General features: G+C 70.1%; 59 protein-coding genes (1 of these 59 running past the window's edge). 46 read left to right on the top strand and 13 right to left on the bottom strand.

Going from position 1 to position 54,348, the window contains the following annotated elements; all coding sequences use genetic code 11:
- A protein-coding gene (locus tag ACWEIJ_RS03955) for an FtsX-like permease family protein (protein ID WP_449835653.1) crosses the window boundary here: on the top strand, nucleotides 1–2,121 show its 3' portion. It extends 147 nt beyond the left edge of the window; only the last 2,121 of its 2,268 coding nucleotides appear in the window; its start codon lies off the left edge, out of view; it ends in the stop codon at nucleotides 2,119–2,121.
- On the opposite strand, the gene ACWEIJ_RS03950 is transcribed toward ACWEIJ_RS03955, so the two are convergent.
- Both ACWEIJ_RS03950 and ACWEIJ_RS03945 read right to left on the bottom strand, forming a co-directional pair.
- Nucleotides 2,057–4,075: an NACHT domain-containing protein gene (locus ACWEIJ_RS03950; RefSeq protein WP_449835652.1), complete on the bottom strand. Its 2,019-nt coding sequence runs from the start codon at nucleotides 4,073–4,075 to the stop codon at nucleotides 2,057–2,059. The genes ACWEIJ_RS03955 and ACWEIJ_RS03950 overlap by 65 nt on opposite strands.
- Before the next feature lie 72 nt (nucleotides 4,076–4,147).
- A complete protein-coding gene (locus tag ACWEIJ_RS03945; protein WP_449835651.1) occupies nucleotides 4,148–5,215 on the bottom strand; it encodes a methyltransferase domain-containing protein in 1,068 nt (355 codons plus the stop codon).
- Between the two features lie 118 nt (nucleotides 5,216–5,333).
- Between ACWEIJ_RS03945 and ACWEIJ_RS03940 the strand changes: the two genes are divergently transcribed.
- The 5 genes from ACWEIJ_RS03940 (at nucleotide 5,334) to ACWEIJ_RS03920 (ending at nucleotide 8,058) form a co-directional block, all read left to right on the top strand.
- Nucleotides 5,334–5,711, top strand: a complete 378-nt coding sequence (locus ACWEIJ_RS03940; protein WP_112275143.1) for a helix-turn-helix domain-containing protein — start codon at nucleotides 5,334–5,336, stop codon at nucleotides 5,709–5,711.
- Nucleotides 5,712–5,716: 5 nt separating this feature from the next.
- Nucleotides 5,717–6,379, top strand: coding sequence for a hypothetical protein (locus ACWEIJ_RS03935; protein WP_449835650.1), 663 nt, complete (start codon nucleotides 5,717–5,719; stop codon nucleotides 6,377–6,379).
- Nucleotides 6,380–6,571: 192 nt separating this feature from the next.
- On the top strand, nucleotides 6,572–6,847 hold the full coding sequence (locus ACWEIJ_RS03930; RefSeq protein ID WP_449835744.1) for a DUF2516 family protein: 276 nt from the start codon (nucleotides 6,572–6,574) through the stop codon (nucleotides 6,845–6,847).
- Entirely contained in the window at nucleotides 6,844–7,500 is a 657-nt protein-coding gene (locus ACWEIJ_RS03925; protein ID WP_449835649.1) for an alpha/beta fold hydrolase, read from the top strand. The genes ACWEIJ_RS03930 and ACWEIJ_RS03925 overlap by 4 nt, the downstream gene beginning before the upstream one ends.
- A gap of 9 nt (nucleotides 7,501–7,509) precedes the next feature.
- On the top strand, nucleotides 7,510–8,058 hold the full coding sequence (locus tag ACWEIJ_RS03920) for a type 1 glutamine amidotransferase domain-containing protein (protein ID WP_449835648.1): 549 nt from the start codon (nucleotides 7,510–7,512) through the stop codon (nucleotides 8,056–8,058).
- Nucleotides 8,059–8,085: 27 nt separating this feature from the next.
- On the opposite strand, the gene ACWEIJ_RS03915 is transcribed toward ACWEIJ_RS03920, so the two are convergent.
- Nucleotides 8,086–8,838, bottom strand: a complete 753-nt coding sequence (locus tag ACWEIJ_RS03915; protein WP_449835647.1) for a MerR family transcriptional regulator — start codon at nucleotides 8,836–8,838, stop codon at nucleotides 8,086–8,088.
- Between the two features lie 151 nt (nucleotides 8,839–8,989).
- Here ACWEIJ_RS03915 and ACWEIJ_RS03910 point away from each other — a divergent pair, with 151 nt between their 5' ends.
- Nucleotides 8,990–9,550 (top strand): YbaK/EbsC family protein, encoded by a 561-nt coding sequence (locus tag ACWEIJ_RS03910; RefSeq protein WP_449835646.1) that lies wholly within the window; start codon nucleotides 8,990–8,992, stop codon nucleotides 9,548–9,550.
- Here ACWEIJ_RS03910 and ACWEIJ_RS03905 read toward each other — a convergent pair.
- Entirely contained in the window at nucleotides 9,527–10,594 is a 1,068-nt protein-coding gene (locus ACWEIJ_RS03905) for an LOG family protein (RefSeq protein WP_449835645.1), read from the bottom strand. The two genes, ACWEIJ_RS03910 and ACWEIJ_RS03905, sit on opposite strands and share 24 nt — an antisense overlap.
- Before the next feature lie 125 nt (nucleotides 10,595–10,719).
- Here ACWEIJ_RS03905 and ACWEIJ_RS03900 point away from each other — a divergent pair, with 125 nt between their 5' ends.
- The 8 genes from ACWEIJ_RS03900 to ACWEIJ_RS03865 all read left to right on the top strand — a co-directional run bounded on the left by ACWEIJ_RS03900 (nucleotide 10,720) and on the right by ACWEIJ_RS03865 (nucleotide 16,190).
- The gene (locus tag ACWEIJ_RS03900) at nucleotides 10,720–11,694 is read left to right on the top strand and encodes an aminotransferase class III-fold pyridoxal phosphate-dependent enzyme (RefSeq protein WP_449835644.1); all 975 of its coding nucleotides are present in this window, start codon (nucleotides 10,720–10,722) and stop codon (nucleotides 11,692–11,694) included.
- A 55-nt stretch (nucleotides 11,695–11,749) separates the two neighbouring features.
- Nucleotides 11,750–12,178, top strand: a complete 429-nt coding sequence (locus ACWEIJ_RS03895) for a hypothetical protein (RefSeq protein WP_449835643.1) — start codon at nucleotides 11,750–11,752, stop codon at nucleotides 12,176–12,178.
- Nucleotides 12,175–12,579 carry a hypothetical protein gene (locus ACWEIJ_RS03890; RefSeq protein ID WP_449835642.1) on the top strand — a complete coding sequence of 135 codons (405 nt, stop codon included), beginning with the start codon at nucleotides 12,175–12,177 and terminating at the stop codon, nucleotides 12,577–12,579. Before ACWEIJ_RS03895 ends, ACWEIJ_RS03890 begins: the two co-directional genes overlap by 4 nt.
- Before the next feature lie 84 nt (nucleotides 12,580–12,663).
- Nucleotides 12,664–13,182 (top strand): WXG100 family type VII secretion target, encoded by a 519-nt coding sequence (locus tag ACWEIJ_RS03885; protein ID WP_449835641.1) that lies wholly within the window; start codon nucleotides 12,664–12,666, stop codon nucleotides 13,180–13,182.
- The gene (locus ACWEIJ_RS03880; RefSeq protein WP_449835640.1) at nucleotides 13,179–13,979 is read left to right on the top strand and encodes a hypothetical protein; all 801 of its coding nucleotides are present in this window, start codon (nucleotides 13,179–13,181) and stop codon (nucleotides 13,977–13,979) included. The genes ACWEIJ_RS03885 and ACWEIJ_RS03880 overlap by 4 nt, the downstream gene beginning before the upstream one ends.
- The gene (locus ACWEIJ_RS03875) at nucleotides 13,976–15,319 is read left to right on the top strand and encodes a lipase family protein (protein ID WP_449835639.1); all 1,344 of its coding nucleotides are present in this window, start codon (nucleotides 13,976–13,978) and stop codon (nucleotides 15,317–15,319) included. The genes ACWEIJ_RS03880 and ACWEIJ_RS03875 overlap by 4 nt, the downstream gene beginning before the upstream one ends.
- Before the next feature lie 2 nt (nucleotides 15,320–15,321).
- Nucleotides 15,322–15,786: a hypothetical protein gene (locus ACWEIJ_RS03870; RefSeq protein ID WP_449835638.1), complete on the top strand. Its 465-nt coding sequence runs from the start codon at nucleotides 15,322–15,324 to the stop codon at nucleotides 15,784–15,786.
- A gap of 8 nt (nucleotides 15,787–15,794) precedes the next feature.
- On the top strand, nucleotides 15,795–16,190 hold the full coding sequence (locus tag ACWEIJ_RS03865; RefSeq protein WP_449835637.1) for a YbaB/EbfC family nucleoid-associated protein: 396 nt from the start codon (nucleotides 15,795–15,797) through the stop codon (nucleotides 16,188–16,190).
- A 4-nt stretch (nucleotides 16,191–16,194) separates the two neighbouring features.
- On the opposite strand, the gene purU is transcribed toward ACWEIJ_RS03865, so the two are convergent.
- Genes purU through ACWEIJ_RS03845 form a run of 4 tightly spaced genes read right to left on the bottom strand, consistent with a single transcriptional unit; the run spans nucleotide 16,195 to nucleotide 19,092 of the window.
- Nucleotides 16,195–17,046, bottom strand: a complete 852-nt coding sequence (gene purU / locus ACWEIJ_RS03860) for a formyltetrahydrofolate deformylase (protein WP_449835636.1) — start codon at nucleotides 17,044–17,046, stop codon at nucleotides 16,195–16,197.
- A 37-nt stretch (nucleotides 17,047–17,083) separates the two neighbouring features.
- Entirely contained in the window at nucleotides 17,084–17,809 is a 726-nt protein-coding gene (locus ACWEIJ_RS03855; RefSeq protein ID WP_449835635.1) for a maleylpyruvate isomerase N-terminal domain-containing protein, read from the bottom strand.
- A gap of 9 nt (nucleotides 17,810–17,818) precedes the next feature.
- Nucleotides 17,819–18,625 (bottom strand): class I SAM-dependent methyltransferase, encoded by an 807-nt coding sequence (locus ACWEIJ_RS03850; protein ID WP_449835634.1) that lies wholly within the window; start codon nucleotides 18,623–18,625, stop codon nucleotides 17,819–17,821.
- Nucleotides 18,604–19,092 (bottom strand): DUF2505 domain-containing protein, encoded by a 489-nt coding sequence (locus ACWEIJ_RS03845; protein WP_449835633.1) that lies wholly within the window; start codon nucleotides 19,090–19,092, stop codon nucleotides 18,604–18,606. Before ACWEIJ_RS03845 ends, ACWEIJ_RS03850 begins: the two co-directional genes overlap by 22 nt.
- On the opposite strand from ACWEIJ_RS03845, the gene ACWEIJ_RS03840 reads away from it, so the two are divergent.
- On the top strand, nucleotides 19,091–20,191 hold the full coding sequence (locus ACWEIJ_RS03840; protein ID WP_449835632.1) for a UDP-N-acetylmuramate dehydrogenase: 1,101 nt from the start codon (nucleotides 19,091–19,093) through the stop codon (nucleotides 20,189–20,191). The genes ACWEIJ_RS03845 and ACWEIJ_RS03840 overlap by 2 nt on opposite strands.
- Before the next feature lie 76 nt (nucleotides 20,192–20,267).
- Entirely contained in the window at nucleotides 20,268–21,281 is a 1,014-nt protein-coding gene (locus tag ACWEIJ_RS03835) for a hypothetical protein (RefSeq protein ID WP_449835631.1), read from the top strand.
- Here the strand turns inward: ACWEIJ_RS03835 and ACWEIJ_RS03830 are convergent.
- Nucleotides 21,235–21,966, bottom strand: a complete 732-nt coding sequence (locus ACWEIJ_RS03830; RefSeq protein WP_449835630.1) for an SDR family oxidoreductase — start codon at nucleotides 21,964–21,966, stop codon at nucleotides 21,235–21,237. The two genes, ACWEIJ_RS03835 and ACWEIJ_RS03830, sit on opposite strands and share 47 nt — an antisense overlap.
- Before the next feature lie 82 nt (nucleotides 21,967–22,048).
- On the opposite strand from ACWEIJ_RS03830, the gene ACWEIJ_RS03825 reads away from it, so the two are divergent.
- The 19 genes from ACWEIJ_RS03825 to ACWEIJ_RS03735 all read left to right on the top strand — a co-directional run bounded on the left by ACWEIJ_RS03825 (nucleotide 22,049) and on the right by ACWEIJ_RS03735 (nucleotide 40,210).
- A complete protein-coding gene (locus tag ACWEIJ_RS03825) occupies nucleotides 22,049–23,188 on the top strand; it encodes a L,D-transpeptidase (protein WP_449835629.1) in 1,140 nt (379 codons plus the stop codon).
- Between the two features lie 67 nt (nucleotides 23,189–23,255).
- Nucleotides 23,256–24,020 (top strand): alpha/beta fold hydrolase, encoded by a 765-nt coding sequence (locus ACWEIJ_RS03820; RefSeq protein WP_449835628.1) that lies wholly within the window; start codon nucleotides 23,256–23,258, stop codon nucleotides 24,018–24,020.
- Nucleotides 24,017–25,264, top strand: coding sequence for a D-inositol-3-phosphate glycosyltransferase (gene mshA, locus ACWEIJ_RS03815; RefSeq protein WP_449835627.1), 1,248 nt, complete (start codon nucleotides 24,017–24,019; stop codon nucleotides 25,262–25,264). The genes ACWEIJ_RS03820 and mshA overlap by 4 nt, the downstream gene beginning before the upstream one ends.
- Entirely contained in the window at nucleotides 25,261–25,740 is a 480-nt protein-coding gene (locus tag ACWEIJ_RS03810; protein WP_449835626.1) for a YbjN domain-containing protein, read from the top strand. Before mshA ends, ACWEIJ_RS03810 begins: the two co-directional genes overlap by 4 nt.
- Before the next feature lie 38 nt (nucleotides 25,741–25,778).
- Nucleotides 25,779–26,624 carry a DUF4349 domain-containing protein gene (locus tag ACWEIJ_RS03805; RefSeq protein WP_449835625.1) on the top strand — a complete coding sequence of 282 codons (846 nt, stop codon included), beginning with the start codon at nucleotides 25,779–25,781 and terminating at the stop codon, nucleotides 26,622–26,624.
- Between the two features lie 400 nt (nucleotides 26,625–27,024).
- Nucleotides 27,025–28,590, top strand: coding sequence for an AMP-binding protein (locus ACWEIJ_RS03800; protein WP_449835624.1), 1,566 nt, complete (start codon nucleotides 27,025–27,027; stop codon nucleotides 28,588–28,590).
- 118 nt (nucleotides 28,591–28,708) lie between these two features.
- Nucleotides 28,709–29,455 carry a phosphoglyceromutase gene (locus ACWEIJ_RS03795; RefSeq protein ID WP_449835623.1) on the top strand — a complete coding sequence of 249 codons (747 nt, stop codon included), beginning with the start codon at nucleotides 28,709–28,711 and terminating at the stop codon, nucleotides 29,453–29,455.
- 187 nt (nucleotides 29,456–29,642) lie between these two features.
- Complete coding sequence (locus ACWEIJ_RS03790) at nucleotides 29,643–30,812, top strand: sensor histidine kinase (RefSeq protein WP_449835622.1); 1,170 nt, start codon at nucleotides 29,643–29,645, stop codon at nucleotides 30,810–30,812.
- On the top strand, nucleotides 30,809–31,489 hold the full coding sequence (locus ACWEIJ_RS03785; RefSeq protein WP_053737067.1) for a response regulator transcription factor: 681 nt from the start codon (nucleotides 30,809–30,811) through the stop codon (nucleotides 31,487–31,489). The genes ACWEIJ_RS03790 and ACWEIJ_RS03785 overlap by 4 nt, the downstream gene beginning before the upstream one ends.
- Before the next feature lie 27 nt (nucleotides 31,490–31,516).
- Nucleotides 31,517–32,497, top strand: a complete 981-nt coding sequence (locus ACWEIJ_RS03780; RefSeq protein ID WP_449835621.1) for a Ppx/GppA phosphatase family protein — start codon at nucleotides 31,517–31,519, stop codon at nucleotides 32,495–32,497.
- On the top strand, nucleotides 32,497–33,861 hold the full coding sequence (locus tag ACWEIJ_RS03775) for a hypothetical protein (RefSeq protein ID WP_449835620.1): 1,365 nt from the start codon (nucleotides 32,497–32,499) through the stop codon (nucleotides 33,859–33,861). Before ACWEIJ_RS03780 ends, ACWEIJ_RS03775 begins: the two co-directional genes overlap by 1 nt.
- A complete protein-coding gene (locus ACWEIJ_RS03770; RefSeq protein ID WP_449835619.1) occupies nucleotides 33,858–34,703 on the top strand; it encodes a sugar phosphate isomerase/epimerase family protein in 846 nt (281 codons plus the stop codon). Before ACWEIJ_RS03775 ends, ACWEIJ_RS03770 begins: the two co-directional genes overlap by 4 nt.
- Before the next feature lie 51 nt (nucleotides 34,704–34,754).
- Nucleotides 34,755–35,651 carry a proline dehydrogenase family protein gene (locus tag ACWEIJ_RS03765; protein WP_449835618.1) on the top strand — a complete coding sequence of 299 codons (897 nt, stop codon included), beginning with the start codon at nucleotides 34,755–34,757 and terminating at the stop codon, nucleotides 35,649–35,651.
- On the top strand, nucleotides 35,648–36,430 hold the full coding sequence (locus ACWEIJ_RS03760) for a thioesterase family protein (protein ID WP_449835617.1): 783 nt from the start codon (nucleotides 35,648–35,650) through the stop codon (nucleotides 36,428–36,430). Before ACWEIJ_RS03765 ends, ACWEIJ_RS03760 begins: the two co-directional genes overlap by 4 nt.
- 23 nt (nucleotides 36,431–36,453) lie before the next feature.
- Nucleotides 36,454–37,263 (top strand): pyrroline-5-carboxylate reductase, encoded by an 810-nt coding sequence (proC, locus tag ACWEIJ_RS03755; RefSeq protein ID WP_449835616.1) that lies wholly within the window; start codon nucleotides 36,454–36,456, stop codon nucleotides 37,261–37,263.
- 214 nt (nucleotides 37,264–37,477) lie between these two features.
- Nucleotides 37,478–37,690: a helix-turn-helix domain-containing protein gene (locus tag ACWEIJ_RS03750; protein WP_030477960.1), complete on the top strand. Its 213-nt coding sequence runs from the start codon at nucleotides 37,478–37,480 to the stop codon at nucleotides 37,688–37,690.
- 130 nt (nucleotides 37,691–37,820) lie between these two features.
- Complete coding sequence (locus tag ACWEIJ_RS03745; protein WP_015105422.1) at nucleotides 37,821–37,922, top strand: 30S ribosomal protein bS22; 102 nt, start codon at nucleotides 37,821–37,823, stop codon at nucleotides 37,920–37,922.
- Between the two features lie 275 nt (nucleotides 37,923–38,197).
- On the top strand, nucleotides 38,198–39,235 hold the full coding sequence (locus ACWEIJ_RS03740) for an NAD-dependent epimerase/dehydratase family protein (protein ID WP_449835615.1): 1,038 nt from the start codon (nucleotides 38,198–38,200) through the stop codon (nucleotides 39,233–39,235).
- 15 nt (nucleotides 39,236–39,250) lie between these two features.
- A complete protein-coding gene (locus tag ACWEIJ_RS03735; protein WP_449835614.1) occupies nucleotides 39,251–40,210 on the top strand; it encodes a lysophospholipid acyltransferase family protein in 960 nt (319 codons plus the stop codon).
- Here ACWEIJ_RS03735 and ACWEIJ_RS03730 read toward each other — a convergent pair.
- Entirely contained in the window at nucleotides 40,179–41,438 is a 1,260-nt protein-coding gene (locus ACWEIJ_RS03730) for an isocitrate lyase/PEP mutase family protein (RefSeq protein WP_449835613.1), read from the bottom strand. The two genes, ACWEIJ_RS03735 and ACWEIJ_RS03730, sit on opposite strands and share 32 nt — an antisense overlap.
- 57 nt (nucleotides 41,439–41,495) lie before the next feature.
- On the opposite strand from ACWEIJ_RS03730, the gene ACWEIJ_RS03725 reads away from it, so the two are divergent.
- Nucleotides 41,496–42,146 carry an ArsR/SmtB family transcription factor gene (locus ACWEIJ_RS03725; RefSeq protein ID WP_449835612.1) on the top strand — a complete coding sequence of 217 codons (651 nt, stop codon included), beginning with the start codon at nucleotides 41,496–41,498 and terminating at the stop codon, nucleotides 42,144–42,146.
- On the opposite strand, the gene ACWEIJ_RS03720 is transcribed toward ACWEIJ_RS03725, so the two are convergent.
- The 3 genes from ACWEIJ_RS03720 to ACWEIJ_RS03710 all read right to left on the bottom strand — a co-directional run bounded on the left by ACWEIJ_RS03720 (nucleotide 42,143) and on the right by ACWEIJ_RS03710 (nucleotide 44,442).
- Nucleotides 42,143–42,640 (bottom strand): DUF4232 domain-containing protein, encoded by a 498-nt coding sequence (locus ACWEIJ_RS03720; protein ID WP_449835611.1) that lies wholly within the window; start codon nucleotides 42,638–42,640, stop codon nucleotides 42,143–42,145. The genes ACWEIJ_RS03725 and ACWEIJ_RS03720 overlap by 4 nt on opposite strands.
- A gap of 87 nt (nucleotides 42,641–42,727) precedes the next feature.
- Nucleotides 42,728–42,964 (bottom strand): glutaredoxin family protein, encoded by a 237-nt coding sequence (locus tag ACWEIJ_RS03715; RefSeq protein ID WP_449835610.1) that lies wholly within the window; start codon nucleotides 42,962–42,964, stop codon nucleotides 42,728–42,730.
- 2 nt (nucleotides 42,965–42,966) lie between these two features.
- The gene (locus ACWEIJ_RS03710) at nucleotides 42,967–44,442 is read right to left on the bottom strand and encodes an AMP-binding protein (RefSeq protein WP_449835609.1); all 1,476 of its coding nucleotides are present in this window, start codon (nucleotides 44,440–44,442) and stop codon (nucleotides 42,967–42,969) included.
- A 211-nt stretch (nucleotides 44,443–44,653) separates the two neighbouring features.
- Between ACWEIJ_RS03710 and ACWEIJ_RS03705 the strand changes: the two genes are divergently transcribed.
- The 9 genes from ACWEIJ_RS03705 (at nucleotide 44,654) to ACWEIJ_RS03665 (ending at nucleotide 54,277) form a co-directional block, all read left to right on the top strand.
- Entirely contained in the window at nucleotides 44,654–45,229 is a 576-nt protein-coding gene (locus ACWEIJ_RS03705) for a sigma-70 family RNA polymerase sigma factor (protein WP_449835608.1), read from the top strand.
- Nucleotides 45,230–45,283: 54 nt separating this feature from the next.
- Entirely contained in the window at nucleotides 45,284–46,357 is a 1,074-nt protein-coding gene (locus tag ACWEIJ_RS03700) for a DUF5667 domain-containing protein (protein ID WP_449835607.1), read from the top strand.
- A 41-nt stretch (nucleotides 46,358–46,398) separates the two neighbouring features.
- Nucleotides 46,399–47,295, top strand: coding sequence for an HAD family hydrolase (locus ACWEIJ_RS03695; protein WP_449835606.1), 897 nt, complete (start codon nucleotides 46,399–46,401; stop codon nucleotides 47,293–47,295).
- 64 nt (nucleotides 47,296–47,359) lie between these two features.
- Nucleotides 47,360–48,829, top strand: coding sequence for a molybdopterin-dependent oxidoreductase (locus ACWEIJ_RS03690; RefSeq protein ID WP_449835605.1), 1,470 nt, complete (start codon nucleotides 47,360–47,362; stop codon nucleotides 48,827–48,829).
- Nucleotides 48,830–48,898: 69 nt separating this feature from the next.
- Nucleotides 48,899–49,507, top strand: a complete 609-nt coding sequence (locus tag ACWEIJ_RS03685) for a fasciclin domain-containing protein (RefSeq protein WP_449835604.1) — start codon at nucleotides 48,899–48,901, stop codon at nucleotides 49,505–49,507.
- 207 nt (nucleotides 49,508–49,714) lie between these two features.
- Nucleotides 49,715–50,440 (top strand): redox-sensing transcriptional repressor Rex, encoded by a 726-nt coding sequence (locus tag ACWEIJ_RS03680; RefSeq protein WP_449835743.1) that lies wholly within the window; start codon nucleotides 49,715–49,717, stop codon nucleotides 50,438–50,440.
- A 37-nt stretch (nucleotides 50,441–50,477) separates the two neighbouring features.
- Nucleotides 50,478–51,794, top strand: coding sequence for a glutamyl-tRNA reductase (locus tag ACWEIJ_RS03675; RefSeq protein ID WP_449835603.1), 1,317 nt, complete (start codon nucleotides 50,478–50,480; stop codon nucleotides 51,792–51,794).
- Nucleotides 51,791–52,726 (top strand): hydroxymethylbilane synthase, encoded by a 936-nt coding sequence (gene hemC / locus ACWEIJ_RS03670; RefSeq protein WP_355440926.1) that lies wholly within the window; start codon nucleotides 51,791–51,793, stop codon nucleotides 52,724–52,726. Before ACWEIJ_RS03675 ends, hemC begins: the two co-directional genes overlap by 4 nt.
- 18 nt (nucleotides 52,727–52,744) lie before the next feature.
- On the top strand, nucleotides 52,745–54,277 hold the full coding sequence (locus ACWEIJ_RS03665) for a uroporphyrinogen-III synthase (protein ID WP_449835602.1): 1,533 nt from the start codon (nucleotides 52,745–52,747) through the stop codon (nucleotides 54,275–54,277).
- Nucleotides 54,278–54,348: the final 71 nt, after the last annotated feature.

Below are 54,348 nucleotides of genomic sequence, written 5' to 3'. Positions count from 1 at the left end.
ATCGGTGCGCGCGACCTGCGTGAGGACGCCCGTCAGCCGAACACGCACGAACGGTCGGCATCGGCGCCGTTGGTCGCCGAGAACGGCTCGAAGCCGTTCCGCAACGACTTCATCACCGGCTACTACGTCCGCGTGCTCGGCGCCGGCGCGGCCGTCCCGCCCGGCCTGGACCGGCTGCCGGGCGACGGCGAGATCGTGCTGTCACCGAAGCTCGCCGAGCTGCTCGCGAGCCCGGAAGGTGAACTGCTGCGGCCCCGGTTCCCGCAGAAGGTGATCGGCACGATCGGTGAACCCGGCCTCATCAGCCCCCTCGACCTGCACTTCTACGCGGGAGACGACAAGATCCCGCCGAGCGAGGGCATCCGGGTGAGCAGGTGGGGTGCCGGCTACGGCAACGGTGGCCTCGCCCCGATCCTGTGGCTGCTCACCCTGGTCGGGGGGATCGTGCTGCTGTTCCCGGTGCTGGTGTTCGTCGGTGTCTCCGCGCGGCTCGCGGCGGCTCAGCGCGACCGCAGGCTGGCCGCGTTGCGGCTGGTGGGCGCAAGTGCGAGCCGGGTGCGGATGATCGCGGCGGGCGAGGCGCTGATCGGCGCGCTGGTCGGGCTCGTGGCCGGGTTCGGCCTGTTCTTCGCGATCCGGCCGTTCGTCAGCGGGATCAGCCTCGCGCAGCTCTCGGTGTTCCCCAGCGACCTCACGCCGTCGCTCGGGCTGAGCCTGGCCGTGGTGGCCGTCGTGCCGGTGCTGGCCGTTGCCACGTCGCTCTTCGCGATGCGCAGGACGGTCATCGAACCGTTGGGCGTCGTGCGGCAGCAGAAGCCGGTGCGGCGCAGGTTGTGGTGGCGCCTGGTGCCCGCCGTGGCCGGGATCGCGCTGCTGGTGAGCCAGTTCGGCAAGACCAGCGACACGGAACGGCCGAACCAGTGGCCCGTCGTGCTCGGCGTGGTGTTCCTGATGTTCGGCATCCCGGTGCTGCTGCCGTGGCTGGTGGAACGGGTCGTGTTCCGGCTCAGGGGCGGCTCGCCCGCGTTGCAGCTCGCAGTGCGCAGGCTTCAGCTCGACAGCGGCACGGCCGCGCGGGTCGTCGGTGGCGTGGCGGTGGCGCTCGCCGGCACCGTGACGCTGCAGATGATCCTCGCCGGGGTCGAGCACGAGGTCGTGGCCAAGGAGAGCCGGAAGCTCGACAGGTCCGTGCTGTCCGTCTCGGTCAGCGAGCCCTCCGACGCCGCGGGGATGGCGGAGGCGCTGGCGAAGGGCAAGGGCGTGCGGTCGGTGCACGATCTGATCACCGCGACCGCCACGCTGACGCCACGCAGCTACGTGCAGGTCTCGGTCGGCACGTGCGCGGCCCTGAACTCCCTGGTGAGCGCGCCCGGCTGCGTGGACGGCAAGGCCTACGTCGTGCGGGACGTCGGCGGCGGCGGCCAGGCGCCGGAACCCGGTGCGGTGCTGCGGTTCGGCTCGCCGAACGCGTCGGACGAGGGACGGAAGCAGTGGACCGTGCCGGCGGTGCTCGACCAGGTGCCGGGCTCGCAGGACGGCCTCTACCTCACCCCGGCCGCGGCGGCCGGTCTCGACCTCGAAACGTTCGGCCAGCACGAGTACCAGGCGGTGCTGGACCCGGCGGTGCCGGACGCGGCCGAGCACGCCCGCAACGCCATCGCCGCCTACTCGTGGCGGGTCTGGACGCTCTACCAGGGCGAGGGCCAGCTGCCGCAGGTCGAGAGGGTCTTCGGCCTGGTCCGCCAGGCCCTCTACGCGGGCGCGACGCTGACGTTGCTGCTGGCCGGAGCGTCCATGCTGGTCATGGCGCTGGAACAGGTCAGGGAACGCCGCCGGCCGCTCGCTGTGCTGGCGGCGAGCGGGGTGCCGCGCGGCACGCTCGCCCGGTCGCTGCTGTGGCAGAACGGCGTGCCGCTCGTGCTGTCCACCGCGGTGTCCGTGGCGACCGGCATCGGGCTGGGCATCCTGTCGATCAAGGTGTCCGGTGCCGAGGCCGCGTTCGACTGGCAGGGCATCGGGCTCGTCACCGCCGCCTCGATGGCGCTGGTGCTCGCGGTCACTGCTCTGACGTTGCCTTCGCTGAGAAGGGCGACCGGAGCACTTGGGTTGCGGACCGAGTAGTCACCTGGTGCTCTGCCAGGCGGTCCTGCACCAGCCCGTGCCGGAACTGGTAGCAGGCCCCCGCCCGGCAGAGCACGCCCAGCTTGCGCGCGTCCTCCAGGAAGACCATCAACTCCCACGGCAGCTTCCCGCGCAGCGCGAGCCAGATCCGCGCGACGGTGAACCACCACCAGCGCAGGTGCAGCACGGCCAGCGCGAACCCGAGCATCAGCCCGGACGCGAGGCCGAGCCCGACCATGCCGGACTGGCCGGGACCGAACACCAGTGCCGCCGCCGAACCGAAGACCACGGCCAGCGTGAGGGACCCGGTCCACACCGCGATCCGGTCGCGCGCCATCGTCCACTGAGGACTGGAGGCTTGCGAGAGCTCCGCGGAGCTCGACAACGCGAACCGCAGCGCGACCGCCACGGCGAGCCCGAGCCCGACCACGAGACCGGCGGCCAGTCCGTAGAGCGCGCCGAAGACCAGTCCGGCGGCGAGCCCGAGCACACCGGGCACGAGCAGCAGACTGCGCCAGATCCCCAGCCGCGGCTTGGCTTTGCGCTCCTGCGACGCGGTGAGCGCGGCCGCGCCGACGCCGATGCCCGCGACCAGTCCGGTGATCGGGGCGAGCGACGGCGTGATCGAGTACGCCATCAGCCAGGCCACGCCGAACCCGCCGATCGCACCCAGCACCAGCGCGCCGAGCACCGCGAGCCACGTGTTGCCGACCGACCGGCGCAGCTCCCACCAGGCCAGCTCGCGGATGTCCCGGTCGCGCATCTCGTGGGCCAGGAACGCGAGCCAGCGCCGGGCCCGGTCGCGCGGCCAGACCTGCGAGGCCCTGGCGTGGTGCGCGAACGCCCGGTTGCCGAACGCCCGTGAGACCAGCTGGTCGCAGAGGTGGTCGGAGATCGCCCGCGCGTCCGGGAACCGGCCGCGGTCGAGCAGTTCGGTCGGCTCGGCCTCGCCGTCGGCGTAGACCATGCTGGCCAGCCACATCGTGAGCGGCGTGGACAGCGCGTCGGCGAGCCTGCCGTCCGGTTCCTCGCGCAGCTGGATGAACACCGGCTCCCACCTGGCCGCGCCCACGCTGTCCGCGCTGGCCCGCAGGTAGGCGGCGACCTCCTCCAGGTCCAGCGGCGCCATCTCGACGACGTCCGCGCCGGGCAACGGGCCCGCGAGGTGCACCGCCTGCTCGTACTCGGCCGTGCGGCAGGTGAGCACCATCGGCCGGCTCGCCGGGAACGCCTTCGCGATCCGTGCGAGGGCATCGGCGCGTTGGTGGCCGGGGATGTCGTCCAGGCCGTCCAGGACGGGCAGCACCTTGTGCTGCTCGACCAGCAGATCACCCGCATAGCTGCCGTACAACTCGGTGTTGCGCAACGCCGGGTGGTCCTCGTACAGCCTGCGCGTGAGCCACGTGCGGATGTCCTCGACCGCCGGGTTCCACGTCGACAACGGCAACAGGACCGGGACCATGCCGCCGTCGTAGCGGTCCAGCAGTCCGCACGTCAGCAGCATCGCGACGGTCGTCTTGCCGGTGCCGGCCTCGCCGAGCAGGACCATCCTGCGGTTGATCTGCCGTTCGAACGCGCCCACGACCGCGTCGCTGCGTCCGGGCGGCGCGTCCGGCTCGTCGCTCACGTCCAGCTCGGGCGCGGTCCAGTGCAGGTCGAGCACGTCCGGGTCGGTGAGGCCGCGCGAGCGCACCTCCTCGTTCCACTGCGCCTGCAGGCCGATCGCGAGCGCCCGGCACGCGGCGTCGAGGTGCTCGTCGGTGCTCAGCTCGGCGTTGTGCCTGCGGCGGACCCACGGGTCGAGCAGAGCGAGGAAGCCCAGGAACGCCAGCGCGAGGACGATCAGCCACACGTGCGGGTCGATGCCGTGGTCGGTCACGAACAGACCGGCCGCGGCGAGCAACGCGGTCAGCACGCAACCGGCCAGCAGTGCCTGCTGGCGGAATCGGGACATGCGTCGCATCATGACGCACCGCATCCGCCCGGGGTCGATTCTTCTGACCCGTGTCGTGACGTTGATTCTTGATCACAGCCGCCACATCAGGTCGCCCAGCGTCAGGAACTGGCCGTCCGGCGCCACCGCGATCCCGAACTGCTGCCTGCGGGGTTTGCCCAGCTCGTGCCACTCCACTACGGCCTGTTCGGCGAGATCCCACAGGTGCCGGGGACCACCCTGGTCGACGTGCGAGCCGTGGTGGTGCACCCACGAACCGTCCGGATGCGCCAGCCAGTTGTGGCCGGCCACGACACCCGGCAGCGCGATGCCGGCGAAGAACTCGAACGGGCTCGCCGGGTCGACGACGGTGTTCAACGGCAACGTGGTGGCGCGGCGGTCGAACGAGCCGGAGCCGGCGAGCGCGGGTGGGTTGGCGTGCGCGCGCAACGGCATGAAGCGCCCGTCCTCCACGAGCACCTGACCTTCGCCGGTGCCGTCGCCGTTCGACACGATCCGGACGAGCCCGGCGCCGATGGGGCGGTGCAACGTCGTGACGATCAGGCCGCCGGGCCGCACCTGCGCCAGCCAGGCGGGTGGGATGGTCGCGACGGAGCAGGTGGCCAGCAAGCGGTCGTACGGCGCGCGCTCCGCATGGCCGAGCGCGCCGTCACCCGTGACGCACGTCGGGAAGAAGCCGTTGCGGTGCAGGCGTTCCCGCGCTCGCCGGGAGATGTTCGGGTCGACGTCGATCGTGGTCGTGTTGTCCGCGCCCACGGCGTGGCACAGCAGCGCCGCGTTGTAACCCGTGCCGGTGCCCACCTCCAGCACCGTCTGTCCGTTGTGGACGTCCAGGGCCTCCAGCATGATCGCCATGATCGTGGGCATGCTCGACGAACAGGTCGGTGTGCCACCGATCACCGTGTCGTCGCCGTCGAACTGGGTAACCCAGACACGGTCGGAGTAGACGAGTTTCAGCCAGTCGGGGTGCTCGTCGGTGACCTGTTCCCAGTCACCGCCCTGCAGCTGGCGGTAGAAGCGCGGCAGGAACCCGTGCCGCGGCACGTCCCGGAAAGCCTTGAGCCACTTGGAATCGTGCAGCACACCGTCGCCGAGCAGGTGGTCCGCCAGCTCGGCGCGCAGGGCCCCGGCGTCGTCCATGTCACCCACAACGGTATCCCTGTGGCGGAGCACACGCAGCGATTGCTAGCAGGGTGCTTGCAAGAGTTAGCACTCGTCGCTAACGTAGTTGGTGGCACGAGGAACGGGAGCGGGAACAGTGGACAAGTCCATCGACAAAGCAGTCGCGGACCTCGGCCGCAACATCGGTGAGTACATCCGCGAACAGCGCAACAGCGCCAAGATCTCCTTGCGGGAGTTGGCGAAGCAAGCGGGTGTCTCCAACCCATACCTCAGCCAGATCGAGCGAGGACTGCGCAAGCCGTCCGCGGAGATCCTTCAGCAGATCGCCAAGGGCCTGCGCATCTCGGCCGAGGTGCTCTACGTCGAGGCCGGGATCCTCCAGCAGCGCGAAGGCGGTGCGTTGGCGGACGCCATCGTCGCCGCGACCGATCTGACCGAGCGGCAGAAGCAGGTGCTGCTCGACGTCTACGAATCTTTCAGGCGGGAGAACGCCGCCAAGAACAAGGAGGAGTGATCTCCATGCCGAAGCTCACCCAGGACGACGTCCGCAAGGCCGCCGAGCAGGGCGCGCACGCCGCGCGTCAGGCCCTTCTCGCCGCCCTCGGCGCCGGTGACCTCGCCGCCAAGGCCGTGGTCGAGGCCCTGAACAAGGCCAAGGAGCGTGCCGAGGAGGCCCGCACCCAGGCTTCCGACATCCCGGCCGAGCTCAAGGACCTGCGCGAGAAGCTGCAGCCGGCCGAGCTCAAGAAGCTGGTCGACGCCTACACCGCCTCCGCGGTGAACCTGTACACCTACCTCGCCGAGCAGGGCGAGCAGACGCTGGAGCAGATCAAGGCCCAGCCGCAGGTCAAGCAGGCCGTGGAGCAGGTCGAGCAGGCCGTCGAGGCCGCCCAGAAGCGCGCCGAGTCCGCCGCCGCCGACGCCCGCGAGCTCGCCGACGACGTGCTCGGCAAGGTGACCCGCCGCACCCGTTCGGTCGGCGAGAAGGTCGCCAACGAGGTCGAAGAGGCCGCCGAGAAGCTGGCCGAGGAGGTCGTCGAGGTCGGTGGCGAGGCCGCGCACGAGGTCCGCAGCACCACCCGCAAGGCCGCGAACCGCACCGCGCCGCGCAAGCCGGCGACGACCGCCCGCACCACCACCGCGGCGAAGAAGACGACGACCACGACGAACACCACCAAGTGAGTCGCTGAGAAGTCACTCGACACGGGGAGCACACCGGCCGGTGTGCTCCCCGTTCGCGTACCGGTGGTCGAGTCGCTGGCACCTCGTGGGGGAGCGAGCCCGCCGGGGCGGCTCCCCTCTTCGGGTTCGTGCACGTAGTCTGGGCCCGTGGTGTTCTACGTGCCGGTCTTCAGCTTCTGGAACCTCGACGGGATCGTGTACTTCTTCGCCGATCTCGGGTTCACGATCCTCGGGCTGTTCGCGTTCTTCCACGCGCTCGCCCAGCGCGTCGACGCCTACACCGCGGCCGAGAGAATGACGAAGCCCGCCTGGCTAGGCATCACCGGTGGTGGAGCGGCGGCGATGCTGCTGTTCTCGCCCGGCGGTTTCGGGTCGATCTTCTGGCTGGCCGGTCTCGTCGCGGTGCTCGTGTACATGGTGGACGTGCGCCCGAAGCTGATCGAGGTGCAGCGCGGCCCCCGCTGGTGATCACGTCCTCCTACGGTTCCGGCTCGCCGGTGACGCTGGTCGCCCACGGGCTCGGCGCCACGGCCGGTGAGGCGCGCATCCCGGCCTCCGGACTGCCCGGGACGCGCGTCGTCGTGACGCTGCCGTCGCACGGAGACGCGCCGGACGCACCGCCCGGCTACTGGGACTACGGCCGGATCGCCGCCGATCTCGACACCGTTTCCGCTGATCAGGCCGTTGGTGTCTCGTTGGGCGCCGGGGCGCTGGTCCGGCTGCTCTCGCTTTCCCCCGCACGGTTTCGCCGCGTGGCGTTGCTGCTGCCCGCGGTGCTGGACGAGCCGCGGCCGGCGTTCACTCTGCGGCAGCTCTCCGAACTGACCGTCGGCCCGCCCGCCTACGTGGCCGAGCGCCGGGCGGCGCTGGGACGGTTGCAGGCGGCCGCCGAGCAGCTGCCCGGTCAGGTCGCGGTGGAGGACGCCTCGGTGTTGGCCGCCGTGTCGATCCCGGTGCTGGTCATCGGGGCCGTGGGCGATCCACTGCACCCCGAGGACGTGGCGAAGGCCACCGCCGCCGCGTTCCCCAACGGCTCGTTGTGGCTGGTCGACTCGCCCTCGCCGATGATCACCCATCGCACGGAGATCCGGCACAGGTTGGTCGAGTTCTTCGCCGGGTAACCGAATTGCATGGCTGAGCAGAAGAAGATCGCATTCCTGGTCGACACGGAGGGCATCGAGCAGATCGAGCTCACCGACCCGTGGACGCACGTCGAGAAGGCCGGTGGAGTACCGCGCCTGCTCGCGCCGAAGCTCGGTGAGGTGCGCGGCTTCAACCACCTCACGCCCGCCGACGCGTTCCCGGTCGATCTCACCTACGCCGACGCGACCGCGGACGACTTCGACGGTGCCGTGATCCCCGGTGGTGTGGCCAACGCGGACTTCCTGCGCATGGACGCCGACGCCGTCCAGCTGGTCAAGGACCTGGTGGCGGCGGGGAAGCCGATCGCGTCGATCTGCCACGGGCCGTGGTTGCTGGTCGAGGCCGACGTGGTGCGCGGCAAGATGCTGACCTCGTTCCCCAGCCTGCAGACCGACATCCGCAACGCGGGCGGTGACTGGGCCGACGAGGAGGTCCGGGTGTGCGACATGAACGGGTGGACTCTCGTCACCTCGCGCAACCCGGATGACCTGCCCGCGTTCAACCGCGAGGCGCTCAAGGCCTTCGGTCTGGACTGATCAGGGTCTGCAGCCCCTGATCAGCTCTTAGAGACGCGTCTGCGCGTAGTGCGTCATCGCGTCGTGCATCCACTGAGCGGTGCCCTCGGCGTGGGCGTCCAACTGCGGCTTGAACTCGCCCTCCAGGTAGAGGTCGGCCAAGCCCGCGTAGGACTCCCGGTTGGGCGTCCAGCTGAGGCGCACCCACGCGTAGTGGCGCTCGATCAGCTCAACCGCCTCGGGCGCGTCCACCGGCGTGTTCGCGGTGAACAGCTCCGTGGCGCGCGTGACGACGTCCTGCCACTCCTGCAGGAACCTGTCGGCATCGGCCTTCGTGGCGCCCTGCCAGCGCTTCTTGCTGTCGGCGAGGTGCTCCTTGACGCCCTCGCCGAAGCGGTCGACCAGCTGCGCCTCGTACTCCTTCTGCTTGGCGGCGTCGAAGCCGTCGAACAGCTCTTCCATCTTCACTTCGTCCCCTCCTTCCAACTCGGCGATGGTGCGCGCGACGGTGTTGGTGAGCCGGTCCAGCCGTTCGCGTTCGTCCTGCAGCCACCGGTGGTGGTTGCGCAGGATCGTCAGCTGGTCCGTGCCGTTCAACATCTCCGCCACCACGTCGAGGCCCAGGCCCAGGTCGCGCAGCAGCAGGATCTGCTGCAGGCGGTGCACCTGCTCCTTCTCGTAGTAGCGGTAGCCGTTGTCACCGATCCAGGCCGGTGACAGCAGACCGATCGAGTCGTAGTGCCGCAGCGTCCTGGACGTCACCTTCGACATCCGGGCCACCTGGGCGATCGACCAGGCCATTTCGGTTCCCCTCTCGCGCTGACCACCACGCTAAAGGTTGACGCAGCGTCAAAGTCAACGCGACTTTTCGCAGTACGCGGGGAGCTTTCGTACTCTCCTGGCGCACGGGAGGTCCCCGCGTGCCAAAAGGCAGAGGGGGTGCGCTGGCAGGATGGGGTGGGTGTGGACCATCGCTGGATCGTTGGAACCCGTACCTGTGCTGTCGCGCCTCGACCTGGTGCCCGCGCCCGTCGAGGCCGCGCTGAAGACCCTGGACGGCGCGGACCGCGTCGCCGTCGCCGAGATCGACGCGTCGCTGGCCGACACCGCCGAGTTCTGCGCGCACTACGGCTCGCCGCTCGAAGCCTCCGCGAACTGCGTGGTCGTCGCGGGCAAGCGCGGCGGCGAGATCCGTTATGCGGCCTGCATGGTGTTGGCGACCATGCGCGCGGACGTGAACGGTGTCATCCGCAAGCGGCTCGACGCGCGCAAGGCGTCGTTCGCGCCGATGGACGAGGCCGTGGCGTTGACGGGCATGGAGTACGGCGGCATCACGCCCATCGGCGTGCCCGCGGACTGGCCGATCCTGGTGTCGCCGGAGGTGGCCGCCGCTCCCGAACTGGTCGTGGGCAGCGGCATCCGCGGCAGCAAGATCCTCATCCCGGGCGACGTGCTGATGAAGCTGCCGGGCGCGGAGGTCCTCCCGGACCTAGCCCGTGTACTTGACCAGTAGCTCGACCGCCTCGTCGATGTCGTCGGTCACGAGGATCCACTGCTCGGCCTCCCGGCCCGCCGCCAGCTTCTGCACGAGCGGCGCGGCCGGCACCTCGTCGGTCCAGAAGTCCTTGCCCAGGAACACCATGGGCGCGGCCGGGCCGACGCTGCCGTAGTAGTTCTGCGTGAAGTCCTGGAAGACCTCCTGGACCGTGCCGGCCTTGCCCGGCGTGTAGACGATGCCGCCGGTCGCGACGGTCAGCAGGCCCTCCTCGCGGACCGAGTTCGCGAAGTACTTGGCGTGCAGCTCGCAGGCCGGGTTGGGCGGCTCGTGGCCGTAGAACCAGGTCGGGATGCCGATCGTGCGCGGCTCGGCGAAGCTCGGGACCTCCGGGAACGCCGCGAGCCACCGGCCGATCGACTCCTCGTCGTGGCCGAACGACGGTGCCTGCGCGAGGGCGTCGAGAACTGCCGAATCGACCTCCCCGAGCCGGACGCCCAGCGGCACGGCCTCCATCGCGCCCGGTCCGCCGCCGGTCAGCACCGTGAAGCCGGTCTTGCCCAGCGCCGCGCCCAGCGAGACCGCGTTGCGGTAGCCGTCGGAGCCGCGGGCCAGCGCGTGCCCGCCCATGACCGCGACCGGTGAGCCCGTCAGCGTCTCGTCGAGGGCCTCGGTGATCGAGTGGTCGTGCAGGCGCTCGGCCAGCGCGTGCAGCGGGTCCGGGTGGTGACCCTGCCGCTTGCTGTGCCGGTAGATCACCGCGTCCGGGGTGTCCGCGTACGACTTGGGATTCGCCGGGTCGAAACCGGCGAACAGCTCGGCAGGCGTGTACAGGCACGAGCGGTACACGTCGTACGGCACGTCGGGGATCACCGGGAAGATCAGCGCTCCTGCGGCCTCCGCCCTGCGCTGCATGGTCTCGCTGAGGGCGCAGCCGAGCAGCAGCGCGCCGTCCAGGGGCACGCGCACGTCCTCGCGCGTCAGATCCAGGCCGATGATGACGGCTTTGCGCAGGTCGGGCTCGGCGCGCAGCTGGTCCAGGTCGGTGATTTCGGTCCGCACGAAAGAAAGCCTATGCCGGAGGCGAACCAACGTGGCGCGGAATCCGAATGAGTAGTGGGAACCGAGGTCCGCTCGTCATCCGTCGAGCGGCCGCGGGCCGCGCTGCCCAGGAAAGGTTCCCCGCAATGGCTACCCAACAGCTGACCGGATGTGCCGCCCGTGGCGCCCGAGTGGTGGATCCCCACCGCGTCGAGTACCTGGACTGCGGTGGTTACGGAGTCCCTCTGCTCGGCCACGCCCACCCGGCGGTGGTGCAGGCGGTGGTCGGCCAGGTGCGCCGGCCGTCGCTGCTGGACCGCCTCATGCTCGACCTGGTCACCCCCAACGGCCTCGACCACCTGCACGTCTTCCCGTCGGCCTCCGAAGCCGCCCAGTTCGCCGTTGCCCTGGCTCAAGCCAATGGCCGTCCGCGAGTGTTGACCACGGGCGAGGTCCCGTACGGCGGCATCGACTCGTTACGCGCGACCCTGGCCTCCGGACCACCTGCGTGCGTGCTGGTGGAACCGGTGCGAGGGGTGTCCTTGCCTCCCGACGGCTACCTGCGCGCGATCGCCGAGGTGTGCCACGAGCAGGACGCGCTCATGATCGTCGACGAGACCCGCACCGGCCTCGGCCGTCTCGGCGTGTGGTGGGGCTGCGACCTCGACGGCGTCACCCCGGACATCCTGCTGGTCGGCGAGGGCCTCTCCGGCGGCGTGCTCCCGATCGCCGCCGTCGTGGCGTCCGCGGCCGTCGAGGTGCCGTTGTGGCGCGGCCCGGAAGCCGTGTCGCCGCTCGCGTCGGCCGCAGTCAACGCCTGCCTGCGCGTCACCGCGACGGACGGCCTGGTCGAACGGGCCAAGCTGCTGGGCGACGAGCTGCTGTACGGACTGCGCGCCGTCGTCGCCGGCAAGGCCCACGCGTCCGGACGCGGTCTGCTGCTCGGCGTCGAACTGCCGGACAAGCGTGCGGCCGACGTCTTCACCGGCGAACTGCTGCGGGCGCGGGTGCTCGCCGACTTCCGCGGCCGGACGGTGAGCTTCACGCCTCCGGCCGTCATGTCGGCCGCGGACGCCGGGTGGCTGGTAGAGGCGGTGGGCAGGGCCGCCGCCAGGATCTGACGTTCGCCCGGCGGGCACCGCGCGCTTCTGCCAATATCCACGGCGGGGGTGCGCGGTGCTCAGACTTCTTCCGGTTCTCCTCCTGCTGCTGACGGGATGCAGCGTGCTGGAGAACTTCAACGCCGACGTGAACGCCGTCGGCAGGCAGATCGTGGCCGACTGGAAGCAACGGCCGGAGGTCGCCGCGGCGCAGTTCGAGTACCGGCACGGCCTCGACCTCGGCGAGAGCATGACCGTCGAGGTCATGGTGCACGCGGACAAGATCACCGAGTCCACCGTCCGCGACCTGGTGGACATCGCGAAACGCGACTACTGGCGCGGTACGTGGCGTGACGTCGGCACCGGCTACCTCGTCTACTCCACCGACGACCCGCCGTACGCGGACAAGCCCGGACAGGCCAAACCCATTGCCAAGGGCAGCATCGAGTTCGACGGCGAACCCTCGGCCAGCTACGGCCCCCGACCGACGCGGCCGAGCAAATGAGGCGGCTCGCGCTGCTGGCGCTGCTGATGCTCACCGCGTGCGGCACGTCCGACGACACCGTCGAGGACCTGGGCGACCGCATCGAGTCGGACCTGAAGGCGCACGACGGCGTGTCCTCGGTCGAAGTGAAGTACACGACCGGTATGGACCACCGGCAGTACCTCAGCGTGAAGGCGACCGTGCCGGACAAGGCGAAGGCCGACGAGGCCGTGGAGATCATCCGGCGCGACTACTGGACCGGCACCGGCCGCCGGGTCGACTTCCGCATCCTGTTCACGTCGCCGTCCGGGGCCGAGATCGTGGCACGTGACGAGATCAAGTTCGCGCTCGGTGACGTCGTCGAGATGGAGCGCAGGTACGGGCCGCGTTCGGAAGCCGGGGAACTCGAACCCGGCCGCTGAGCAGTTCCGCTCATCTTGCCCGATTCGGTGTGCATCCTCTTGATCAGTCGTGGTTTGCTCTTCTGCGACTGAACGGGGGTAGGGGTGTACGGCAATCCGGACGAGCTGGACCGCATCGCGGGCGAGATCGAGAAGCGCGCCGAGTCGGTGCGCACCCGCGGCACCGAGATGAACGACCGCGCGCGGGCGATGCAGTGGAAGTCGGTGGCCGCCGACCGCTGCCGCGACACCGTGGAAGCCGACCGGCGCAAGCTGTTCCAGGCGGCGGAAGGCCTGGACGGGGCCGCGGCGGCACTGCGCAGGCACGCCCAGGAGGTCCGCGAGATGATCGCCGCGATCAAGCGGATCGCCGAGGCCGTCACCGGGTGGTTCACCAGCGCGATCGACACCTTCAACCGGGCCGTCGACGCGTTCAACAACGCGGTCAAGGACATCGCGAACGGCGTGGCCGACGCCCTCGGATTCGGCGGCGGTCAGGCACCGCAGCCCCCGCAGCCGCCGTGGGCCGGCTGGAAGTGGGGTCCGGACAACCTGCCGCCGCACGGCGACAAGGCGTGGCTCGAAGTCGGCGAGTACATGCGCGGTCAGGGCGTGCCCGCGTGACCCCGGCACCGCACCGGCTCGTGCTGTCCGCCGGAGAATTCGCTTACCTGGTCGAGAAGACCGGTGTCGACCTGCCACCGGACTGGCGGCCCGCCGAGGACGTCCAGATCGGCCCGGCCGAGGCCGGTCTCACCAAGAAGCGCGTCGTGACGGGCGTCGGCGACGAGGCCGAGGTGCACCCGTCGGTGGAACGCAACCTGCAGATCCTTGCTGCGCCAACGGTTCTGCTGGACACCATCGCGTCCATCGGTGACAAGAGCTCGCACAGCGTCCACGCGGTCAACGGCCCATTGGGTGCTTCTCTCTTCGCGTTGGGCGACGGCGCGGTCGAGCTGTCCATGTTCGCGTCCGTCGACCTGGGCAAGGAACTGATCCGCGCGGTGCCCCCGGAGGAACCCGCCGGTACCAGCCTGGAGTCGCGACTCGGCGGCCTGCAGGACGCGGAGCCCCTGCGCGGCCGGCTGCCGTTGGAGGCGTTGCAGGAGATGGGCGCGGCCAGGCTGTTCCGCGCCGCCGACCCGGATGCCCCGGCCGCCGTGCTGGCGCAGCTGAACCTCTCGGGCGAGGAGGCGTCGCTGGCGCGCGCCGTCGCCGAGCAGACCGACGGCGCCCTGCGCTGCCTGGTCCTCTGGGCCAACGGGACGTCCCAGGTCAACTGGGTGCACACCACCGGTGGCTGGAGCGGACTCGACCCAGAACCGGACGGGTCGGGCCGCCGGATGGTGCGTCTCGAACCGGCACGACGTGAGGACCTGGGCACCTGGGTGGCGCCCGCGGTGGCGGGAGCACTGGCATGACGATCTCGAACATCCAGGTCGAAGGCGGCGCGGGCGGCGTCCAGGCCAAGTTCGGCGACCTCGCCGCGATGGGCGACCTCACCGCCGACGTCGCCGGCGACACCCTCAAGACCGCGGTGGCCGGCCACAAGTTCCTGGCCGAACCGGACGTGCTGGCCTCGTCCCTGCTCAACCCCGGCGGCGTGGCCAAGTTCGAAGCCGCGATGGCCGTCGCCCTCGACGGACCCAACGGCCTCACCGCCACGTCGGCCGGCATCGGGTTGCGCGGCGAGGCGCTGAAGGCCACCCGGATCGCCTACGAGATGGCCGACGAACTGGCCGCGAAGGGCCTGGACGCCGGTCGCTGGTTCGCGGGCCTGGCGGTCGCGACCAACCCGCTCGGTGCCGCCGTGGTCGGCGGTGGCTCGATCGCCGCCGACGTGTACCTCAACTACGACGGCGACTGGGAGAAGTGGCTGGTCAACCACCCCGGCATGGTCGACAACCTGGTCGGCATGACGCCGGGGATGCTCAGCGCGCTGGGAATCCCGATGGACCTCGCCACCAGCCTGGACCTGCTGGCCGCGACCTACCCGGACAGCGACGCGAAGGTGACCGACTCGCGCACGTCGAACCCGGACGAGCCGAAGAACCTGGGAGACCTGCTCGACGGCCTGGCCAGGCGCAACGACTCGAAGAACCTGGAGGACAGAGCCCATCCGGATCCCGCCAACCTCGACGTCCAGATCATCCGAGATGCCAACGGCAAGGTGACCGGGTACGTGGTCGACGTTCCCGGCACCAAGGAGTGGAACGCACCGTTCACGACCAAGGGTGCGAACGATCTTGGTACCAACGTCGATGCGATGGCCGGCAACAACACCGTGCTGCAGAAGGGCATCGAGGAGGCACTGCGCCGAGCGGGTGCCCAGGACACGGGTGCACCGGTCATGCTCGTCGGTCACAGCCAGGGAGGCATCGTCGCCGCCCAGGCGACAGGTGACCTCGTGGCTCACGGGTACAACGTGACGCACGTTCTCACCGCGGGTTCACCGGTCGGCCGGATCGACGTGCCGGACAACGTCCAGATGCTGTCGTTGGAGAACCGGAACGACATCGTCCCGCACCTCGACGCTTCCGACAATCCTGACCTGCCGAACCGGACGACGGTGACTTTCGACAATCAGGGGAACTCGGTCGGGAAGAACCATCAGATCCCGGAGAACTACACGAGCGCGGCGCGTGAACTCGACAAGGGGGCGAACCCTTCGGTTCAGCGTTACAAAGACGGTCTTGGCGCGTTCACCGGAGGCAGTTCATCCGAGATGCACACCTATCGCATCGATCGTGAGGGCGAGTAGAAATGAGCCTGCTTCGGGCGGTTTCCATGCTCGCCGCAGTTCTTCTGCTGGCGAGCTGTGGCGGAGCGAAGAAGGAATCGTCGACGTTCGACAAGGTCGTTGACGAGCTGGGGAAGAAGATCGTCGCGGACTGGCAGGCGGTGCCTGGTGTCGCAGCCGCCAGGTACGAGTACACCCACGGCCTCGACCTGGGACAGGGAATTGGGTTGGACGCCGCTCTCAAACCGGAGGTCGCGTCGGACGCCCTGGTTCAGGAGCTCGTCGAGATCGTGAAGCGCGACTATTGGCAGAGCACCGCCTCTGCGGTGATCGGCGCGGCGATGTACCGCTCGGAGAAGATTCCCGACGGTCCTGCCGCAGACAAGTCCATCATCATGTACAACGGGCCGGTCAAGATCGATGTCGACGACCAGGCGCAAGTGGCCGAGTTGACCGCGAAGTACGGTCCTCGTCCGGAGAAGAAATGAGCAGCTCGATGACCCCCGACGAATGGCTCGCCGACTTCGAGGCCAAGACGGCCGAGCTCCAGCGCAACGCGGCGGCCTTCCGGCGCAACCTCGAGTCCGCGGGCACGACCGTGACGACCGAGGACAAGGCGATCACCGTCACGGTCGCCCCGAACGGTGCGCTGCTCGACCTGAAGATCGAGGGCAACGCCGAGCTGGCGGGCAAGATCCTCGCGCTCACCAGGTCCGCTCGCGAAGGTGCCGCGACGAACGTGCTCGGCGAGTTCCGCCAGGTCGTCGGCGGCCACGCGAACGAGCTGGACACCGACGTGTCGGTCCCGGCCCCGCCCGCACCCGAACCGAAAGCCGCCCAGCCGGAAGAGGACTTCAGCGAGAAGACCGTCTACCGCAAGGAAAGCTGGTAAGACCTCAGAAGATCACCGTCTGGTTGCCGTGCACCAGCACCCGGTCCTCCAGGTGCCACCGCAGTCCGCGCGCCAGCACGACCTTCTCGATGTCCCGGCCCTTGCGCACCATGTCCGCGACGGAGTCGCCGTGGTGCACCCGCAGCACGTCCTGCTCGATGATCGGCCCGGCGTCCAGGTCGGCCGTCACGTAGTGGCACGTGGCGCCGACCAGCTTCACGCCGCGCCGGTGCGCCTGGTGGTACGGGCGGGCGCCGATGAACGACGGCAGGAAGCTGTGGTGGATGTTGATCGTGCGGCCCGCCCAGGCCGCGCACAGCTCCGGCGGCAGGATCTGCATGAAGCGCGCCAGGACCACGGCGTGCGGGTCGTGCTTGTCCACCAGCTGCCGCAGCTGGGCGAACGCGGCCTGCTTGCCCTCGGGGTCGTTCGCGGGGAACGGCACGTGGTGGAACGGGATGCCGTGTGCGCGCGTGATGTCGCCGAGCTCCGGGTGGTTCGCGACGACCGCGGACACCTCGACGTCGAGCTCACCGGTCGCGACGCGGGCCAGCAGGTCGTAGAGGCAGTGGCCTTCCTTGGAGACGAGGATCACCACGCGCTTGCGCGAGCCCGTGTCGGTCACCGTCCACGTCGACTGCGCGCCCAGCGAGGCGGCCACGTCGGCGAACCGGGCGCGCAGCTCGTCCACGCCGAACGGCAGCGAGTCCGCGCGGACCTCCTGGCGGGTGAAGAACCAGCCGGTCTCCGGGTCGGTGTGGTACGCGGCCTCGACGATCCAGCCGCCGTTGTCCGAGAGGAACGACGAGATCCTCGCGATGATGCCGGTGCGGTCGGGGCAGCCGAAGGTGATCACATAGCGACGTTCAGGAGATGGCACGCCGCAGAAGTATTCACGGCCTGGGCACCGCCGCCAACAGGGACTCGTCTCCGGTCACGATCGCGTGGCTCGGGCGGCCCCACAGCTTGCGGTAGATGGCGTCCGCGGTGCCGACGAGGGTGACGTCGGCGTCGACGGCCGAGCCGTGCACGGCGGAGACCACCAACGGCTCACCGGCGGCCAGCAGGACCTCCCACGTGCGGCCCGCGTCGGCGGCGTGCACCAGCAGCCGGCCGGTGACCTCGATGGCCCGGCCCTTCTGCAGCTGGCGCGGGACCATCACGGTGAGGAACTCGTCGACGCCGTCGGCGGCGAACTCGGAGTCGAACAGCAGCGTCGGCACGTCGTGGCCGGTCGCGAGCTCGGCGTCCAGGCGGTGGATCGCCGTCTCGTGCGCCTGCCTGCGCGCCCACCAGCCCGCGCGGTTCGTGCCGTCGAACGTCCACGCCGGACGGTCGCCCGGGGTCTCGCGCAGGTTCGCCACGAGCGTCGACACCGCGTCGTCCCACCAGGTGAGCGCCTCGTCGAAGTCCCGCGGCGGCGTCGGCCACTCGGGCAGGCCCGCTTCGGGGGCGGTGACGACGGCCTTGCCCGCCCACGAGTGCACGGCGGCCTGGTGCCGCACCAGGTCCAGCACCGTCCACTCCGGACACGACGGGACCGCCGCGTCCGGACCCGCCTTGACGGCGGCCGAACGCATCAACGATGCCTGAGTCTCGATCTGCGCGACGAAGTCCACAAATCCACACTAGGGCGCCACGGCCGCCCATTCGAGCGAGATTTCCCCGAGACGCCAACGACGCCGGTCGTCCAGCACCGGCCAGCCCCGCTCGGCCAGCAGCCGCGCCGACTCCACCCACCGCGCCCGCGGCCCGAACGGCGCGAACGGTGCCGCCGTGGCCCAGCACGCGTCCAGCTCCGCCAGCAACGCGTGCACGCGCTCACCCGGCACGTTCTTGTGGATCAACGCCTTGGGCAGCCGCTCGGCGAGGTCCGACGGCACCTCGATCCCGGACGGCTTGCACGCCAGCGTGAACGTCTGCGGCCCGTCCGCCGACAGCGTCACCCACGTGCACCGGCGGCCGATCTCGTCGCACGTGCCCTCGACGACCAGCCCGCCGGGAGCCATCCGCGAGAGCATCGTGTCCCACGCCTCGAACGCCTGCTCCTCGGTGTACTGCCGCAGCACGTTGAACGCGCGCAACAGCACCGGCCGCGCTCCGGCCAGTTCGAAGCCTCCGCGCCGGAAGTCGAGCCACGGCGGGTCGGCCACCGCCTTGCCTGCCTCGACCCGGTCGGTGTCGATCTCCAGCCCGAGCACGCGCACGTCCGGCCGCACGGCACGCAGCCGCGCGGCCATCTCGACGGTGGTGATCGGCGACGCGCCGTACCCGAGGTCGACCACGAGCGGGTCGGGCACCGAGGCCAGGAACGACGAGAGCGTCCCGGTCATCCACCGGTCGACCCGGCGCAGGCGGTTCGGGTTGGTCGTGCCGCGCGTGGGCAGGCCGAGCGCACGGGCCCGGCCGGCCGCTAGCCGCGGTTTGCGAGCCATTCCGACGTGAACTCGCTCTCCTTGTCCAGCAGCACCGCGACCTGCTCGGCGATCAGCTTCTCGAGCTTGCCGCCCACGAGCGGGATGCTGACCTTGACCTCCCCCGTGAGGGTGAGCTTCGAGCCGGAACCGTTGCCCGTGATGGTGAACGCGCCGTCCAACCGGCCAGGCACGCCGTTGATCGTCACCTCGACCGTGCCCGCGCCGGCCGCCCAGTTCTCGACGCGCTGGATCACGAGGTCGCCGCCCAGCAGCGACTTCGCCATCGACGGCAGGTGCTCGGCGGGCACACCCTGCTTGAGCTGGTACGACGTGCGATCACCTGCGCTGGAGAACGTCACCAGCTCGGCGTCGTTGCCGCCGATCGCGGCCAGCCGGTCCCGCAGATAGGTCTCGTCGACCATCGCGCCGAAGACCTTCTCCGCCGAATGGGGTGACGTGGTGTGGTGCTCGATGCGGCGTGCCATGTCGCGGAGGCTACCGTTGACGTCTGTGACCACCACGCAGTCCGTACCTCTGGCCGAGCGCACCACGCTCCGACTCGGTGGCCCGGCCGCGCGGTTCGTCCACGCCACGACCGCCGCTGAGCTGGTCGAAGCCGTGCGAACAGCCGACGCCGCCAACGACGAGAAGGTCCTCGTGCTCGGCGGTGGATCGAACCTCGTGATCTCGGACGGCGGCTTCGACGGCACCGTGGTGCACGTCGCCACCAAGGGCTTCCGGCTCGACCCGCTGGGCGGCGGGATCGTCCAGTTCACCGTCGAGGCGGGCGAGGAGTGGGACGCGGTCGTCGCCGAGGCGGTCGCGCAGGGCCTCGGCGGCCTCGAGTGCCTGTCCGGCATCCCCGGCCTCAACGGCGCCACGCCCGTGCAGAACGTCGGCGCGTACGGCGTCGAGATCTCCCAGGTGCTGCAGTCGGTGGATCTTCTCGACCGGCGCAGCGGCAAGGTGCACCAGGTGCCCGCGGCGAAGCTCGGCCTGGACTACCGCACCAGCGTGCTGAAGGGCACGGACAACGCTGTCGTGCTGCGGACGAGGTTCTCGCTCACCGCGGGCGGCATGTCCGCACCGATCCGCTACGCCGAGCTGGCCCGCGTTCTCGGTGTAGCGCAAGGTGATCGCGTCCCGGCCGACGAGGCCCGCAAGGCCGTGCTGGAACTGCGCCGCGGCAAGGGCATGGTGCTCGACCCGGCCGACCACGACACGTGGAGCGCGGGCTCGTTCTTCACCAACCCGATCATCGACGACTCGACGTTCGCGGGCGTGCTGATCCGCATCGCCGAACGCCTCGGCTCGGACGTCGACGTGCCCACCTACCCCGCGGGCCCCGGCCAGAAGAAGCTCTCCGCGGCCTGGCTGATCGAACGTGCCGGGTTCCGCAGGGGCCACCAGGGCCCCGGCGGGCGGGTGTCGCTGTCCAGCAAGCACACGCTGGCCCTGACCAACCGCGGCGGCGCGTCCACCGAGGACCTGCTCGACCTGGCGCGTGAGGTGCGCGACGGCGTCCGTGCGGCGTTCGGCGTGGAACTGCACCCGGAACCGGTCTTCGTGGGCGTTCAGCTGTAGGTCTGTCCGGGTGACTCCATGTGACGAACCACTACCGCGCGTGTTTCATTGAGGTAGGTGGGGAACGGAGGTCGCGGTGAGCCACCTCGACGACGACGCGCGCGAGGTCATCAGGCCGGTCAAGCGCATGGTCGAGGACGAGTTCCTGTCCAGGCCGGGCGTGATCGGCGTCGACATCGGCGAGAAGTACACCGGCGGACGCCCGACGGGCCGGGCCGCGATCGTGGTCTACGTGTGCGCGAAGGGACCGGAGCACCCGCGGCAGATCCCGCCGGAGGTCCGCGGCGTGCCGACGGACGTGATCGCCGAGTCGATCGTGCTGCACCGGGCCAGGATCACCCGCACCGCGGACGACCATCCCGTTGTGGCGGAACGGCATCCGGTGTTGCAGGGCGGCATCAGCGTCGGCCCGGCGCGGTCGGTCCGGGTCGTGCCGCCGGAGGTCCCGGCAGCGGGCGAGTACGTGATCGCCGGCACGCTCGGCGCGTTCGCGGTGACCCGCGAGGAACCGCGGAAGGTGCTGGGGCTCACCACTTTCCACGTCGGCTGTGTCGACGACTCGTGGGCGGTGGGCGACGCGTTCGTGCATCCGTCCAGAGTGGACGGTGGGGTGCCCGGTGCGGATCAGGTCGCGGTGCTCGACCGGGCCGCGCTCGCGGGCGCGGTCAGCGCGGCCGGGCTGAAGATGGGTGCGCGGCCGTTCCGCGCGGAGGTCCTCGACATCGGTGCGCTCACCGGCACGGCACCGGCCACGATCGGCTCGTCGATCCGCAAGTACGGCCGGACCACGGGCCTGACGCACGGCATGGTCGCGTCGACGGACATGACCCTGAAGCTCGACTTCGGCGACGGCATCGGCGTCAGGACGTTGCGCGACCAGATCCGCGTGCACTCGTCGGAACGCTTCGGCGACCACGGCGACAGCGGTGCGGTCCTGGTGGACGCGGACAACCGCGTCGTGGGCCTGTACGTCGCCGGATCGGGCACGACCGGGTTCGCGAACCCGATCGAGCCCGTCCTGCGTCAGCTGGACGTGGAGCTGCTCACACCCGGTGTACCCGAGTCGCGGAGACCTGAGCCCGCGGCTTGAGCACGATCTCGTCGAGGTTCACGTGCGACGGCCGGGTGACCGCGAACGCGATCACGTCGGCCACGTCGTCGGCGGTGAGCGGGGTCAGGCCCTCGTAGACCTTGGCGGCGCGCTCGGTGTCCCCGCCGAACCGGTTGGCCGAGAAGTCCGTCTCGACCATGCCCGGCAGGACCTCGGTGACCCGCACCGGCTGGCCGAGCAGCTCGCCGCGCAACGTCCGGTGCAGCGCCGACTGCGCGTGCTTGGCGCTGGTGTAGCCGGAGCCGTTGTCGTACGCGTCACGTGCCGCGACGGAGGTCACGGACACGATGTGCCCGTCGCCGGACGCGATCAGCTTCGGGATGAACGCCTTGGTCACCAGCAGCGTGCCGAGGACGTTCGCCTCCCACATCCAGCGCCACTCGTCCGGATCACCTTCGGCCACGGTGGAAAGCCCGCGCGCACCGCCCGCGTTGTTCACGAGGACGTTGGCCTGGGGTACCCCCTCGGCGAAGGCGGCGACGGAGGCCTCGTCGGTGACGTCCAGCGCGATGGCCGTCCCGTCGATCTCCTTCGCGATAACGTGGAGACGGTCCAGACGGCGTGCGCCGAGCACGACGTGGAAACCCTCGGCGGCCAGCCGCCGGGCGGTGGCTTCGCCGATGCCCGCACTGGCTCCGGTCACTACTGCGACAGGTCGATTCACACCCTCGATCGTATGTGTGTGACCGACATCACTCGCACCGTCACCTGGTCCTGCACGTCCACCATGGTGGGAGGTCGAAACCGTGAAGAGAACACTTGTCGCGCTGGTCGCCGGGCTGACGCTGCTGACCGGCTGCTCGAGTGTCGAGGCAGGCTCGCCCAAGGCGGACACTTCGCAGCCATCCGCGAAGGTCACCCTGTCGCCGGTCGACGGCACCAAGGACGTGCAGGTCACGACCCCGGTCCAGGTCACCGTCGTGGACGGGACGATCGAGTCCGTCTCGTTGAAGTCGCCCGAAGGCAAGGACGTCAAGGGCACGATCACCGAGGACAAGTCGGGCTGGACCACGGCCGAGCCGCTGGGCTACGGCAAGACGTACAGCTACGCCGGCAAGGTCGTCGGCAAGGACGGCAGGCCGGTCGAGCTGAAGGGCTCGTTCACCACCGTCGCGCCGGGGTCGCAGACCCGCGCGACGCTGTGGCCCGGCGACGACCAGACCGTCGGCGTCGCGGCGCCCATCATGGTCAAGTTCGAAGCACCGGTCCAGGACAAGGCGACCGTCGAGAAGGCCCTCAAGGTCACCAACTCGGCGAACGTCACCGGCACCTGGGCCTGGCTGAGCGACCAGGAAGTGCACTACCGGCCGGAGAAGTACTGGCCGGCGAACACCCACATCAAGGTCGAAGCCAAGCTCTACGGCGTGAACTACGGTGGCGGCGCGTTCGGCAAGGCCGACGTGTCCAGCGAGTTCAACATCGGCCGCAACCAGGTCGTGCAGATCAACAACCCGACGCACCAGCTCGTGGTCCTGCGCGACGGCCAGCAGGTCGCCTCGTACCCGGCCTCGTTCGGCCTGGACAACGACGCGGAGCGGACCACGCCGAACGGCACGTTCGTGGTCATGTCGAAGAACGACACCTGGTCGTTCGACAACCCGCGCTACGGCTACACCAACGTCGTGAAGAAGTGGGCCGTCCGGTTCTCCAACCACGGCGAGTTCATCCACGAGAACAACGACAACGCCGGCAACATCGGCAAGAACAACACCTCGCACGGCTGCGCGAACCTGCTGGAAGCCGACGCCAAGGCGTACTACGACTCGGCGATGATCGGCGACCCGGTCGAGGTGACCGGTTCCATCACCACGCTGCCCGCCCAGTTCGACTGGTACGACTGGCAGATCCCGTGGGAGCAGTGGAAGAGCAAGTCCGCGGCCAAGTAGGCCTCGGCCCCCGCGTTACCTCCGGGCCAGCGGGAATTCGTCCCCCGACCAGGTCGTTCGTACGGGTGTGCAGCTCACACACGTGACGGCGGCCGGCGGGGGACGACTGGCCGTTCGTGAGGCAGGACCGCTCGACGCGCCGCCGGTGGTGCTGATCCACGGCTGGGCGCAGACGGGCGCGGTCTGGGACCTGCCCTGCCACCGGACGTACGCCGTCGACCTGCGCGGACACGGCGAGTCCGACGACTTCGGCGACTACCGCGATTCCGCCCGATGGGCCGCGGACCTCGAAGCTGTTCTCGATCACACCGGTCCGGCGACCGTCGTCGGCTGGTCCTACGGCGGGCTCGTCATCGCCGACTACCTGCGTTTCCACGGCACCGCGAAGATCAACGCGCTGGTGTTCGTGAGCGCGATCACCGAGATCGGCCGTGGCCGCCCTGGTGGCGAGACCGGACCTGTGATGCGCAAGGCACTGCCCGGTGCCATCACCGACGACGAGGTGATGGCCGAGTTCTGCCGGGCCATGGCACCCGCGCTGCCTGCCGGGACGGTCGGCGAACTCACAGCCGCCGCGACCTCGGTGAGCCCTAAAGTGCGAGGTGAGCTGTTCCGCAGGGATGTGGGCAGCGCTGACGTGTTGACCGCCGTCGACGTGCCGACCCTGGTGGTGCACGGAACTCAAGACGAGGTGGTCGCCCCTGCCGCCGCCGAGTACTCCGCCGCCCTGATCCCCGGAGCCGAGTTGAGCCTGTACCCCGCCACCGCGCACGTGCCCTTCCTGGAGCGGCCCGACCAGTTCGCCGCCGACCTGTTGCGGGTGGTCCGATGAAGCGCGTCGCGGTGCTGTCGGTCCACACCTCGCCGCTGGAGCAGCCCGGCACGGGTGACGCGGGCGGGATGAACGTCTACATCGTGCAGACGGCCACGCGGATGGCCCAGCGCGGGGTCGAGGTGGAGATCTTCACCCGCGCCACGTCGTCCGAGCTGCCCCCGGTGGCCGAGCTGGCGCCGGGCGTGCGCGTCCGGCACGTCGCCGCCGGACCGTTCGAGGGCCTGGGCAAGGAGGAGCTGCCCGGCCAGCTCTGCGCGTTCACCGCGGGTGTCCTGCGCGCGGAGGCACGGCACGAGCCCGGCTACTACGACGCCATCCACTCGCACTACTGGCTGTCCGGGCAGGTCGGCTGGCTCGCGCGGGAACGGTGGGGCGTGCCGCTCGTGTACACCGCGCACACGCTGGCCAAGGTCAAGAACCTGGCGCTGGCCGAGGGCGACACGCCGGAACCGCGGATGCGGGTGATCGGCGAGGAGCAGGTGGTCAACGAGTCGGACCGGCTGGTGGCCAACACCGACATCGAGGCCGGCGAACTGATCAAGCTCTACGACGCGGAGCCGTCCAAGGTCGCCGTGGTGCCGCCCGGTGTCGACCTGGACAGGTTCACGCCCGGCGACCGCGCGCGGGCCAGGCACGGGTTCGGGCTGCCGCAGGACGCGATCGTGCTGGCGTTCGTCGGCCGGATCCAGCCGCTGAAGGCTCCGGACGTGCTGCTGCGCGCGGCCGCCGAGATGCTGGTGCGCGATCCGGGGCTGCGGTCGCGGCTGGTCGTGCTGATCGTCGGCGGGCCGTCCGGCAGCGGCACCGAGCGTCCGAAGGCGCTGGAGGAGCTGGCCGCGCAGCTGGGGATCACCGACGTGGTGCGCTTCCTGCCGCCGCAGCCCGGGCCGGCGCTGGCCGAGGTCTACCGGGCCGCCGACCTGGTCGCGGTGCCGAGCCACAACGAGTCGTTCGGGCTGGTGGCGCTGGAGGCCCAGGCGTGCGGGACGCCGGTGGTCGCGGCGGCCGTCGGCGGGCTGCCGGTGGCGGTCAACGACGGGGTGTCCGGGGTGCTCGTGCACGGGCACGAGCCGGACGCGTGGGCCGCGGCGATCGGGTCGGTGGCGTTGCCGCAACGGGAGCACCTGGCGAGCAACGCCGTGGGGCATGCGCGACGCTTCTCGTGGGACCGCACGACTGACGCTCTGCTGGCGGGGTATCAGGAAGCGGCAGAGGTGTTCCGCCGGGAGGTTTTCATTTGAGCCTGGACAGCGTGATCAAGTCCTTTCTGGACGAGCGCGAGCTGAAGCACGACCGTCGCGAAGAGGGCAAGTTCTTCGTGACGTTGCCGGGGACGAAGAAGCTGCAGACCAACGTGTGGCTGATCGAGACGACGCACGCGCTGCTGGTCGAGGCGTTCGTGTGCCGGCGCCCCGACCAGTCGTTCGAGGACGTCTACCGGTTCCTGCTGCGCCGCAACGCCCGGCTCTACGGCGTGCACTACACGATCGACGCCGAGGGCGACATCTACCTGGTCGGCCGGCTCGGGAAGCACGCGGTGACGCCCGACGAGCTGGACCGCGTGCTCGGTCAGGTGCTGGAGGCGGCCGACGGCGACTTCAACCCGCTGCTGGAGATCGGGTTCGCCGACGCCATCCGGCGGGAGTGGGCCTGGCGGGTGTCGCGCGGCGAGTCGCTCGCGAACCTGCAGGCCTTCCAACATCTCGTTTCGGACTAGGCGGCAACCCCAGGTCCGCCCGGAACCGTCCGATGGGCATGGGCAGACCAGCGCTGTGGGTGGGAGTCGTGTTGCTGACCCTGGTTTCCGCGGGGTGCAGCAACAACAGTTCGGGTACGGCGAGCATGGACGCCGCCGCACCGCAGGCAGCGGACCAGAAGGTGGCGCCGCAGGAGAAGCCGGAGCCGGCGGGCGTGCAGCCGGTGCAGCAGCCGGACCGTCAGCTGGTGCGCACGGCCACCGTGGACCTGCGTGCCGACGACGTGCGGGCGGCCGTGGGGAAGATCAAGGACCGCGTCGCGGCCGTCGGCGGGTTCGCCGGGCAGGAGAACACGACGTCGACCTACGCGTCGGTGACCCTGCGTGTGCCCGCGGCCGAGCTGGACCACGTCGTGGGCAACCTCGACAAGCAGGTCGGCGAGGTCACGCGGAGCGAGCTGCGCAGTGAGGACGTCACCGACCAGCTGGTCGACGTCGACGCGCGGATCGCGACGCAGAAGGCCAGCGTGGACCGGTTGCGGGCGCTGTTCGAGCGGGCCGGGACGACGTCCGAGATCGCGCAGGTCGAGAGCGAGCTGACCAAGCGGCAGAGCGAGCTCGAGTCCATGCAGCGGCGCAGCGAGTCGCTGAAGGGGAAGGTCGCGATGGCGACGCTGACCGTGCAGGTCAGCACCGTTCCGATCGCGCCTGCAGAGCCGGAGAAGGCCGGCTTCGGCGGTGCTTTCCTCGCCGGGTGGCACGCGATGCTCACACTCCTGCGGTGGATCACCGTGGCACTCGGCGCTCTCCTGCCGTTCGTGCTGGTGCTCGCGCTGCCCGCGGCGGCGGTGATCTACGTGCTGCGTCGCCGGAAGCGTGTCACTCGAACGAACGAGGCAGCCTGATCAGCTTCTACCGAGAGTGATCCTTTTTGATGCGCGGAACGGCTCGGGAGAGAGGGGGAGTCGCATCGAGCCGTCCCGCGTCAAAGGTCCCCGCTGCAGTGGATCCGTGGACGGGGGGAGCCTCCGGATCCCAAGCGGGCCACGCGATCCGACGGGGGATGACGAACCGCGCAAAGGTGCCTCGCGCTCGTCGAGTAAGCGTGGGAGCCGACTCGCGGAGGCGGTATCAACTTGTCAGATACATCATTGCGTTCACAAGTGCTTGTATTACTCCATTCGAGTGTATTTAGACGCGCTAAGTAACGTATCTGTAGCGATCGAGCAGTCCTTGACCTGTTCAGTGGGCTGGCTCACGATGAGCCCACAGGCTGGGTGTACAGCGAGTGAATGAGGTCGCCGCATGGTCTTTCGCAGTCCGTTCCCCGATGTCGAGATCCCTGATGTGTCGCTGCACCAGCTGTTGTTCGGCGACATCGCCGACCGGGCGGACCGCGTTGCGTTGATCGACGGCATGTCCGGCGCCTCGCTCACGTACGGCCAGCTCGCCGGCGCGATCGACCGCCTGGCCGCCGCACTCGCCGCGCGCGGCATCGGCAAGGGCGACGTGGTCGGCATCCTCAGCCCCAACACGCCCTACTACGCCGTCGTCTTCCACGGCATCCTCCGCGCGGGCGCCACCGCCACCACCATCAACGCCCTCTACACGCCGGACGAGGTCGCGCACCAGCTGCACGACGCGGGCGCGAAGATGCTGTTCACGGTGTCCGTGCTGCTGCCGAACGCCGCCCCCGGCGCCGCGAAGGCCGGCGTGACCGACGTCGTCGTGCTGGACCAGGCCGAGGGCTACCCGTCGTTGAGCGAACTGCTCGCCAATGACTTCGAGGTGCCTTCGGTCGAGATCAACCCGGCCGAGGACCTCGCCGTGCTGCCGTACTCGTCCGGCACGACCGCCCTGCCCAAGGGCGTGATGCTCACGCACCGCAACCTGGTCGCGAACCTCGTGCAGTGCGGCCCGATCCTGTCCGACGTCGGCCCGCACACCCGAATCCTCGCCGTGCTGCCGTTCTTCCACATCTACGGCATGCAGGTGCTGATGAACAACGGCCTGTACATCGGCGGTGTCGTCGTGACGCTGCCGAAGTTCGAGCTGCCCGAGTTCCTTCGCGTGATCGCCGAGCACAAGACCGACCGCGTCTACATCGCCCCACCGGTCGCCGTCGCACTCGCCAAGCACCCGATCGTCGACAACTACGACCTGTCCGCGATGAAGATGCTCTTCTCCGGCGCCGCCCCGCTGGACGAGGACCTCGCCGACGCGGTGAAGAAGCGCATCGGCTGCAAGGTCGCGCAGGGCTACGGCATGACCGAGATGTCGCCGGTCAGCCACGCCATCCCGGACGGCCGTGAGGACATCTCCATCGGCACCGTCGGCGTGATCATCCCCAACCTCGAATGCCGCCTGGTCGACCCCGCCACCGGTGCCGACGTCGGCGTGGGCGAACGCGGCGAACTGTGGTGCAAGGGCCCGAACATCATGAAGGGCTACCTGAACAACCCGGAGGCCACCGCCGCCACCATCGACGAGGACGGCTGGCTGCACACCGGCGACGTGGCCGTCATCGACGCCGACGGCATCGTCTCGATCGTCGACCGCGTCAAGGAACTGATCAAGTACAAGGGCTACCAGGTCCCGCCGGCCGAGCTCGAAGCCGTCCTGCTGACCCACGACGAGATCGCCGACGCCGCGGTCATCGGCGTGCGCGACGCGGACGGCGAGGAGATCCCGAAGGCCTTCGTGGTGCTGCAGCCCGGGTCGTCTCTGGACGCCGGCGCCGTGATGGAGTTCGTGGCCGCGCACGTGGCGCCGCACAAGAAGGTGCGCGTGGTGGAGTTCATCGAGGCGATCCCGAAGTCGGCCTCCGGCAAGATCCTGCGCAAGGACCTGAGGGCCCGCGAACAGGCCTGAGCTGTTTCTCCAGTGAGGCCCCGGCAGGATGCTGCCGGGGCCTCACCGCGTTCCAAGGCGTGGATAGCGGTGCCCCGCCCGGGTACGGCGGGAGGTGCGGCATGGCAGGCTAGCTGCCATGTCTGTCGGAACCTTGGTGCTGCTCCGCCACGGCGAGAGCACGTGGAACGCGGAGAACCTGTTCACCGGATGGGTGGACGTTCCCCTGTCGGAGAAGGGCGAGCAGGAGGCGCGCCGCGGCGGCAAGCTGCTCAAAGAGGCCGGGCTGCTGCCGGAGATCCTCCACACCAGCCTCCTGCGCCGGGCGATCATGACCGCCAACCTGGCGCTCGACGCCGCCGACCGGCACTGGATCCCGGTCCGCCGCGACTGGCGTCTCAACGAGCGGCACTACGGCGCGTTGCAGGGCAAGAACAAGAAGCAGACGTTGGACACGTACGGCGAGGAGCAGTTCATGCTCTGGCGCCGGTCCTACGACACCCCGCCGCCGCCGATCGAGCCCGGCAGCGAGTTCAGCCAGGACACCGACCCGCGCTACGCGGAGCTGGGGCCGGACCTGCCGCTGACCGAGTGCCTCAAGGACGTCGTCGCGCGCATGCTGCCGTACTGGGACGAGGCGATCGTGCCCGACCTGCGCACCGGCAAGACCGTTCTCGTGGCCGCGCACGGCAACTCGCTGCGCGCGCTCGTGAAGCACCTCGACGGCATCTCGGACGAGGCCATCGCGGGGCTGAACATCCCGACCGGCATCCCGCTGCGCTACGACCTCGACGAGGACCTGAAGCCGCTCAAGCCGGGTGGCGAATACCTCGACCCCGACGCGGCGAAAGACGCCATCGCGGCCGTCGCGAACCAGGGTCGTTAACAACTCACGCGGGGGCCTTTCGTACTTTCTGAGAGTACGGGAGGTCCCCGCGTGCTTTTGTAGCATCACGATTGGGTGAACGGGGTCTGACCAGGGGCGGAACAACTGTCCACTGAGGTGTCGCGGGCGTCACGGTTCACGCTCACGTACTAGGCCAGGACACCGTAAAGATGCTTACCATTCGCCCGTGACCACAACGGGTTACCTCGCTGTGTCGATCGGCGTCGCGCTCATCGGCGTGATCGCCGGTTTCCTCATTGGCAGATTCACCGCTCCGCGGCACCCCCGCAAGCCGGAAGGCCTCACGGTCGCCGACCTCATGCAGCGGATCGTCCAGGACTCCCACGACGGCATCGTGGTGCTGAACCACTTCGGCGACGTCGTGCTGCACAACCCCCGTGCGGAAGAGCTCGGGGTCGTTCGCAACAACCGCGTCGACGACCGCGCGCGCAAGGCCGCGGAGGCCGTCCGCAACAGCAACGAGATCGTCTACGTCGACCTCTCGCCGCCCGAGGGGACCAAGGGACGGCAGCCCGCCGCGGTGCACGCCGAGGTCCGGTTGCTCACCGAGGGCTTCACGGTCGTGGACGCGAGCGACGAGTCCGAGGCCGTGCGGCTGGAGAAGACGCGCCGCGACTTCGTGGCCAACGTCAGCCACGAGCTCAAGACCCCGGTCGGCGCGCTGGCGCTGCTCGCGGAGGCCGTGCTGGACGCGAGCGACGACCAGGAGGAGGTCCGCCGCTTCAGCGCGAAGATCATGCAGGAGGCCACCCGCCTCGGCACGCTCGTCACCGAGCTGATCGCGCTGTCCCGCCTGCAGGGCGCGGAGAAGCTGCCGGAGCTGTCCGACACCGAGATCGACGTCGTGATCAACGAGGCGCTGTCGCGCTCGAAGCTCGCCGCCGAGTCGGTCAACATCTCGATCACCACCGACGAACCGAGCGGCTTCGTCGTGCCGGGCGACCGGTCGTTGCTGGTCACGGCGTTGACGAACCTGCTGGACAACGCTGTCGCGTACTCGCCGCCCGGCAGCCCGGTGAGCGTGAGCCGCCGGTTGGTGGACGGGCACGTCGAGATCGCCGTGACCGACCGCGGCATCGGCATCGCCGAGGACCAGCAGCAGCGCGTCTTCGAGCGGTTCTACCGCGTGGACAAGGCCCGATCGCGCGCGACCGGGGGCACCGGTCTCGGGCTCGCGATCGTCAAGCACGTCGCCGCCAACCACGGTGGCGAGGTGAAGCTGTGGAGCCTGCCGGGAACGGGGTCCACCTTCACGCTGCGGCTGCCGGCCGCGGCGACCGAACCCAACCCGACCCTCGTCCCCACCGGCGCGGGTGACACTGGAGGAGAGCTGTGACCAGGGTGCTCATCGTGGAGGACGAGGAGTCCTTCGCCGATCCGCTCGCCTTCCTGCTGCGCAAGGAGGGGTTCACCGCGGCGCTCGCGGCCACCGGTCAGGAGGCGCTGGAGGAGTTCGACCGCAACGGTGCCGACATCGTGCTGCTCGACCTCATGCTGCCCGGCATGAGCGGCACCGACGTCTGCAAGCAGCTGCGCCAGCGCTCCGCCGTGCCGGTGATCATGGTGACCGCGCGCGACAGTGAGATCGACAAGGTCGTGGGCCTGGAACTGGGCGCCGACGACTACGTCACCAAGCCCTACTCGGCCCGCGAGCTCATCGCCCGCATCCGCGCGGTGCTGCGCCGCGGCGGAGAGTCCGAGGACCTGCTGCCGCAGATCCTCGAGGCCGGTCCGGTGCGGATGGACGTGGAACGCCACGTCGTCACGGTCGGCGGTCAGGACATCAGCCTGCCGCTCAAGGAGTTCGACCTCCTCGAGTACCTGCTGCGCAACGTCGGCCGCGTGCTCACCCGCGGACAGCTGATCGACCGCGTGTGGGGCGCCGACTACGTCGGTGACACGAAGACGCTGGACGTGCACGTCAAGCGGCTGCGGTCGAAGATCGAACCCGACCCGTCGGCACCGCGGCACCTGGTGACCGTGAGGGGTCTCGGTTACAAGTTCGAGTCCTGACGGACACGACCAGGTACCGTTTCCGGCGTGCGCCTGGGCGTTCTCGACGTGGGTTCCAACACCGTCCACCTTCTGGTGGTGGACGCGCATCGTGGTGCCCACCCCATTCCGATGACGTCCGAGAAGACGATCCTGCGCCTGGCCGAGCAGCTCGACGACAAGGGGCAGCTCACCAAGGCCGGCGCTGACCAGCTGGTCCGCGCGGTGGCCGGCGCGAAGGCGTCGGCCCGCAAGTCCGGTTGCGAGGACCTGATGGCCTTCGCGACCTCGGCGGTGCGCGAGGCCGGCAACTCCGCCGAGGTGCTCGACCGGGTGCGCGGCGAGACCGGGGTGGATCTTCAGGTCCTGTCCGGCGAGGACGAGGCGCGGTACACGTTCCTCGCGGTCCGCCGCTGGTACGGCTGGTCCGCGGGCAAGCTGCTGTGCCTCGACATCGGCGGCGGCTCGCTCGAACTGGCGGTCGGTCGCGACGAGAACCCGGACATGGCGTTCTCCGTGCCGCTGGGCGCCGGCCGGTTGACGAGGACCCGCTTCAAGAAGGACCCGCCGCGGCGCTCGGAGGTCCGCGAGACCTCCGACTGGCTGGCCGAGCAGCTCGCGCCCGTCGCGCGGAAGCTGAAACGCGCCGGCGAACCCGATCGGGTGGTTGCCACCTCGAAGACGTTCCGGACACTGGCGCGGCTCACCGGGGCCGCGCCGTCGTCTGCCGGGCCCAGGGCACGCCGCGTGCTCACGGACGCGGGCCTGCGGCAGCTGATCGCGTTCATCTCCCGGATGTCGGCGCACGACCTGGCCGAACTGGAAGGCGTGAGCACGTCCAGAGCGCACCAGCTGGTCGCGGGCGCCCTGGTCGCGGAGGCGACGATGCGAGCCCTGTCACTCACGCAGCTGGAGATTTGCCCCTGGGCGCTCCGGGAGGGTGTCATCCTTCGGCGGCTGGACCACACTGATGGGACGGACCAGAGCGATACTGGACGTACTGGCCAGCACGGGGCACGGTGGAGTTGATGAGTCGAGAGAGCGGATCGGACCAGACGCAGCGCACAGTCGCTGAACTGCTCGCCCAGTACGGCGGCAGCTCAGAGGCTGCGCCACGTCGGCGACGCCGCCGCGCGGCCGATGACGAGGACGACGTCCAGCAGCCGGAGACCGCGCCCCAGACGATCATCGAGCGGGTCCTGTCCGACAGCGGCCGGTTGATGGCGATCCGCGACGACGACCAGCCCCAGCCGGGGCGCCGCGCGGCTCCCGAACCTCCGGCGGCACCTCCTGTCGCACCGCCGCCCGCAGCCGCCGAGCGCACCGCCTACCAGCCGAAACCACAGGTGGCGCCGCCCGTCGGGCCGCCGCAGGTGCGCAGACCCGGTCCACCACCCGCGACACCCCCGCCGCCCGCTGCCGCCGAGCAGACGCGGCAGGTGCCGCAGGTCCGCGACCAGCCGTCGCGCGCCGACCTGCCCCGCCAGGACGCCGTGCCCCCGCGTCCGGACCTGCCTCGTCCCGAGGCGCCCTCCCGCGCGGACATGCCACGTCCCGATCTGCCCCCGCGTGGTGACCTGCCGCGTCCCGAGGCGCCCTCGCGTCCGGAGATGCCGCGCCCCGACCTGACCTCGCGCCTGGACACCGGCGCCGGGCCCGCCCAGACGCGCACGAACATCACCCGGCCGCCCAAACCGGTGCCACCGTCGGTGCAGCTGCCGACGCCGGCCCCGAAGCCCGGCCTGCCTCCGCGCGAGGCGATGACCGAGCAGCTGCCGCGCATCCCGGCCAAGGCACCGGTGGACCAGATCGCTGCGCTCGAGACCGAGTCCGTGCTGATCGTGCCGCCGGCCCCGCCGAAGCTGCCGGAACCGCTGCCGAACAACCAGCCCGACGCCTGGTTCGGCGATGACGACGCGGACGTCCAGACCGACCTGTCCATGGCGCCGATGGAGTCGACCGCGGCCCACCCCGGCCCGTACGTGGACGACGACGACTCGCAGGAGTACGCCGTCTACCGGCCCGAGGACGACGATTACCTCGCGGACGAGGACGAGGAGGACGAGGTCCCCGCCGGTCTCGACGACGCCGACGAGGCGATGGACGAGCCGGAGGAGGAACCGTCCCGGTCGCCCGCCAAGGAATGGCTGATCATGATCGGCCAGCTCGCCGTCGGCGTGCTCGGCGGCGCGGCGCTGTGGCTCGCCTTCAACTTCCTGTGGCGCTCCGCACCCGCGGCGGCACTGGTCGTGGCGCTTGCGGTTACCGTGGGTCTGGTGTTGCTGGTTCGCAAGATCCGCCGAGCGGACGACCTCCAAACCACCGTCCTGGCCGTGCTCGTCGGCCTCATCGTCACCGTCTCACCAGCGGCGATGCTGCTGGTGAAGAGTTGACGGGCCGCATCCCGGTCGGGCTTTCCACGGCGTCGGTCTACCCGCAGCCCGCCGGAGCGGCGTTCGAGATCGCGTCCGAGCTGGGCTACGACGGTGTCGAGCTGATGGTGTGGGCCGATCCGGTGTCGCAGGACATCCGCGCCGTCGACCGGTTGTCGGGACGGACGGGCATGCCGGTCCTCGCCGTGCACGCGCCCTGCCTGCTGATCTCGCAACGGGTGTGGTCGCCGGACCCGATCGAGCGCCTGCGCAAGTCGGTGCGGGCCGCCGCGGAACTGGGCGCCCCGACCGTCGTGCTGCACCCGCCGTTCCGGTGGCAGCGCAAGTACGCGGACGGCTTCGCCGAGCTGGTCTCGTCGCTGGAGGACGAGAGCGGCATCGCGATCGCGGTGGAGAACATGTTCCCGGTCCGCCGCCCGTTGGGGCGCGGGCGTTCGGTGCAGATGACGGCGTTCAAGCCGTCCATCGATCCGACGGACGTGGGGCACCGCAACTACACGCTCGACCTGTCGCACTCGGCGGCCGCGCACATGGACGCGCTGGAGCTGGCCAAGCGGATGGGCGACGGGCTGCGGCACATCCACCTCGCCGACGGGTCCGGTGCGCCGAAGGACGAGCACATGGTGCCCGGACGCGGCACTCAGCCGTGCGCGGAGCTGTGCGAGATGCTGGCGCGCGGCGGGTTCGACGGGCAGGTCGTGCTGGAGGTCAACACCCGGCGGGCCCCGACCGCGGCGGCACGGCGGGAGATGCTGGCCGAGGCGTTGCTCTTCGCCCGGTTGCACCTGGACTGGCCGACCGAAGGCGGTTCCGGCAAGGGACGTTCGGCGCTGCCGCGCTGAGGTTGCGAGTCCGGCCACCGGTAAGTCGACTCGCGAGTTAGGGTTCGGGGTGTGAACCCGCTGCGAGCGTTGATCATGGCCGCGTCTCGCAACGAGACCGTGCGCCACCTCGTCGCCAACGCGCCCATCAGCCGTGACGTCGTGAAGCGCTTCGTCGCGGGCGAGACCACCGCGGACGCCGTCGAGGTGGTGCGCGGGCTCGGGCTGCCGGTGACGCTGGACTACCTCGGTGAGGACACCACCGACAAGCGCCAGGCGGAGAAGACCGTCCAGGCGTATCTGGAGCTCCTCGACGCGCTGCACGCCGCCGGGCTGGCCCAGAACGCAGAAGTGAGCGTCAAACTTTCGGCGGTCGGGCAGGCGCTCGACGAGTCGCTCGCCCTGACGAATGCCTCCCGCATCTGCGCCGCGGCCGAGCAGTGCGGCACGACCGTCACGCTCGACATGGAAGATCACACGACGACGGATTCCACGTTGCGGGTCCTGCACGAACTGCGGCGCACCTGGCCGTGGGTGGGCGCCGTGCTGCAGACCTACCTGCACCGGACGCTGGACGACTGCAAGCAGCTCGCGGGCCCCGGCAGCAGGGTGAGGCTGGTCAAGGGCGCCTACGCGGAGCCGCCGGAGGTGGCGATCCAGGATCCGCACGAAGTTGATCTGAACTACGTGCGCTGCCTCAACGTGCTCCTCGCGGGAGAGGGGTATCCGATGTTCGCGACGCACGACCCGAGGCTGATCGAGATCATCGGCGAGCGGGCTCGCTGGTATGACAAAACCGACTTCGAGTACCAGATGTTGTACGGCATCCGGCCCGACGAGCAGCGGCGTCTCGGCACTCGCGTTTATGTCCCCTACGGCGAGCAGTGGTACGGATATCTCATGCGGCGACTCGCGGAACGGCCTGCCAACGTGACCTTCTTCCTGCGTTCGCTGGCCAGCCGCTCATGACCTTCACCAAGTCCAGCGCCGTCCGGTCGCTCGGTGACGGAACCTTCACGGCGTCCCTGCCTGCCGAGTGGACCGTCGGCCCCAAGCCCCACGGCGGGTTCCTGCTCGCGGTGATGACCCGTGCCGCGGCCCAGGTCACCGACGCCGATCCGCTCGCGGTCTCGGCCCAGTTCCTGCGGGCACCCGAGGTCGGACCGGTGCTGGTCCGCACCGACATCCGCAAGGCTGGCCGGACCGCCACGGTGGTCGCCGTCCAGCTGGAGCAGCGCGGGCAGGTCTGCGTCGAGGCGTCGGTCACCACGGGACGGATTCCCGAGCACCGCGCCGACTACGCGAACCTGCCATCGATGCCCGCAGCGCCGCCACCCGGCGCGGTGGAGCTCGCGACGTTCCCGAGCGGCGGCATCTACAAGGTCGGCAGCCTGTGCGACCTGCGGGTGGACCGGGAGAGCGCGAGCTTCCTCGACCGGCGCACGGACGGACCGCTCACGCTCAAGCTGTGGGCGCGCCCGATCGACGAGCAGCCGGACCCGTACTTCGCGTTGCTCGCGGGTGACCTGTCGATGCCGGTGACGTTCAACCTCGGCCGCTTCGGCTGGTCGCCCACGGTGCAGCTGACCGCGTTGCTGCGGGCCAGGCCGGCGCCGGGGTGGCTGCGCCTGCACGTCACCTGCCAGGCGGTGCACGGGCAGTGGTTCGACGAGGACGCCACCGTGATCGACGCGGCCGGGCGGTTGGTGTGTCAGGCGAGGCAGCTGGCGCTGACACCTGCTGTCTGAGGGCGTTGTGTGAGACTTGACCGATGACGAAGATCGCGGTGCTCGGCGCGGGCAAGATCGGTGAGGCGCTGCTGTCCGGGCTTCTGCAGGGTGGCCGCGCGGCCACCGATCTGATGTTCACCGAGAAGCACGAGGCCCGTGCCCGCTCACTCACCGAGCAGTACGGGTTCGAGGCGGTCACGGTCGCGGGCGCGGCCGCGAAGGCCGACGTGCTGATCGTGGCGGTCAAGCCGCAGGACATCGAACCGTTGCTCACCGAGCTGAAGCCGGTGCTGCGCGCGGGCACGCTCATCGTCTCGCTGTGCGCGGGCCTGCCGACGGCGCTGTTCGAGCGCAGGCTGCCCGAGGGCACGCCGGTCGTGCGGGTCATGCCGAACACGCCGATGGTCGTCGGCGAGGCCATGAGCGCGGTCTCCGGCGGCTCCAACGCCACGCCAGAGCACCTCAAGGTCGTCGAGGAGCTCCTCTCGACCGTGGGCAAGGTCGCGGTCGTGCCGGAGTCGCAGCAGGACGCCGTGACGGCGTTGTCCGGCTCGGGCCCCGCCTACTTCTTCTTCCTGGTCGAGGCGATGATCGACGCGGGCATCCTGCTCGGCATCCCGCGCGACCTGGCCTCCACGTTGATCATCCAGTCGGCCGTGGGCGCCGCGACGATGCTGAACGAGGGCTCGTCGCACCCGGTCATCCTGCGCGAGGCGGTCACCTCGCCCGCCGGAACGACGATCATGGCGATCCGCGAGCTGGAGAAGCACGGCGTCCGCGCGGCCCTGCTGGCCGCCATCGAGTCGGCCCGCGACCGCTCCGTCGAACTGGGCCGTCAGCACGAGGACTGAGGGCACGCGGGGAGCTTTCGTACTCCAGGAGAGGACGCGGGGGCCCCGCGTGCCGTCCGGGGAAACGCGGGAGGCCCCGCGTTGCTCGCAAGCAGCACTGGTTGGACGTCGCAGGAGTCACACCAGTCCCGCTACTCTCAGGAGAGCACGTGCGTGTCGAACCGTCGGTGGGGAAGACCGACGGCACGACACGTGTCGAAGGATGCGGTGATACATGCCTGCGAAGGAGAACGAACGAACAGGTCTCGCTCAGGTGCAGTTCCTGACCGTGGCCGAAGTGGCCTCGATGATGCGGGTCTCGAAGATGACCGTGTACCGCCTGGTGCACTCCGGTGAGCTGCCCGCAGTGAGGGTCGGCAAGTCGTTCCGGGTGCCCGAGAAAGCGGTCCACGCCTACCTCGAGAACGCGTACTTCGACGCTGGCTGAAGGCTGCTGAAGACTGGCGAACCCCAGCGGGTAGACTGGTAGGCCGATCGTGCTTACCGGCGCGCCGTGCTTGACACGGCCAAGGCTGGGGCGCGCCAGTCAAAGCAACGTCTAGAGCTAAGGATCCCGCATGGGCTCGGTCATCAAGAAGCGCCGCAAGCGCATGTCGAAGAAGAAGCACCGCAAGCTGCTGCGCAAGACCCGTGTCCAGCGCAGGAAGCGCGGCAAGTAAGCCCGTGCGCGCTCTTACCGCCGCCGGTCCCCTCGCGGGTCCGGCGGCGGTTGCGTTCGCGGGGTCGCCCGAGTGGCCGCACCCAGGTGCTTGCGCACACACGGAATATCACCCTGTGAGATGAGCGGCGGGAAACACGGGAACGGTCGCCGCCGATCGGGTGATTAGCGGGTAAAGCCTGCGTGACCTGCGTCAAGAGGGCGTTCCGGCCCCCTCCGGTTTCACATCTGGCTTGTAGCATCGACCAATCGCAACGCCCTTCTGCTTGGAGTCGCATGACGCCCAAGGTCGTCCTCGTCACCGGAGTCAGCCGCTTCCTCGGCGGCCATCTCGCCGCGCGGTTCGCCGCCAACCCGGACATCGAGCGCGTGCTCGGCGTGGACACCGAGCCGCCGCCGCGTGATCTCCTGCGCAGGATGGGCCGGGCGGAGTTCGTGCGGGCCGACATCCGCAACCCGCTGATCAGCAAGGTCATCTCCACCGCGAACGTGGACACGGTCGTGCACGCGTCCGTCACCGCCAACCCGGCCGGGCCCACCGGTCGCACGGCGATGAAGGAGATGAACGTCATCGGCACCATGCAGCTGCTGGCCGCGTGCCAGAAGTCGCCCAAGGTGCAGAAGCTCGTCGTGAAGTCCACCAGCGCCGTGTACGGGTCCAGCAGCCGCGACCCCGCGGTGTTCACCGAGGACATGGGCCCCAAGGACCTGCCGTCGTCCGGTTACGCCAAGGACGCCGTCGAGGTCGAGGGGTACGTGCGCGGGTTCGGCCGTCGCCGCCCGGACGTGAACGTCACCACACTCCGGTTCACGAACTTCATCGGTCCGCGCATCGACACGGTGCTGACCCGCTACTTCGCCCTCCCGGTCGTGCCCACCGTCCTGGGCTACGACGCTCGTGTGCAGCTGCTGCACTCCGAGGACGCCCTCGCTGTCCTCGAACGCGCGACGCTGCACGACCTGCCCGGTGTGTTCAACGTGGGAGGCGACGGCGTGCTGCTGCTGTCGCAGGCCATCCGGCGGGCGGGCAGGCTGAACCTGCCGGTGCCCAGCGTGGCCGTGCCCACCGTCGGCGGCTTCTTCCGGAGCGCCCGGCTCGTCGACTTCTCGCCCGACCAGATGAGGTTCCTCAACTGGGGGCGTGTGGTCGACACCACCCTGCTGAAGAAGGAGTTCGGGTTCACGCCGCGATGGACCACTCAGCAGGCGTTCGACGACTACGTGAGCGGACGAGGCCTGAAGCCGCTCATCGACCCGGAGACGATTGCCGCCGCGGAACGGGGAATCCTCGACGTGGCCGCTCGTTTCCGCTGATCTTTGCCTGAGGAGATGAACGCAGTGGCAGGAGCACGCGTTATCCCGCTGCACGACCCGGAGCGCGACGCCGCGCGCAGATCACGCCACGTCGAGGTGGTCCCCGAGCCCGCGCAGCAGCAGTCCGAGACACCGGACTGGGAGCGCAGGCTGGCCGACCTGCTGTCGTTCGCGCGCAGGCGGATCGCGGGCGACTACCAGATCGACGAGTTCGGTTTCGACCGCGACCTCACCGAGAACGTGCTGATGCCGCCGCTGAAGCCGTTGTACGAGAAGTGGTTCCGGGTCGAGACGATCGGGATGTCCAACATCCCCACGGCCGGTGGCGCGCTGATCGTGGCGAACCACTCCGGCACGTTGCCGCTCGACGCGCTGATGACGTCCTTCGGCATCGCGTCCGAGCACCCAGCGGGGCGGCACATGCGCATGCTCGGCGCCGACCTGGTGTTCCGCACGCCGTTGCTGGGCGCGCTGGCCCGCAAGTCCGGCCAGACGCTCGCCTGCAACCCGGACGCCGAGCGGCTGCTGTCGTCGGGTGAGCTCGTCGGCGTGTGGCCGGAGGGCTTCAAGGGCATCGGCAAGCCGTTCAAGGACCGCTACAAGCTGCAGCGCTTCGGCCGCGGCGGTTTCGTCGCCGCCGCGCTGAAGACCGGTACGCCGATCATCCCGTGCTCGATCGTCGGGGCCGAGGAGATCTACCCGATGATCGGCGACATCAAGGCGCTGGCGCGGCTGTTCGGCTTCCCGTACTTCCCGGTGACACCGTTCTTCCCGTTGCTCGGGCCGCTCGGCGCCATCCCGTTGCCGTCGAAGTGGTACATCGAGTTCGGCGAGCCGATCCGCACCGACGTGTTCGGCGAGAACGCGGCCGACGACCCGATGCTCGTCTTCAACCTCACCGACCAGGTGCGCGAGACGATCCAGCAGACCCTGTACCGCCTGCTCACCCAGCGTCGGAACGTGTTCCTGGGCTGATCAGCGCCTGCACCTCGGCGTAGCCGAACGCTTGTGCCGTGCCACCGTCGCGCACCGCTTTCGCGGTCGCGACGGTGTGCCGCAGCGCGGCTCGGAACAGCAGCGACCCGGTGCTGATCCGCCGCACGCCGAGGTCGCGGAGCTGGGCCGGTGTGCGTTGCTGGGCCAGCACGTTCAACGGCGCCAGGTGCGCGAGCTTCTCGATGTCGCGCGGCTCGGTCAGGCCGGGCACGAAGATCCCGTCCGCGCCGGCGTCGACGTACCTCCTGGCGCGCTCCTCGGTCTCCTCGATCGCGATGCCGTGCCAGTGGGTGTCGATGCGGGCGTTCAGGAAGACGCCGGGGGCGCGCTCCTTCACCCTGCTGATCAGGAGCGCCTGCTCCTCCGGTGCGGCGAGGCCGTGCGGGCGACCGTCCTCCAGGTTCACCCCGGCCGCGTCGAGGTTCGCGACCAGTTCGGCGGGGTCCTGGCCGAAGCCCGACTCCAGGTCGACGGTGACCGGGCACGGCAGGTCCTTGAGCAGTGCCGCCAGCGCGACCGCCTGCTCTCCGGCGAGCCCCATGCCGTCGGGGAGGCCGTGCGCGGCCGCGACACCGAGGCTCGTCGTGCCGATCGCCAGGAAGCCCGCCGCGTGCAGGGCGGCCGCCGACGAGTAGTCCCACGCGTTGGGGAGGACCAGCGGCTCGTCCTGGTGGTGCATGGCCTTGAACGCCATGTTCTTGGCGATCTTGGTGGCCAGTGTTCGCCCTGGGCAGGCGTGCGGCCCGTGCCCGAACGGGTGCGCGTCGAGGCCGACCTCGATCACGCCGCCCTCAGCGGCCCTGCGCGTGATCGGGACCGGCGGGGCGGGGTTCCCGGTGCGGAGGTGCTCGGCGAGCGCGTGCGTGGCCGTCCAGGCCTGCACGAGCAGCCCGATCCGTGCGGCGGCCTCCTCGCCGTGGTCGCCCGCGAGGCGTTCCACGGCGGCGTCGGCTGCCGCGGTGACGGGCTCGTGCGGGTGGTACGTGATCTTCGCGATGTCCGGGAGCGAACCCGGCAGGCCGAGCCGGGTCGCGAGCTCGTCGAGCGTGGTGGCGTTGACGCCGTCGAGCAGCTTCTCCGTGAGCGCGCGCCTGCGGGCGTGCTCGGCGCCGTTGCTGAAGCGGACGACGTTCGCGCGCAGCCAGGCCACGCCTCGATCGCCCGCGGGAACGGAAGGGACGGGCAGGCTCAGCAGCTCCTCGGTCATGACGCCGACGCTAGGACGCGGACGTTTCGGTGCCGGCCGAAGTGTTCCGGCAGCAGAATGGCGGTCGTGCACGTACTGGCCGCACTGCTCGCCGACCGCACGCGAGCCGCGTTCTGCGAGGCCCTGCTGGACGGCAGGGCCTGGACGGCAACGGAGCTGGCGGCCCACGCCCGCGTCGCTGCGTCGACCGCCAGCGAGCACCTGACGCGGTTGATCGAGGGCGGCCTGCTCGTGGAGCACCGCCAGGGCCGCCACCGGTACGTGTCGCTGGCCGGTCCGCACGTCGCCGAGCTGCTGGAGACCATGACCGCCTTCGCCGGGCCGTCCCGGCCACGTGGGCTGCGGGCGACGTCCGCTTCGGAGGCGATGGCCCGCGGCCGCACCTGCTACGACCACCTGGCCGGGAAGCTCGGCATCGCGCTGAAGTCCGGCCTGCTCGACCTGGGGGTGGTGACGGCTGACCTGGCGATCACCGAGCCGGGCCTGGTGTGGTTGCAGGAGCTCGGCTTCGAACCGTCGAAACGCCAGGTCAGCAGGGCCTGTCTGGACTGGACCGAACGCGTCCCGCACCTCGCCGGGGCCGCCGCGGCGCACCTCTGCGCGGTGTTCTTCGAGCGCGGCTGGGTCAGGCGCATCGGCACGACCCGCGCGGTCGTGCTCACGCCGGCCGGTGACCAGGGCTGGCGTGAGCTCGGGCTGACCGCCTAGCTCGGGTACACCGCCGTGACGCTCAGCGGGGTGACCGAGGTCCCGCCGCATCCCACCTCGTCGGCGTACTCGACGTACAGCGGCACGAACTCGTCCGGCGGGTAGACCTTGATGCCCCACACCGGCTGTGGCAGGCAGTCCTCCGGGTCGTAGTTCCCCGGATTGGCGAAGCCGACGGTGGCGGACACCGAGGCGCCGTACGCCAGCGTGATCAGGTCACCGGTAGGCCCGTTGCGCCTCGCCGGGTTGCCCACCTGGGCGTCGGCGCGGTCCACGTAGGACACGCCGGGGAACCCCTTCAGCACGCAGGCCCCGAGCCTGCGCATGGTGAGCTTGATCTCCCGGTAGGCCGTTCCCGCCGCCGCACCCCGGTCGATGGACGTGATGTCGAGGTCGACCGACTTGCACGTCGGCAGCGGCGCCGCGTCCGCGACGGCGGTCCCGCCCGCCACGAAGCCCAACACCAGCAGAAATGTTCCGATGAGTCTCCTCATGTCGTCTCCCCCGAGACGTTGGAGTCAGTACATGGAGGAGACGCTCGTCACATCGGTCGCGTTGCCGGGCCAAAAGGGGACGAAAGGTCAGGCGAGGGCCGCCCGCAGGCGGTCCTCCTCCACCTGCCAGTAGCCGTGCTCGACCCCGTCGACCAGGAACACCGGCACCCGGTCGCCGTACTCGGCCCGCAGCTCGGGGTCGGCGTCCACGTCCTGCACGGACCAGGTCGCGCCCACCTCGCCGCAGATCCGTTCGACCTCGGCCTCGGCGACGTGGCACGAGTGGCACGTCTCGCGGCTCATCACGGTCACGTGGTGCGTCATCGTCAGGCTCCCAGCGGCTTGCGCAGGACGCGGCGGGCGAGCTTGCCGGTCGGCGAGTGCGGCAGTGCCGGGGCGAACTCCACCGACGTCGGCACCTTGAACTTCGCCAGCCTGGTCGCGCAGTGCGACACGACGTCCTCCGCCGAGACCGAGGCGCCGTCCCGCAGGACGACGACGGCCTTCACCGACTCGCCGGTCTTCTCGTCCGGCACGCCGACGGCCGCGGCCTCCACGACGTCCGGCAGCTCGCCGATGACCTTCTCCACCTCGTGCGGGTAGACGTTGAAGCCGTTCACGATGATCAGGTCGCCCGCCCGGTCGACCAGGTGCAGGTCGCCGTCGGCGTCGAGGTAGCCGACATCGCCCGTGCGGAACCACCCGGAGGAATCGGGGCCGTGGGCGCCGTCCGGCCAGTAGCCGCTGAAGAGGTTGTCGCCCTTCGCGGACACCAGGCCCGTGCCCGGCTCGTCCTCGTCGATGTCGAGCACCGAACCGTCCGTGTCGACCAGGCGGATCTCCACGCCCGGCAGCGCCCGGCCCACCGAGCCCTTCTTCGGCACGCCGCCGACCAGCGTCGACGTGAGCACCGGGCCCGTCTCGGTCAGGCCGTAGCCCTCGAAGACGGGGATGCCGATGGCCGTGCGCATCTCGTCGATGACCCCCGCCGGGAGCGGCGCCGCGCCGCTCGTGAAGAGTCGCACCGTGGCCAGCTTCTCGCGCAGCACCTCGATCGGGTTCGCCAGCAGCGCCCGGTACATGGGCGGCACGCCGACCATCGTGGTCACCCGGTGCTGCTCGATGACGTCCAACGCCCCGGCCGCGTCGAACCGCTCCAGCAGGACCGCCGTGGCGCCCGCGCCCGCGACCTGCAACAACCCGGGACCGAGGCCGTAGACGTGGAACAACGGCAGCGCGAGCAGCACCCGGTCGCCCGCGGTCACCGGCGCGGGCCGCAGCGAGGCGCACTGCGCGACGTTCGCGAGCAGCGCGCGGTGCGACAGCATCGCGCCGCGCGGCACGCCGGACGTGCCCGAGGTGTAGCCGAGCACGGCGATGTCCTCGCCGCCGCGCACGGCCTCGAACGGCTCGGCGGTCGCGTTGACGTCCGGGAGTTCGAGCACGGTGGCGTCGGCGCCCTCGCCGTCGCCGACCAGGAGCCCGGCGCCGGAGTCGGCCAGGATGCGCTGCAGCTCACGCGACGGGTTGCCGGGACCGGTGGGCACCACGACCCCGCCGGCGCGCAGAATTCCGAAGACCGCGACGACGAACTCGGGGCTCGTGGGCAGCCGTACCGCCACTCGGTCGCCCGGTTCGAGCCCGGAATCGGCCAAACGGCGGGCGAAAGCGTCGACCGCGCCGTCGATGGTTTCCCAGGTGAGGCTCACACCGCTCGCGACGTCGACCAGCGCGACGTGGCTTGGCCCCCGCTGTGCCGAAGCACGGACCAGATCTGCGACATTGCGAGCGGAAGTCAACATGGCCTCCTCATGAACAACTGAACGCTTCGAGCAGTCTTCCACGCGTGACGAGCGTCATGAAGCCGTGGTTCGCGCGTCTCCACATCGCAACCCCGTCAGCTACCTACTACGGAGTAACAAGACGTATGCTGCCGCCACGGCGACTCTGTGGAGGTGCCGCCAGCCGATGACCGCGCGGGCACGACCGAACACGATCAGGACCACCCGGACCATGACGGGAGGTCAGCACGACGACGCAGGCGACGAGCCGTGGCAGCTCGTCAAGGCCGCCCAGGAGGGTGACACCGATGCGTTCGGCGTGCTGTACGACAAGTACGTCGACATGGTGTTTCGCTATGTCCTCTTCCGGGTGGGCGGAGATCGCGCGTTCGCCGAGGACGTGACCAGCGAGACGTTCTTGCGCGCGCTGCGCAGCATCGGTTCGGTCAGTTACCAAGGGCGTGACGTGGGGGCGTGGTTCGTCACGATCGCCCGCAACATCGTCTTCGACCACGTGAAGTCGAGCCGCTACCGGCTGGAGGTCACGACGGCGGAGCTCCAGGACAACCGCGAGGAGACCGGCGGTCCCGAGCAGGAGGTGATGACCGAGGCGACCAACGCGGAGCTGCTCCGCTGCGTTTCTCAGTTGGGAGACGACCAGCGGGAGTGCATCGTGCTGAGGTTCATCGAGGGCAAGTCGGTGTCCGAGGTCGCCCAGCTCATGGACCGCAACGAGGGCGCCGTGAAGGCGCTGCAACACCGGGCCGTCCGACGGCTCGCGCAGATCCTCCCGTCGTGGTTGCGGTGATCACGATCGCAGGCGCGTAACCCAAAGCAGATCAACTTCGTTACTCGGGCTGAGATGGACGGTAAGGGAAGCACACCGCGGTGGCGGCACACGGAGCACGAGCGATTCGCCCGTGCGGTGGAAGGCGGTCCCCAGCCGGTCGGCCGGGACTCCGATCTCGCTGACGACCTGGCGATCGTCGAGATGCTCCGGTCCATGGACGTGGGCCCGGACGCCGAGACCCGCGCGCGCATGAAACAGCGCATCCTCACCGCGCCCCCGCCCGAGAAGCCGCTGGTCCTCTCGTCGGTAAGACGCGTGGGAGCGCGCGCACGGTTAGCAGTCGCAGCGGCCGCCGTCCTGTGCCTGCTGATGTCGCTGGGCGGCATGAGCGTGCTGCTCAGCCGTGACGCGCTCCCGGGAGACCCGCTCTACGGCGTCAAGCGCACCGCCGAAGGCGCCTCACTGGGCCTGACGTTCGACGACGAGTCGCGCGCCCTCAAGCACCTGGAGTTCGCCGCCTCCAGGGTCACCGAGATGGAGACCCTGGCCGATCGCTCCTCGGCGGAGTCCGCCCAGCTCACGGCCCTGAACGACCTGAACGCCGACGCGGTGGAAGGCGCCCGCCAGCTCACCACCTACGCCACGTCGTCCGATGAGAAGGCCCTGCCGGCGCTGAGCGATTGGGCCCTGAGCCAGTACGTGAAGCTCGGCACCCTGCGCCCCCGCCTGCCCGGCGAGGCGGGCACCCACGCCGACACGACGATGTGGCTGCTCGCGAGCATCGCCCAGCGAGCCCACGACCTGGCGGCCAGGGCGGGTTGCCCGTCCGTCGTCAGCGGCGCCACCGACTCCCTGGGCCCACTCCCGTCGAAGGCCGACTGCGCCTCCACCGACCCGAACGCGTCCACGGGCCGCAACCAGCCCTCGGTGCAGCCGACCCCCTCGACCGCACCCGTCCCGTCCGGTTCGGCGTCCCCGTCGACGCAGCCCTCGCAGTCGCTGCTGCCGGGCACCTCGACCACACCGTCGTCCCCGCCGGGAAGCACGCTCCCGCCGACCTCGGGCAAGCCGGGAATCACCATCCCGCTGCCCCTCCCGCTGCCCAGCATCTCGCTCCCGCTGCTCCCCGGCATCAGCTTCGGCTGAGTCGGGGGCTTTCCGCCGAACCTGATCGCTAGGCTTGGGACATGGCAGGCAAGCGTGATCTGGAGAGCGACCGGCTGGCCGAGCTAGCCGGCGAGGCATCGGCAGAGGCGGCGGTCCAGGCCGCCGCAGCGGCCCCGGAGCTCGAAGCCTCCCTCGCCGTGCCCACAGACCTGACCGCGGCCGCCTTCTTCGACGTGGACAACACGATGATGATGGGCGCCTCGATCTTCCACTTCGCCCGAGGCCTCGCCGCGCGCAAGTACTTCTCCTCCTCCGACCTCGCGGGCTTCGTCTGGCAACAGCTGAAGTTCCGCGTAGGCGGCCGCGAGGACCCGGCCTCCGTGAAGGCCAGCCGCGAGCAGGCCCTCTCCTTCGTGGCGGGCCGCAGCGTCGCCGAACTCGTCTCCCTCGGCGAGGAGATCTACGACGAACTGATGGCCGACCGCATCTGGAAGGGCACCCAGGCCCTGGCCCAAATGCACCTCGACGCAGGTCAACGCGTCTGGCTCGTCACCGCCACCCCGGTCGAACTGGCCCAGATCATCGCCCGCCGCCTGGGCCTCACCGGCGCCCTCGGCACCGTCTCCGAATCGGTCGACGGCGTCTACACGGGCCGCCTGGTGGGCGACCTCCTGCACGGCAAGGCCAAGGCCCAGGCCGTCCGCGCCCTGGCCGCCAAGGAAGGCCTGGACCTGCGCCGCTGCACCGCCTACTCGGACTCCTCGAACGACGTCCCGATGCTCTCGGTCGTGGGCACCGCCGTCGCCGTGAACCCGGACTCGCAGCTGCGCGAGATCTCCCGCCGCAAGGGCTGGGAGATCCGCGACTTCCGCACCGGCCGCAAGGCGGCCAAGATCGGAGTCCCGTCGGTCCTGGGCGCAGGCGCCCTGGCAGGCGCGGTGGCGGCCACCCTGGCGTACCGGCGCCGCTTGAAGTAGCCCGGCATTACCGAGCCCTTACAGCTCAGGCGAACCAACACCGACCAGGTGTCGAATAAGAACCATGAAGCCCACCAAGGCCGCCACAACCGGACTGCTGGCGATCCTCGCCGCCCTGGCCGCAGGCCACCTGGTAGCAGCCTTCGTGGGCCTGTCCGCCTCCCCGTACCTGGCCGTGGGCAACGCGGCGATCGACCTGACCCCGCCCTGGCTGAAGGACTTCGCCGTCATCACCTTCGGCACCAACGACAAACTCGCCCTCCTGACCGGCATGGCGATCGTCCTGGCAGCCACCGGCGTAGCCGCAGGCCTGGCCAGCCGAAACACCCCAACCCCCGGCACGGTGATCGCGGTAATACTGGGCCTGGTGGGCCTGGCAGCCGTCCTGACCAGGCCGGATGTGGGCCAGCTCAGCGTCCTCGCCCCGCTCGCCAGCCTCGCCGCCGGCGTCCTCGTGTTCCGCCACCTGCACAAGGAGACCGAACCCGACGAAACCAGGCGCAACTTCCTGATCACCGCGGGACTGGCGGTGGCGGCGGGCGTGGCGGGCCAGCTCCTGGGCAGCCGGACCGACGTGGAGGGCTCCAGGCAGGCCATCGGTGACCTCACCCCCAAGACCAAGGCCCCGGACGTCCCGGTCAACGCCGACTTCGTCAAGGACGGCACCCCGAGCTTCATCACCAGCGGCAAGGACTTCTACCGGATCGACACCGCGCTGAGCGTCCCCCGGATCCGCGCGGAGGAGTGGGCGCTGCGGGTCCACGGCATGGTCGAGCGGCCGATGGTCCTCACGTTCGACGAGATCCGCAAACGCGACCTGATCGAGGAGACCGTCACCCTGACCTGCGTCTCCAACGAGGTCGGAGGTCCGTACATCAGCAACGCGAACTTCATCGGCATCAGGATCGGCGACGTGCTGCGGGAAGCCGGCGTGAAAGCAGGTGCCGACCAGCTCTTCAGCACCAGCGACGACGGCTTCACCGCGGGCAGCCCGCTGGACTACGTCCTGGAACGCGGCCTGATCGCCATCGGCATGAACGGTGAACCGCTTCCGGCGGAACACGGATTTCCGGCGAGGTTGGTCGTCCCAGGTCTGTACGGCTACGTCTCGGCGACCAAATGGGTCACCGACCTGAACGTCACCACGTTCGCCAAGGAACAGGGCTACTGGATTCCACGTGGATGGGCCGCCAGGGCGCCGGTCAAAACGATGTCGCGAATCGACCGCCCGAGAGGCCTGAGCAAAGTCACGGGGAAGACCGCGGTCGCCGGCACGGCGTGGGCCCAGCCGAAGGGCGTGGCCAAGGTCGAGGTGAGGGTGGACGGCGGTGCCTGGCAGGAAGCCGAGCTGGGCGCGGACGTCAGCGACAGCACGTGGCGGATGTGGCGCCTCGAACTCGACCTGAAGCCGGGCAGTCACACGGTCGAGTGCCGGGCGACCGACAAAACCGGCTACACCCAGGATCAGGCGCGGCTGGACCCCATTCCGGACGGCGCCACGGGCTGGCACTCGATTTCCTTCACCGTCCAGTAGAACCGAATCCGAATTCACTCCGAATGTTCAGGCAGACAGGTCGGAAGAACATTCAGGGAGTGATCGAAAGTGCGAAAGACCCTCGCAGGTGTGTTCGCGTTCGCAATTGCGGGTCTGACCGCGTGCAGCGGCATGGACCGGCCCAGCACGATGACGAACACCCCGGCCACCACCACGACCACCACCGCCACGGGCATGACCAAGACCGGCGACGTCTTCGGTCCGGGCTGCGCGGGCGTGCCGCAGGACGGCAAGGGCTCGCTGCAGGGCATGGCGGAGGACCCGGTGGCCACGGCGGCGAGCAACAACCCGCTGCTCACCAAGCTGGTGGCGGCGGTCAAGGCGGCCGGCCTCGCCGACACGCTGAACTCGCAGCAGGCGATCACCGTGTTCGCGCCGGCCGATCCCGCCTTCGCCGCGCTCGGCGACGCGAAGTTCCAGGAGCTGGCCGGCAACCCGGCCGCCCTCACGCCGATCCTGCAGTACCACGTCGTGCCGATGCGTTACGACGCGAAGGGACTGCAAGCTGCGAAGACGGTCAAGACGCTGAGCGGAGGCGACCTGACCATCGCGGGATCCGGTGACAACCTCACGGTGAACGGCGCGCCGGTGCTGTGCGGCAACATCCCGACCAAGAACGCCACCGTGTTCGTGATCGGCAAGGTGCTCACCCCGTAGTGATCATGAAGCGATTCAGCGCTGGTCACGCCCTGTGACCAGCGCTGTCGCCGGTGCGCGACCGCTCTTCCGCCGACTTTGTGCATGCGTTCACAAGCGGTACGGTGTGGGTATCACCAAAGCCGCGGGGTCCCTGCGGTGAAGCACACCCGGAGGTCGGAGAGCGTGGCATCACAGCGGGGCGAAGGTGAGACGACCGCCACCCCTCTGGAGCCTGCCGACAGGGAGCGCGCCCGCGCGATCCCCGAGGCGGCGGTGGCCAGGCTCGCCGTGTACCTCCGCGTGCTGTCCGGCATGGCCGACCAGGGCGTCACGGCCGTCTCCAGCGAGGAGCTGAGCCAGGCCGCGGGCGTCAACGCGGCGAAGCTCCGCAAGGACCTCAGCTACATCGGGAGCTACGGCACGAGGGGCGTCGGCTACGACGTCGAGGTCCTCGTCAGCCACATCGAGCGCATCCTCGGCCTCACCCGCAACCACTCCGTCGCGGTCGTCGGCATCGGTAACCTTGGTCACGCTCTGGCCAACTACGGCGGCTTCCCCGGCCGCGGGTTTCCGGTCACCGCTCTCTTCGACGTCGACGCCGATCTCATCGGAGTGCCTGTTGGGGGCATTCCCGTCAGCCACATCGACGACATCACCGCCGTCTGCCTGGAACGAGAGGTCTCGATCGGCGTCATCGCGACGCCGCCGCCCGCCGCTCAGTCGGTTTGCGACCGTTTGGTATCTGCGGGCGTCCAGTGCATTCTGAACTTTGCACCAGTTGTCCTTCAGGTTCCAGACAACGTCGAGGTGCGCAAGGTTGACTTGGCGGTCGAGATGCAGATCCTGTCGTTCCACGTCGCTCGACGTGCGGACGAGGCTGTCCACAACGCGGGCGGCGTCTCGGTCGGCAACAACGGACTCGGTGTGGACGGGATGGTGATTCGCCCGTGAGCGTGAGCCAGACGGCTCCGGCAGACGTGGTGAGTGCATGAGCGTGCTCGTAGTCGGTCTGTCGCACCGCACCGCCCCAGTCCCGGTCCTGGAACGCGTCACCGTGGCCGAGCCGGACCTGCCCAAGGTCCTCGGCCAGTTGCTCGCCGCCGCCAGCGTCTCCGAGGCGATGGTCCTGTCGACCTGCAACCGGGTCGAGGTCTACGCCGTCGTCGAGTCGTTCCACGGCGGCATGTCCGAGGTCGTCGACGTGCTCGCGCAGCACGCCCAGGTCGATCCGCAGTCGCTCTACGAGCACTTTTACGTGCATTATGCCGCCGCAGCCGTGGAGCACCTGTTCTCCGTCGCGGCGGGCCTCGACTCGATGGTCGTCGGCGAGTCCCAGATCCTCGGCCAGCTGCGCGGTGCGTACGCGGCGGCGGACGAGGCGGGCACCGTCGGCAAGACCGTCCACGAGCTCACCCAGAACGCGCTGCGCGTCGGCAAGCGCGTGCACAGCGAGACCGGCATCGACCACGCGGGCGCGTCGGTCGTGTCCGAGGCGCTCGGTGACGCCGAGGCCGCGCTGGGCACGCTCGTCGGCAAGCGCGCGCTGCTCGTCGGCGCGGGCGCCATGGGCGGCCTGGCCGCCGCGCACCTGCGCAGGGCGGGCATCGGCGAGGTCGTCATCGCCAACCGGACGCAGGCCAACGGTGTGCGTTTGGCCACGTCGCTGAAGGCGGAGGGCGTCCCGGCGACGGCCGTCGACCTCACCGCGCTGCCCGTCGAACTCGATCTCGCGGACATCGTCTTCGCGTGCACCGGATCGGTCGACACGGTCGTCCGGGCGGACATGATCACCGCTCGCACCCGGCCGCTCGTCGTGTGCGACCTCGGCCTGCCCAAGGACGTCGACCCGGCCGCCGCGGAACTGCCGAACGTTCGTGTGGTGGACCTGGAAACGCTGCAGCGGCGTCTCTCGGACGCCCCGGCCGGCCAGGACGCGCGGATGGCCGCCCAGCTGGTCGCCGACGAGGTCAAGAGCTACCTCGCGACCCAGCGCTCCGCCGAGGTCACCCCGACCGTCACGGCGCTGCGCAAGCGGGCCGCCGAGGTGGTCGACGCCGAGCTGCTCCGCCTTGATTCGCGACTTCCCGAACTGGACGCCGCGACACGCGGTGAATTGGCCAAGACGGTGCGCCGCGTTGTAGACAAGCTCCTGCACACGCCGACCGTCAGGGTGAAGGAGCTCGCCTCCTCGCCTGGTGGTACCGGCTACGCGGAGGCTCTCCGCGAACTGTTCGGACTGGACCCGCAGGCTCCTGGGGTCGTCAGTCAGACCAAGCAAGCTCCTGTGGATGGTGAAACGCGGTGACCCGCACCCTACGGATCGGTACCCGTGGCAGCGCGCTGGCGCTCGCCCAGACGGGGACCGTCGCCGAGGCGCTGAAGGCTGCCGGAGCGCAGGTCGAGATCGTCGTCATCAAGACGCCGGGCGACCTCTCCGACGCGCCCATCGCCCAGATCGGCATCGGCGTGTTCACGTCCGCTCTGCGGGACGCGCTCGCCGGCGGTGAGATCGACGTCGCCGTCCACTCCTACAAGGACCTCCCCACCGCGCCGGACCCGCGTCTGGTGCTCGCGGCGGTGCCCCAGCGCGAAGACCCGCGCGACGCTCTCGTGGCGCGCGACGGTCTCACGCTCGGCGAGCTGCTCCCGGGGTCCACTGTGGGCACCGGCTCCCCGCGTCGCGCGGCCCAGCTGGAGGCGCTCGGCCTCGGGCTGAACATCGTTCCGCTGCGCGGCAACGTGGACACCCGCATCGGCAAGGTCCGCAGCGGCGAGCTCGACGCCGTGGTGCTGGCCCGTGCCGGCATCGCGCGTCTCGGTCGCGCGGACGAGATCACCGAGACGCTGGAGCCCATCCAGATGCTTCCCGCGCCCGCACAGGGCGCGTTGGCAGTCGAGTGCCGGATCGACGACGTCGATGCCGAGCACCTGATCCAGTCCACTTTGGACGATTCGGCCAGCCGGGCCGCTGTGACCGCCGAGCGCGCCATGCTGGCCGCGCTCGAGGCGGGCTGCAGCGCGCCGGTCGGCGCGCTGGCCGATGTGGTGGAAGACCTCGACGACGAGGGCAAGGTCGTGTACCGACTTTCCCTGCGCGGGGTCGCAGCGACGCCGGAGAACGATCTCCTCCGCGCGTCCGCCACCGGTGACTTGACCGAAGCTGAGGGACTCGGCCGGGCGCTGGCCGCCGAGTTGCTCGACCTCGGGGCCGCGGTTCTCAGCGGCCCAGAGGCGTAATCGATGGGGAGTGCCCTGATGACCCGCGCACGCAAGACCCCCGGACGCATCGCCTTCGTGGGCTCCGGCCCAGGCGACACCGGGCTGCTCACGGTCCGGGCCCACGACTTGCTCACCAGGGCCGAACTCGTGGTGACCGACCCGGACGTCCCGTCGGACGTCCTCGCGACCGTGGCCGAGGGAGTCGAGGTCCGCCCCGCTGTCGGCGAGTCCGCCGACGTGGCCAAGGACCTGGTGAACGAGGCCCGCAACGGCGCGACCGTCGTTCGCCTCGTCGCGGGTGACCCGCTGACCCTCGACTCGGTCGTGAAGGAAGCGCAGGCCGTCGCGAAGTCGACGATCCCGTTCGACGTCGTCCCCGGCGTGCCGTCGGGTACCGCCGTCCCGGCCTACGCGGGTGTCGCGCTCGGTGGCGTGCACACCGAGGTCGACGTGCGCACGGTCAGCGACTGGGCCGGCCTCGCCGCCTCGCCCGGCACGCTCGTGCTGCACGCGACCGGCTCGCACCTCGCCGAGGCCGCGTCGAACCTGGTCGAGAACGGTCTCGCGCCGCAGACGCCGGTCGCCGTGACCGCCGAGGGCACCGGCTTCCAGCAGCGCACCATCGACACCACGCTGGCGTCCGTCGCCGCGGACGCCGGTGACCTGAACGGCCCGCTGGTCGTCACGGTCGGTGCCGCCGCCGCGGCGCGCTCGAAGCTCTCCTGGTGGGAGTCGCGGGCGCTGTACGGCTGGCGCGTGCTGGTCCCGCGGACCAAGGAGCAGGCCGGCGCGATGAGCGAGCGGCTGCACTCGCACGGCGCGATCGCCGTCGAGGTGCCGACCATCTCGGTCGAGCCGCCGCGCAGCCCCGCGCAGATGGAGCGCTCGGTCAAGGGCCTGGTCGACGGCCGCTACCAGTGGGTCGTCTTCACCTCGACCAACGCCGTCCGCGCGGTGTGGGAGAAGTTCCGCGAGTTCGGCCTGGACGCCCGCGCGTTCTCCGGCGTGAAGATCGCCTGCGTCGGCGAGGCCACGGCCGCGAAGGTCCGCTCGTTCGGCATCATCCCCGAGCTCGTGCCGTCCGGTGAGCAGTCGTCCGAGGGCCTGCTGAACGACTTCCCGCCCTACGACGACATCCTGGACCCGGTCGACCGCGTGCTGCTGCCGCGGGCCGACATCGCCACCGAGACGCTGGCCGCGGGCCTGCGCGAGCGTGGCTGGGAGATCGACGACGTGACGGCGTACCGCACCGTGCGTGCGGCCCCGCCGCCCGCCGACACCCGCGAGATGATCAAGTCCGGTGGCTTCGACGCGGTGTGCTTCACCTCGTCGTCGACCGTGCGGAACCTGGTCGGCATCGCGGGCAAGCCGCACGCCCGCACGCTCGTCGCGTGCATCGGCCCGCAGACCGCCGAGACGGCGCGGGAGTTCGGCCTCCGGGTCGACGTGCAGCCCGAGGAGGCGAACGTGCCCGCGCTGGTCGACGCGCTGGCCGCACACGCAGCCCGGTTGCGCGCCGAGGGAGCGCTGCCTCCTCCGCGCAAGACCAAGCGTCTGCGCCGCAGCTAGAATTCAGTGAAGCCGTCGGGGCCACTCAAGATCCTTTGAGTGGCCCCTTCGACTCTCTCGCGACAGGGAGT

It is taken from the genome of Lentzea sp. NPDC004789 (assembly GCF_053601075.1).
The sequence above is the reverse complement of the archived record's forward strand: the minus strand, read 5'-3'. Positions and strand labels throughout refer to the sequence as shown.

What these genes read in the sequence shown, in the direction of transcription:
- ACWEIJ_RS03705 (WP_449835608.1), top strand. Translation starts at nt 44,654, where the DNA reads ATGACGGGAGGTCAGCACGACGACGCAGGCGACGAGCCGTGGCAGCTC.
- ACWEIJ_RS03865 (WP_449835637.1), top strand. Translation starts at nt 15,795, where the DNA reads ATGACCCCCGACGAATGGCTCGCCGACTTCGAGGCCAAGACGGCCGAG.
- ACWEIJ_RS03920 (WP_449835648.1), top strand. Translation starts at nt 7,510, where the DNA reads ATGGCTGAGCAGAAGAAGATCGCATTCCTGGTCGACACGGAGGGCATC.
- ACWEIJ_RS03665 (WP_449835602.1), top strand. Translation starts at nt 52,745, where the DNA reads ATGACCCGCGCACGCAAGACCCCCGGACGCATCGCCTTCGTGGGCTCC.
- ACWEIJ_RS03795 (WP_449835623.1), top strand. Translation starts at nt 28,709, where the DNA reads ATGTCTGTCGGAACCTTGGTGCTGCTCCGCCACGGCGAGAGCACGTGG.
- mshA (WP_449835627.1), top strand. Translation starts at nt 24,017, where the DNA reads ATGAAGCGCGTCGCGGTGCTGTCGGTCCACACCTCGCCGCTGGAGCAG.
- ACWEIJ_RS03750 (WP_030477960.1), top strand. Translation starts at nt 37,478, where the DNA reads ATGCCTGCGAAGGAGAACGAACGAACAGGTCTCGCTCAGGTGCAGTTC.
- ACWEIJ_RS03935 (WP_449835650.1), top strand. Translation starts at nt 5,717, where the DNA reads ATGCCGAAGCTCACCCAGGACGACGTCCGCAAGGCCGCCGAGCAGGGC.
- ACWEIJ_RS03805 (WP_449835625.1), top strand. Translation starts at nt 25,779, where the DNA reads ATGGGCAGACCAGCGCTGTGGGTGGGAGTCGTGTTGCTGACCCTGGTT.
- ACWEIJ_RS03775 (WP_449835620.1), top strand. Translation starts at nt 32,497, where the DNA reads ATGAGTCGAGAGAGCGGATCGGACCAGACGCAGCGCACAGTCGCTGAA.
- ACWEIJ_RS03875 (WP_449835639.1), top strand. Translation starts at nt 13,976, where the DNA reads ATGACGATCTCGAACATCCAGGTCGAAGGCGGCGCGGGCGGCGTCCAG.
- ACWEIJ_RS03710 (WP_449835609.1), bottom strand. Translation starts at nt 44,442, where the DNA reads ATGTTGACTTCCGCTCGCAATGTCGCAGATCTGGTCCGTGCTTCGGCA.
- ACWEIJ_RS03760 (WP_449835617.1), top strand. Translation starts at nt 35,648, where the DNA reads ATGACCTTCACCAAGTCCAGCGCCGTCCGGTCGCTCGGTGACGGAACC.
- ACWEIJ_RS03675 (WP_449835603.1), top strand. Translation starts at nt 50,478, where the DNA reads ATGAGCGTGCTCGTAGTCGGTCTGTCGCACCGCACCGCCCCAGTCCCG.
- ACWEIJ_RS03730 (WP_449835613.1), bottom strand. Translation starts at nt 41,438, where the DNA reads ATGACCGAGGAGCTGCTGAGCCTGCCCGTCCCTTCCGTTCCCGCGGGC.
- ACWEIJ_RS03800 (WP_449835624.1), top strand. Translation starts at nt 27,025, where the DNA reads ATGGTCTTTCGCAGTCCGTTCCCCGATGTCGAGATCCCTGATGTGTCG.
- ACWEIJ_RS03910 (WP_449835646.1), top strand. Translation starts at nt 8,990, where the DNA reads ATGGGGTGGGTGTGGACCATCGCTGGATCGTTGGAACCCGTACCTGTG.
- ACWEIJ_RS03735 (WP_449835614.1), top strand. Translation starts at nt 39,251, where the DNA reads ATGAACGCAGTGGCAGGAGCACGCGTTATCCCGCTGCACGACCCGGAG.
- ACWEIJ_RS03850 (WP_449835634.1), bottom strand. Translation starts at nt 18,625, where the DNA reads ATGGCTCGCAAACCGCGGCTAGCGGCCGGCCGGGCCCGTGCGCTCGGC.
- ACWEIJ_RS03915 (WP_449835647.1), bottom strand. Translation starts at nt 8,838, where the DNA reads ATGGCCTGGTCGATCGCCCAGGTGGCCCGGATGTCGAAGGTGACGTCC.
- ACWEIJ_RS03950 (WP_449835652.1), bottom strand. Translation starts at nt 4,075, where the DNA reads ATGTCCCGATTCCGCCAGCAGGCACTGCTGGCCGGTTGCGTGCTGACC.
- ACWEIJ_RS03740 (WP_449835615.1), top strand. Translation starts at nt 38,198, where the DNA reads ATGACGCCCAAGGTCGTCCTCGTCACCGGAGTCAGCCGCTTCCTCGGC.
- ACWEIJ_RS03715 (WP_449835610.1), bottom strand. Translation starts at nt 42,964, where the DNA reads ATGACGCACCACGTGACCGTGATGAGCCGCGAGACGTGCCACTCGTGC.
- proC (WP_449835616.1), top strand. Translation starts at nt 36,454, where the DNA reads ATGACGAAGATCGCGGTGCTCGGCGCGGGCAAGATCGGTGAGGCGCTG.
- ACWEIJ_RS03690 (WP_449835605.1), top strand. Translation starts at nt 47,360, where the DNA reads ATGAAGCCCACCAAGGCCGCCACAACCGGACTGCTGGCGATCCTCGCC.
- ACWEIJ_RS03840 (WP_449835632.1), top strand. Translation starts at nt 19,091, where the DNA reads ATGTCGCGGAGGCTACCGTTGACGTCTGTGACCACCACGCAGTCCGTA.
- ACWEIJ_RS03900 (WP_449835644.1), top strand. Translation starts at nt 10,720, where the DNA reads ATGGCTACCCAACAGCTGACCGGATGTGCCGCCCGTGGCGCCCGAGTG.
- ACWEIJ_RS03890 (WP_449835642.1), top strand. Translation starts at nt 12,175, where the DNA reads ATGAGGCGGCTCGCGCTGCTGGCGCTGCTGATGCTCACCGCGTGCGGC.
- ACWEIJ_RS03745 (WP_015105422.1), top strand. Translation starts at nt 37,821, where the DNA reads ATGGGCTCGGTCATCAAGAAGCGCCGCAAGCGCATGTCGAAGAAGAAG.
- ACWEIJ_RS03845 (WP_449835633.1), bottom strand. Translation starts at nt 19,092, where the DNA reads ATGGCACGCCGCATCGAGCACCACACCACGTCACCCCATTCGGCGGAG.
- ACWEIJ_RS03725 (WP_449835612.1), top strand. Translation starts at nt 41,496, where the DNA reads ATGGCGGTCGTGCACGTACTGGCCGCACTGCTCGCCGACCGCACGCGA.
- ACWEIJ_RS03945 (WP_449835651.1), bottom strand. Translation starts at nt 5,215, where the DNA reads ATGGACGACGCCGGGGCCCTGCGCGCCGAGCTGGCGGACCACCTGCTC.
- ACWEIJ_RS03695 (WP_449835606.1), top strand. Translation starts at nt 46,399, where the DNA reads ATGGCAGGCAAGCGTGATCTGGAGAGCGACCGGCTGGCCGAGCTAGCC.
- ACWEIJ_RS03700 (WP_449835607.1), top strand. Translation starts at nt 45,284, where the DNA reads ATGGACGGTAAGGGAAGCACACCGCGGTGGCGGCACACGGAGCACGAG.
- ACWEIJ_RS03870 (WP_449835638.1), top strand. Translation starts at nt 15,322, where the DNA reads ATGAGCCTGCTTCGGGCGGTTTCCATGCTCGCCGCAGTTCTTCTGCTG.
- ACWEIJ_RS03720 (WP_449835611.1), bottom strand. Translation starts at nt 42,640, where the DNA reads ATGAGGAGACTCATCGGAACATTTCTGCTGGTGTTGGGCTTCGTGGCG.